This is a genomic window from Glaciimonas sp. Gout2 (assembly GCF_035018905.1).
In the GTDB taxonomy this organism is placed as follows: domain Bacteria; phylum Pseudomonadota; class Gammaproteobacteria; order Burkholderiales; family Burkholderiaceae_D; genus Glaciimonas.
The window spans coordinates 1-57671 of record NZ_JASJXA010000027.1; the positions used below are offsets into that span (position 1 = coordinate 1).

Annotated in this window: 46 protein-coding genes and 1 tRNA gene (1 of these 47 running past the window's edge); 14 read left to right on the plus strand and 33 right to left on the minus strand. The window is 50.3% G+C overall.

Annotated elements, in window-relative coordinates:
* A partial coding sequence (locus QN379_RS16645; RefSeq protein ID WP_323507122.1) for a hemagglutinin repeat-containing protein occupies window positions 1-7672 on the minus strand: 7672 nt, incomplete at its 3' end.
* 114 nt (window positions 7673-7786) lie between these two features.
* Window positions 7787-9598: a ShlB/FhaC/HecB family hemolysin secretion/activation protein gene (locus QN379_RS16650; RefSeq protein ID WP_322239720.1), complete on the minus strand. Its 1812-nt coding sequence runs from the start codon at window positions 9596-9598 to the stop codon at window positions 7787-7789.
* A gap of 463 nt (window positions 9599-10061) precedes the next feature.
* Here QN379_RS16650 and QN379_RS16655 point away from each other — a divergent pair, with 463 nt between their 5' ends.
* Complete coding sequence (locus tag QN379_RS16655) at window positions 10062-11504, plus strand: catalase (protein ID WP_322239722.1); 1443 nt, start codon at window positions 10062-10064, stop codon at window positions 11502-11504.
* A 197-nt stretch (window positions 11505-11701) separates the two neighbouring features.
* On the opposite strand, the gene QN379_RS16660 is transcribed toward QN379_RS16655, so the two are convergent.
* The 10 genes from QN379_RS16660 to QN379_RS16705 form a co-directional block, all read right to left on the minus strand.
* Window positions 11702-12472 carry a hypothetical protein gene (locus tag QN379_RS16660; RefSeq protein WP_322239724.1) on the minus strand — a complete coding sequence of 257 codons (771 nt, stop codon included), beginning with the start codon at window positions 12470-12472 and terminating at the stop codon, window positions 11702-11704.
* Window positions 12465-13265 carry a hypothetical protein gene (locus QN379_RS16665; RefSeq protein WP_322239726.1) on the minus strand — a complete coding sequence of 267 codons (801 nt, stop codon included), beginning with the start codon at window positions 13263-13265 and terminating at the stop codon, window positions 12465-12467. The genes QN379_RS16660 and QN379_RS16665 overlap by 8 nt, the downstream gene beginning before the upstream one ends.
* 294 nt (window positions 13266-13559) lie before the next feature.
* Window positions 13560-16601 carry an FAD-binding and (Fe-S)-binding domain-containing protein gene (locus tag QN379_RS16670; protein ID WP_322239728.1) on the minus strand — a complete coding sequence of 1014 codons (3042 nt, stop codon included), beginning with the start codon at window positions 16599-16601 and terminating at the stop codon, window positions 13560-13562.
* 22 nt (window positions 16602-16623) lie between these two features.
* Window positions 16624-17640 (minus strand): 2-oxoadipate dioxygenase/decarboxylase family protein, encoded by a 1017-nt coding sequence (locus QN379_RS16675; protein WP_322239730.1) that lies wholly within the window; start codon window positions 17638-17640, stop codon window positions 16624-16626.
* 41 nt (window positions 17641-17681) lie between these two features.
* Window positions 17682-18398, minus strand: coding sequence for an SDR family oxidoreductase (locus QN379_RS16680; RefSeq protein ID WP_322239731.1), 717 nt, complete (start codon window positions 18396-18398; stop codon window positions 17682-17684).
* Window positions 18391-19125 (minus strand): ABC transporter ATP-binding protein, encoded by a 735-nt coding sequence (locus QN379_RS16685; RefSeq protein ID WP_322239733.1) that lies wholly within the window; start codon window positions 19123-19125, stop codon window positions 18391-18393. The genes QN379_RS16680 and QN379_RS16685 overlap by 8 nt, the downstream gene beginning before the upstream one ends.
* Window positions 19118-19891, minus strand: coding sequence for an ABC transporter ATP-binding protein (locus QN379_RS16690; RefSeq protein WP_322239735.1), 774 nt, complete (start codon window positions 19889-19891; stop codon window positions 19118-19120). The genes QN379_RS16685 and QN379_RS16690 overlap by 8 nt, the downstream gene beginning before the upstream one ends.
* Window positions 19875-20732 (minus strand): branched-chain amino acid ABC transporter permease, encoded by an 858-nt coding sequence (locus QN379_RS16695; protein ID WP_322239737.1) that lies wholly within the window; start codon window positions 20730-20732, stop codon window positions 19875-19877. Before QN379_RS16695 ends, QN379_RS16690 begins: the two co-directional genes overlap by 17 nt.
* A gap of 1 nt (window position 20733) precedes the next feature.
* On the minus strand, window positions 20734-21615 hold the full coding sequence (locus QN379_RS16700) for a branched-chain amino acid ABC transporter permease (protein ID WP_322239739.1): 882 nt from the start codon (window positions 21613-21615) through the stop codon (window positions 20734-20736).
* A gap of 236 nt (window positions 21616-21851) precedes the next feature.
* Complete coding sequence (locus QN379_RS16705) at window positions 21852-22991, minus strand: ABC transporter substrate-binding protein (RefSeq protein ID WP_322239741.1); 1140 nt, start codon at window positions 22989-22991, stop codon at window positions 21852-21854.
* A gap of 222 nt (window positions 22992-23213) precedes the next feature.
* Here QN379_RS16705 and QN379_RS16710 point away from each other — a divergent pair, with 222 nt between their 5' ends.
* Genes QN379_RS16710 through QN379_RS16735 form a run of 6 tightly spaced genes read left to right on the plus strand, consistent with a single transcriptional unit; the run spans window position 23214 to window position 27398 of the window.
* Window positions 23214-23762, plus strand: coding sequence for a pyridoxamine 5'-phosphate oxidase family protein (locus QN379_RS16710; RefSeq protein ID WP_322239743.1), 549 nt, complete (start codon window positions 23214-23216; stop codon window positions 23760-23762).
* Window positions 23763-23765: 3 nt separating this feature from the next.
* Complete coding sequence (locus tag QN379_RS16715; RefSeq protein WP_322239745.1) at window positions 23766-24443, plus strand: hypothetical protein; 678 nt, start codon at window positions 23766-23768, stop codon at window positions 24441-24443.
* Window positions 24440-25456: a 2Fe-2S iron-sulfur cluster binding domain-containing protein gene (locus QN379_RS16720; protein WP_322239747.1), complete on the plus strand. Its 1017-nt coding sequence runs from the start codon at window positions 24440-24442 to the stop codon at window positions 25454-25456. The genes QN379_RS16715 and QN379_RS16720 overlap by 4 nt, the downstream gene beginning before the upstream one ends.
* 9 nt (window positions 25457-25465) lie before the next feature.
* Window positions 25466-26416, plus strand: coding sequence for a carbon-nitrogen hydrolase family protein (locus QN379_RS16725; RefSeq protein WP_322239749.1), 951 nt, complete (start codon window positions 25466-25468; stop codon window positions 26414-26416).
* Between the two features lie 2 nt (window positions 26417-26418).
* Complete coding sequence (locus tag QN379_RS16730) at window positions 26419-27084, plus strand: polysaccharide deacetylase family protein (RefSeq protein WP_322239751.1); 666 nt, start codon at window positions 26419-26421, stop codon at window positions 27082-27084.
* Window positions 27081-27398 carry a YciI family protein gene (locus QN379_RS16735; protein WP_322239753.1) on the plus strand — a complete coding sequence of 106 codons (318 nt, stop codon included), beginning with the start codon at window positions 27081-27083 and terminating at the stop codon, window positions 27396-27398. Before QN379_RS16730 ends, QN379_RS16735 begins: the two co-directional genes overlap by 4 nt.
* On the opposite strand, the gene QN379_RS16740 is transcribed toward QN379_RS16735, so the two are convergent.
* The 6 genes from QN379_RS16740 to QN379_RS16765 form a co-directional block, all read right to left on the minus strand.
* Window positions 27391-28296 (minus strand): LysR substrate-binding domain-containing protein, encoded by a 906-nt coding sequence (locus QN379_RS16740; RefSeq protein WP_322239755.1) that lies wholly within the window; start codon window positions 28294-28296, stop codon window positions 27391-27393. The two genes, QN379_RS16735 and QN379_RS16740, sit on opposite strands and share 8 nt — an antisense overlap.
* 33 nt (window positions 28297-28329) lie before the next feature.
* On the minus strand, window positions 28330-29082 hold the full coding sequence (locus tag QN379_RS16745; RefSeq protein WP_322239757.1) for a class I SAM-dependent methyltransferase: 753 nt from the start codon (window positions 29080-29082) through the stop codon (window positions 28330-28332).
* A gap of 67 nt (window positions 29083-29149) precedes the next feature.
* On the minus strand, window positions 29150-30268 hold the full coding sequence (locus QN379_RS16750) for a branched-chain amino acid ABC transporter substrate-binding protein (RefSeq protein ID WP_322239759.1): 1119 nt from the start codon (window positions 30266-30268) through the stop codon (window positions 29150-29152).
* Between the two features lie 217 nt (window positions 30269-30485).
* On the minus strand, window positions 30486-31625 hold the full coding sequence (locus QN379_RS16755; RefSeq protein WP_322239761.1) for a porin: 1140 nt from the start codon (window positions 31623-31625) through the stop codon (window positions 30486-30488).
* A gap of 156 nt (window positions 31626-31781) precedes the next feature.
* A complete protein-coding gene (locus tag QN379_RS16760) occupies window positions 31782-31916 on the minus strand; it encodes a hypothetical protein (protein ID WP_322239763.1) in 135 nt (44 codons plus the stop codon).
* Window positions 31917-32600: 684 nt separating this feature from the next.
* Window positions 32601-33995: a PLP-dependent aminotransferase family protein gene (locus QN379_RS16765; RefSeq protein ID WP_322239765.1), complete on the minus strand. Its 1395-nt coding sequence runs from the start codon at window positions 33993-33995 to the stop codon at window positions 32601-32603.
* A gap of 470 nt (window positions 33996-34465) precedes the next feature.
* Between QN379_RS16765 and QN379_RS16770 the strand changes: the two genes are divergently transcribed.
* The 7 genes from QN379_RS16770 to QN379_RS16800 all read left to right on the plus strand — a co-directional run bounded on the left by QN379_RS16770 (window position 34466) and on the right by QN379_RS16800 (window position 40512).
* Window positions 34466-34948, plus strand: a complete 483-nt coding sequence (locus tag QN379_RS16770) for an MSMEG_0572/Sll0783 family nitrogen starvation response protein (protein ID WP_322239767.1) — start codon at window positions 34466-34468, stop codon at window positions 34946-34948.
* A 37-nt stretch (window positions 34949-34985) separates the two neighbouring features.
* Window positions 34986-36047: a Nit6803 family nitrilase gene (locus QN379_RS16775; RefSeq protein WP_323507123.1), complete on the plus strand. Its 1062-nt coding sequence runs from the start codon at window positions 34986-34988 to the stop codon at window positions 36045-36047.
* Complete coding sequence (locus tag QN379_RS16780) at window positions 36007-37119, plus strand: MSMEG_0568 family radical SAM protein (protein ID WP_323507124.1); 1113 nt, start codon at window positions 36007-36009, stop codon at window positions 37117-37119. The genes QN379_RS16775 and QN379_RS16780 overlap by 41 nt, the downstream gene beginning before the upstream one ends.
* Window positions 37116-37676 (plus strand): MSMEG_0567/Sll0786 family nitrogen starvation N-acetyltransferase, encoded by a 561-nt coding sequence (locus QN379_RS16785; RefSeq protein WP_322239773.1) that lies wholly within the window; start codon window positions 37116-37118, stop codon window positions 37674-37676. Before QN379_RS16780 ends, QN379_RS16785 begins: the two co-directional genes overlap by 4 nt.
* The gene (locus QN379_RS16790; protein ID WP_322239775.1) at window positions 37673-38725 is read left to right on the plus strand and encodes a sll0787 family AIR synthase-like protein; all 1053 of its coding nucleotides are present in this window, start codon (window positions 37673-37675) and stop codon (window positions 38723-38725) included. The genes QN379_RS16785 and QN379_RS16790 overlap by 4 nt, the downstream gene beginning before the upstream one ends.
* An 82-nt stretch (window positions 38726-38807) precedes the next feature.
* Window positions 38808-39095, plus strand: coding sequence for an MSMEG_0570 family nitrogen starvation response protein (locus tag QN379_RS16795; protein ID WP_322239777.1), 288 nt, complete (start codon window positions 38808-38810; stop codon window positions 39093-39095).
* Window positions 39096-39180: 85 nt separating this feature from the next.
* The gene (locus tag QN379_RS16800; RefSeq protein ID WP_322239779.1) at window positions 39181-40512 is read left to right on the plus strand and encodes an MSMEG_0569 family flavin-dependent oxidoreductase; all 1332 of its coding nucleotides are present in this window, start codon (window positions 39181-39183) and stop codon (window positions 40510-40512) included.
* 187 nt (window positions 40513-40699) lie between these two features.
* On the opposite strand, the gene QN379_RS16805 is transcribed toward QN379_RS16800, so the two are convergent.
* The 15 genes from QN379_RS16805 to QN379_RS16875 form a co-directional block, all read right to left on the minus strand.
* Window positions 40700-40775 (minus strand) — tRNA-Gly (locus QN379_RS16805).
* A gap of 468 nt (window positions 40776-41243) precedes the next feature.
* Window positions 41244-42566, minus strand: coding sequence for an Nramp family divalent metal transporter (locus tag QN379_RS16810; RefSeq protein WP_322239781.1), 1323 nt, complete (start codon window positions 42564-42566; stop codon window positions 41244-41246).
* 239 nt (window positions 42567-42805) lie between these two features.
* Window positions 42806-43966 carry a glycosyltransferase gene (locus tag QN379_RS16815; protein WP_323507125.1) on the minus strand — a complete coding sequence of 387 codons (1161 nt, stop codon included), beginning with the start codon at window positions 43964-43966 and terminating at the stop codon, window positions 42806-42808.
* Window positions 43967-44185: 219 nt separating this feature from the next.
* Complete coding sequence (locus QN379_RS16820) at window positions 44186-45478, minus strand: EAL domain-containing response regulator (RefSeq protein ID WP_323507126.1); 1293 nt, start codon at window positions 45476-45478, stop codon at window positions 44186-44188.
* 22 nt (window positions 45479-45500) lie between these two features.
* Window positions 45501-45926: a response regulator gene (locus QN379_RS16825; protein ID WP_323507127.1), complete on the minus strand. Its 426-nt coding sequence runs from the start codon at window positions 45924-45926 to the stop codon at window positions 45501-45503.
* Window positions 45927-46082: 156 nt separating this feature from the next.
* On the minus strand, window positions 46083-47579 hold the full coding sequence (locus tag QN379_RS16830; RefSeq protein ID WP_323507128.1) for a collagen-like triple helix repeat-containing protein: 1497 nt from the start codon (window positions 47577-47579) through the stop codon (window positions 46083-46085).
* 77 nt (window positions 47580-47656) lie between these two features.
* Window positions 47657-48010: a hypothetical protein gene (locus tag QN379_RS16835; RefSeq protein ID WP_323507129.1), complete on the minus strand. Its 354-nt coding sequence runs from the start codon at window positions 48008-48010 to the stop codon at window positions 47657-47659.
* A gap of 476 nt (window positions 48011-48486) precedes the next feature.
* Entirely contained in the window at window positions 48487-49569 is a 1083-nt protein-coding gene (locus tag QN379_RS16840; protein WP_323507130.1) for an acyltransferase family protein, read from the minus strand.
* Window positions 49566-50732, minus strand: a complete 1167-nt coding sequence (locus QN379_RS16845; protein WP_323507131.1) for a glycosyltransferase — start codon at window positions 50730-50732, stop codon at window positions 49566-49568. Before QN379_RS16845 ends, QN379_RS16840 begins: the two co-directional genes overlap by 4 nt.
* Window positions 50733-50895: 163 nt before the next feature.
* The gene (locus tag QN379_RS16850; RefSeq protein WP_323507132.1) at window positions 50896-52290 is read right to left on the minus strand and encodes a phosphomannomutase/phosphoglucomutase; all 1395 of its coding nucleotides are present in this window, start codon (window positions 52288-52290) and stop codon (window positions 50896-50898) included.
* Window positions 52291-52372: 82 nt separating this feature from the next.
* Window positions 52373-53791, minus strand: a complete 1419-nt coding sequence (locus tag QN379_RS16855) for a mannose-1-phosphate guanylyltransferase/mannose-6-phosphate isomerase (protein WP_323507133.1) — start codon at window positions 53789-53791, stop codon at window positions 52373-52375.
* The gene (locus QN379_RS16860; RefSeq protein WP_323507134.1) at window positions 53788-55020 is read right to left on the minus strand and encodes an NDP-sugar synthase; all 1233 of its coding nucleotides are present in this window, start codon (window positions 55018-55020) and stop codon (window positions 53788-53790) included. The genes QN379_RS16855 and QN379_RS16860 overlap by 4 nt, the downstream gene beginning before the upstream one ends.
* Window positions 55021-55109: 89 nt before the next feature.
* Complete coding sequence (locus QN379_RS16865; RefSeq protein ID WP_322239801.1) at window positions 55110-55886, minus strand: WecB/TagA/CpsF family glycosyltransferase; 777 nt, start codon at window positions 55884-55886, stop codon at window positions 55110-55112.
* Between the two features lie 69 nt (window positions 55887-55955).
* Window positions 55956-57449: a lipopolysaccharide biosynthesis protein gene (locus QN379_RS16870; protein ID WP_322239804.1), complete on the minus strand. Its 1494-nt coding sequence runs from the start codon at window positions 57447-57449 to the stop codon at window positions 55956-55958.
* 98 nt (window positions 57450-57547) lie between these two features.
* Window positions 57548-57671 carry the 3' portion of a glycoside hydrolase family 5 protein gene (locus QN379_RS16875; RefSeq protein WP_323507135.1) on the minus strand. Its footprint extends 839 nt past the window's final position, so only the last 124 of its 963 coding nucleotides appear in the window; its start codon lies beyond the right edge, outside the window — the gene reads right to left on this strand; the stop codon is at window positions 57548-57550.

The window sequence follows — 57671 nt, forward strand, 5'->3', positions numbered from 1 at the left end:
CATCCCCCAAGCTTCCGCCAGCCAATGCCCCCGACGCCGCGCCGACCAAAGATGCACCCAAGCTCATCATGTCATTAAAATCCTGCGTTCCAGGTTCATAACCCTGACTAATTAAATAATCACTTAATACCGGTACCATCGCTTCATGCATCATGCCAGCCGCAAGTCCGGCGGCTGCGCTGCCGCCGCCGATCCTGGCTTCGATCAAGCCGACGATGCCGTGCAGGGCGATTTTTTGCGGGGAACCGTCTGGCCATTTTCCTTGCGCCAGATCGCCGACCATGTTGGTCAGCACTGCGCCAACCAAACCCGCGATGCGCTGATTGTCTTGTGCTTGCTGTTGTTGTAGTTGCAGATCCTGCGCTTGTTGTAGCGTGAGCGTATTGGATAGCGTCGCATTGGCGGTGGTCGCGTCGCGCTCGGTGAGTGTGTTTGCGGTGGCTTTGCTATTGGCGTCCGTGGTGGCGTCGCCGCTGCCAGTGATGGTGACCGTGGCGGGGCTGATGACGCTGTTGGTGTTGCTGCGGTCATCACCGTTTTTGGGCATGCCGATACCGCTGAGATTGCCTAGAACGTTGCCCATCACGTTGCTGGCGATGCTGCCGGTGGAGAGGCTGACACTGATACTTTCGGCGTCGGTGTGCTGGGTATTGACGAGATCGCGGCTGGTGAGGCTGGCGGTGCGCAGACTGTTTTTGTCGGCGTCGGCTTGGCTGGTGATGGCAGCACCGGTGAGGTCGGTATTGCCTTTGACGTTGATGTCAAAGCCGCCTTTTCCAGCGGCGATGCCGCTTTGTCCGACTGCACTGCGATAGTTGTGGTCTACCGTTTGGCGTGCGTAACTGACACCGCCACTAGCCAGCACGCCGACGCAAATGGGTGGAATACATAGACTGAGACTGAAGCCACCGTTTTCTTGTTTGCTGTCAAAGTTGCTGATGTCCTGTTGCGTCAAGATGTTGAGATTGCCGCCAATGTCGAGATTGACTTTGTTGGCCGCCAGTTGCGCACCGATCATATTCAGATCGCCGCCACTTTTAACGCGGAGGTGATTGGTGGCGCTGATCTGGGTATTGTCGTAGGTAGTCTCATGACCGTTAGTGTGCCCTTTAGAAGCGGACGCCCCGATCTGAAAGCTGAGTCCGGTTTGCTGACCGTTGGAACCCAATGTAGCCCCAAGTCCCACGTTGCTGCCACTGTTGGTCGATTGCACATCGGTGGTGTTGGTGGCGGCTATCAAATGAATATTGCGTGCCGCGTCGAGGCTGATGTCGTGTGCTTGCAGTTTAGCGCCTTCCATGCGGATATCACCCTCCCGACTCGTGATGTTGATTGTGCTGGCTTGCGCTGTCGTGCCACGCGCTTGCGTTGCCCTGTTCTTGCTGTCCTGCTTGCTTTGACCTACACCCAGACTGACGCTGACGCCAAAACCCTCACCCTTCGCATCCGGATCAGGCGGTTTTTTGGCGAGTACATCTTGAGTCGCATGAATGCTGCCATTAGCGGCATCGACCAATCCCGGCAATGCCGCCGACAGTTTGTAGGCGTCATAACCGGCTTTGAGGGCAAGTGCACCTTTGAGACGATGATTGCTGGTGTGTTGACGTTCGGCCACCATGTCACCGATACGCGTGACCGCACCACCTATGCTGCCGGTTAAACTGCTGCCTAAGGTCACGCTGTGGCTTTCTGCATGATATTGACTGATGCTGTTGTTGTGCACTGCTTGCAAATCGACGGCATTGCCGCCAATGTTGAGCGTGTCTTTTGCCAACAGTTCCGCGCCTTGTGTGGTGACATTGCCTTGCCCTGTGCCGCGGTATTGCGAATCCAGACCTGCTTGCAGGTTGAGATTGCCGCCATTGGCCGATAGCAGGCTGGTGCTGTAATCGGTCGTGTCTGCACTGCTATTTTGTAGTGCACTGTTGGTGCCGTAGTTAGTGAAGCGCGCATTAGCTCCGCCTGTGATATCCATTCTGGTGCCGCTGCTGTGACTGCTGGTATCGGACGTTTGCGTGTTGGCAGCGGCGAGTACGTTGATGTTACGTCCAGCGCCGATGCTGATATCCTGATCGGCGGTAATCGCGCTGGCGGTGATGGTGGTATCGCGCCCACTGTTGATATGTACATTGGCGCCGCTGATATCGCTGCCAATCTGATAGATGCTTGTATCGGTCTGGGCCTGATCCTGCGCAGTCTTGCTATAACTAAGTCCTGACATGAAGTTGGCAGAGAGGCCGTTGCTGGTTTCCTCGGCAGAGAAACTGTTTTGGCTGGTTTGTTGCGCACTGGTGATGTTGACATCGCGTCCTGCATTCAAGGTCAGATCGTTCTCGGCGATCATCTGACTGCCGTGGATGGTGGTGTCGCGCCCTGATTGCATGGCAATTGTCTTGCCGGTGAAGCTGCTGCCGATCGCCTCTGTGGTCTGGGCATTCGCTTGCGAACGGCTGCTGGAAGACGACAACAGGCCTTTGGATGTAGTGTGGATGGCCTGATCGAGACTGCCGCTTTGTTGCCCCGTACCGATCGTGATATCACGTCCTGCAACGGCAGCCAATTGATCCGCAGCATTGACGGTGGCGGCGCTGGCGTGAATATCCTGACCGGCAATCAAGGCCAGATTACCACCCGCATTGATCGCGCTGCCATTGACTTGCGTCTGACGTTCATTGAGGTGATTTTGATCGTTGTAACGGACATTGCTGGTGGCTTGCGTGGTGACGGTATCGAGGTTCAGGTCACGACCAGCTACCAGTGCCGCGTCGCCGGTTGTGTTGAGCGTAGCCGCTACCAGATTAATGTCACGTCCGGCTTGTATCGATAGTTGATCGGCAGTGATGCTGGCGATGCTTCCTATGCCGATCGTCGTGCCGTTTTTGCTATTGCTGGTTGTGGTGTCTGTACGCAGCGTGACATCGTGACCGGCGAGAAGTCCGACGCGGTGACCGCTGATGCTGCCGCCGCTGTTAAGGATGTCATTTTGGGCAATTAATAATGTGCTGCCGGTTTTGCCGGTACTGCGTAGCTTGCCGCTATTAGCGATGTCGGCGGCATGGACGACCAGATTATTTGCCGCTTGCAGCGTGCCGCCGTTGTTGAGACTGCCGTTTACCGTCAGGTCGATATCGTGGGCGGCGATGAGGCTGCCAGTGGGCGCAATGTCGCCAGCGCTCGCGCGACTGAGGTAGACCACGGGCGCCAATACCTGGGTCTGACTGCCATCTGCCAAGGTAACTGTTTGACTGACCAGCCACACCATGTCGGTAGTGAGCGCGGCCATTTGTGCGGCGCTTAATGCAATGCCGGGTGTCAGCTGGAAGGCATCAGCGCTGGCGACTCCGGCCTCCATCAAGGCCTGATATTGGGTTTCGTTGTTAGTGTAGTCACCTAGAAAACGCTTGCCGGTCAGTTCGGCGATCTGGTCGTTGATCAGCTTCTGCTCATAATAGCCATCACCCAAGCGCTTTTGCAGCCGTTGCGGATCAAATGAGAGGCGACGCAAAAGATAGTCGCTGGAAATAAATTGTTTGTAGTTGGTAAACGCCGGATCGGTTTCAATCAGATACGGCTGCCCCGGTTGTGGATGGACAATAAACAAACCATTGTTGGGTAGCACCAAATTGGGTAGCGGCGTAGTAGCCGTGCCCACTGTATGGCGTGCGCCGTCGTCGAGTGTCTTATCGGCGGCATTAGCGTCTAACTCGCTGCCGTCGATGAGGGGGACATCACCGCTATCAACGCCGTTGCCAACGGCATGGTTGGGACCAGTTACCGGTTGCGTATGATCTTGTTGGGTCCATACCGCTAACGCCAGCGGCACCGAAGGCAGAACGACATCGTAGGCGGCTCCGTCATTGTCGTACTGATAGTGGTTGTCGTGATGGCTGCCGCTGACCCAATGATAGTAGTTTTGGCCGGCGGTCATCGTCTGCGTGGTACGGATTTCTCCGGCTGCGCCAAGATTGTGGATCGCTTCGGCATTGCCACTGAGCGTACCACCGGCAATGATGGTGCTTTTATCGTTGATAATCGTGCCAGATAACAGCATATTGCCGCCGGACGTGATCATGCCGGGATCGCTATGCGTTACCACTGTGTGCTGCACGGTCTGTTGGTAGTCGCGCTTGTAGAACTTCTCAAAACGCGCACCACCCGGAACCACCAGCACGATGCCGCCTTTACCCGTTTCGGTCAAACTGATCTGATCGGCGCGATACCAGATGTCGCTGTTCCAGGCGCGGTATTCTGTAACGTGACGGGTCAACGCGGGATCGTTCTGCAAACCGGTGCTGAAGTGATTATTTTCATTGATCAATGCGGCGGTGGAAAGACTTAAAGCGCCACCGGCGTCGATGGTGGCGGAGCTGTTGCGGATTACTGTGGCGTTGCCAGTGACGTGCCCATCGGCATCGAGTCCGCCGCCCAGCACCATGTCGCCCATGCTCTGAAGTAAAGCGTGCTCACGATTGATGATCGTGTCAGCGCCGATCTGCAACGTATTACGCGAGGCAATTACACCGGCCTGCTGGCTGCTGGGGTCCGACGCATTGATCAGCGTGTGCGCGCCGATCACGATATCGTTGCCGTAAATACGTCCGGTATTGTGGAGAGTGTGGACTGCGTGCAGGATGGCGCTGCCCTCGCCACTGTTGATCAGGCCGTTGTGCTGGTTGTCGATCATGTCAGCACGCAGGTGCAAGTGGCGTACTGCGGTGATATCACCACTATTTGTCAGCGTACCGGTCGTGGTCAGTGTCAGATCACGATTGACCAGAAACGTATTGCCTGCGGTGTGACGGTAATCGCTCTGCAAATGTAATGTCGCGTCCTGTCCTGCAATGAGCGTGCCTTCGCCGGTCAGGGTCGCCGCATCAATTGTCACATCACGCCCGCTTGCGATGGTCCCGCCGTTATTGGTCAGGCTTCCGCTGGTGGACAACAGAATGTCACTGGTTGACCCTTCTTTTGCCTTGTTACCGCCCGTGTTGGCGATCACGCCAGCGCTATTATCGAGACTAGCAACGGCAAGCGCGATCGTGCCAGCCGCGCCGAGTTGGCCCCCAATGTTGGTCAAGGCGGTGTTGTGATGGCTATCACTTACGCGCAGGTCGCGGCCTGCGTAGACGGAACCGGCATTGTTATTGAACAGCCCCCGCGTGGCGAGGGTCAGGTTGCCAGCCGCGACGATTTGGCCGTCCGCGCTGTTATCGAGATGTGCGCTAGTGAGTATCACGTCGCCATTACCGCCGATAGTACCGGCATGGGCATTGATAATCTGGTCACCACCATCGATCTGTGTCGCTCCGGTGCCGCTGTTGGCAATGCGCCCGGCGCTATTATCCAGATTACTACTCGCTATGCGCAGTGTGGCGGCGCTGCCGTTCGCTTCGATACGGCCATTCCGGTTGGTGAGCCCGCCGCTCGTCTGGACGTTGACGTTGCCGCCACTTTGGATGACGCCATCGGTATTGTCGACTTGGCCGGTGATTTGCGCGTCGGCATCGTCGGCTCCGCCACCATCTACTACCAACGTCAAGTCGTCGTTGGCGTACAACGTACCACCGCTGTTATCGAAGTTAGCGGCATGCAGATCGAGCATTCCGGCGCTGCCGATAAAGCCGCCAGTATTGTTGGCGATGCCATTGTCAATACCTTGCGTCACCCAAAGTGACAGGGCCGCCGAACCTGTTCCCTGAGCCAGGCTTTGGAGAGTACCGCCCGCGTTTTGCAGACTCTGCGCGGTAATGTTAAGACCATTTTGGGTGGCTTCAATCTTGCCAGCGGTATTGTTCAGTTGTGCGGCTATGTGGAGTGCCAACTGACTACCGCCGAGATAGCCAGCGCGGTTGTCAAACCCGCCTTGGGTGGTGGTGATGCGGGTGCGCCCTTGTGCAAACAGCGTGCCACCCCGATTATCGATACCGGCTGCGGTGAGTGTCAGTTGCCCATTGCTGCCGATGCTGCCGTTGACGTTGCGCAATGCGCCGCTATCTAGGCGCATGACGCCTGAACCGGCATGCTGAATCGTACCAGCATCGTTACGCAGACTACCGGCTTGCAGTGTGAGGTGGTCGGCATTGAATGATAGTACGCCGCCGCTGTTATCAATGTCCGCGTTCGTGCTGATGGTGGCGAGGGTTCCCTCACCAGCGCCCGACTGGGTAAGCGTGCCGCCCCGATTGGAGAGGCGCGCCGATTGACTGCGCCATTGCCCACTACTAAAAACACCGCGGTCGTTGATCAGCGCACCAGTGGCGCTCAGCGTTGCCACACCGCTTGATTGCAGATTGCCGCCCGTGTGATTGATATCACCGGCAGTGGCGGTCAGCGTGATGTTGCCCGCAGCACTGGTCTGCGCATTCGCCAAATGCACACTGCCACCGCTCATGGCGATGTTGCCACCTGCGCTGTTCTGACCGGTCGCCGATAGCATCCCACTGGCGCTTAGATGGAGATTGCCAGCTAGCGTAGCGTGGCCTTTAGCGTCAATCCCCGCAGCTAGAATGCCAGTCGAATCAAGACTGGTTGCGTGGATCGTCATATCATGTTGGGCCGCTAGTGTGCCGGTATTGCTGACGTTACCGGCACTGGCGAGGTGGACGCTGTGCTGACCATACAGCGTGCCGGTGTTGGTCACATCGTCATCACTGCGCAGGGTAATCTGACCGCTGGCATTCGTCTGGCCGTTAAGCGTAATCTTGCCATGGCTGTCGATGCTGATATCTCCCGCTTGCGCGGCTAGCGTGCCCATGCTGACCACGCCGACACCGGCTTCGGTACCGATCAAATGGATCTTGTTGGCATACATACCGCCCAACAAGGCCACGTCGATACTGACGGTTGGCTTGTGATCATCGCCCTGCATCACCTGCACGCCCAGATCGGCATAATTGACGTGATTAGTGCCCGCGACGACGTTGAGGCGGTCAGCCCATAATTGCCCGTTCACCTGAACACTACGGCTTATAAGATCAAGCTGACTGGTATTTGTACCCTGCAAATCATCAATGCGGATATCGCCACCGGTGACGCGAAATGCCTGCAAACTACTATCGCCACCAAACATCGGCGTGCCAGTGGTCAGCACGCCGCGCGTCGTGTTGATGAAGCCGCACCCACTGCACGTGATCCCGTTCGGATTGGCGATAATTACCTCGGCGCGCTGACCGGCAACTTCGGTAAAACCCGACAGTTGGCTACGTCCACCACCGCGTACTTCATTAAGAATAATTCGCGCACTGCCAAGGCGTAATGCAGGATTGCCATCGACCAAACCGCCTTGCTGAGTACCGGTAATACCGCGTGCATTATTGAGAATCGCCCCGTGATTATTGACATCGAACTGGCGGTATTGATTGTGACTGAGTCCTGATGCGTTCGGCGCGGTGATCTGGACTAGTGGCCGCCCGTTGGCGGTCTGGTCGACCGTGGGACGGTGCGCACCAGCGTTAGGGTCGGCGATAATCTGGGCCTGCACCACGGTGACGCTTCCAAATAAAGCAGCAATGATCAGGCTCAAAGGAATAAAGCGCAAACCAGACCACTGAGTTACCCGAACCGGACCGGAAGATCGTTTGGACTTTCCACCGCCTCCCGACACATTCTCTGCAACGACCATGCGTTCGCCACGAGCGTGATTAAAGATGATGCGGTAGGCTTGTTTGTTCATAAAGTATCCGATTCAGGAAAAGCATGACCAGAGAAAAAATGTCGGTCAAGGTGTTGAAGCGTGCGCGAAATGATCCAGTGACGTTTTGTACCGGACGACATGCGAACGCCTTTTTTAATATTGATAGCTGAGATTGAAACCAACCGCTGGCGTCGCAGTGACAAAACCTGCGGGCTTATAAAGCGGCCAACTGGAGAAAAGATCGACACTGATCCCCCGATAGCCGCCACGCAAACCTACAGTGGCCCCGACCATCTTGTCGCCCAACAGATACTGCACGCTCGGGCCGAATACCTTGCCAACATCGATGCCGAGATAAGCCGACTGGCCGCTCTGCGTCAGCGGAATATCGAGTTCATTACGGAAGAAGAAACCGCGTTCACCCGCCAGGGTCAACTCGCCGTCAAAACCGCGTACGGTATAGCGATTGCCGAGCGACAGTTGGTCTGTCATATACAACGGGGAACGCGTATTTTGAGCACGTAACGTGCCGATGTATGTCAACGGTTGCAGCGCAATACTGAAAGGCACAACCAAAGTGGCGTCGATACTTTGCAGTGAATAACGGAACGTAGGATCGCTATCGCTACGCCAATCCTCGTCTGCCTGACCGTTAAACCATGACACGCCCCAGCGGTTGGCGAAAGTCAGATCAAGTTGGGCATTGCCGAAATAGTGCTGGTGTACCCAGGCTAGTTCAGCAAAGGTGGTATTACGCTTTTGACCGTCGATTTCGGTGGCGTCGATATAGGTATGACTCCAACGTTTGCCGACTTTAAATTGCCAGCTATTTTTTTGGAACTGATTTCGCTGAAATAACTGCGTCACGTTAAATTCCAAATTACGCGACTTCCCAGCTGACACGAAGTTCTGATAAGCGCCTGCAATTTGCTGATGATAGTCAAGGCTGCTGGCACTGAGCGCGTAACGCCAGTACCCAACCGGAACGGCATAATAAAGGCTATTGCCGCTGGTGCCGTGCTGCCCTGATTTGCGATCGGCATCGGTATTGATGCCGATGTTCACCATATCGCTTAAGCCTAATGGATTGTCGACGCCAAGGTTGAAGCCCGTTTGCAATTTGCCAGTGCCCTGCGCGCCACTATCGTCCATGTGTGCGCTTAATTTCCACGACTTGTCACGATCAACAGCGATGACAACGTCGCTTTCACCGGAGACGTCTCCGGGTACGATTTCCAACGTCACATCCTGACTTGGGACGCGCTTCATCTGTTCCAGTCCTTGTTCCAGATCGCGCAAATTAAGCAGCCGCCCCGGGCTGGTAGGAAAAGCATTTCTGACGGTTCCATAAGTCGCCGGATCAGAAAAACGCAACGTTCGAATAAGGCCCGGCACCAAGGCGAGGGTAAGAGTTCCAGTGGATAAATCTTGGACCGGAATGCCGATACGGGTTGTGCTATAGCCTTGCTGCAGAATCCGGTTAGTCAAACGTTCTACAATCAGGTTCACACCGTCTTTGCCAAGGCATGCGCCAGCGTAACGGCGCAGATAATCATGCGCAAAATGGAACGGGTCAAACAATAAATTACTCGCGCCAGCCAATTGCATAACGGGTGAAAGCGATTGCGGAACGCGAAGTACAAATTGCGCAACTGTGAAACACGGCGACTCTACCGGCAGCGACAATAGGTTCGGGTCATTATTATTTTCCACAGCGCCAGAGACAAATGGCGCTAACGCGTCCAGGTCAACTTTGGGAAGTTGCAAGGCGCGCTGACGTGATAGGGCTTCGGCCTGACTGCGACGCCGTTGCTCTTCTGTAGAGGAAGTTTGAAGTGCCTCCGCTTGCGCCGTCTGGGAACCAAAGACCACAATACTAAAGGTGAATAACAAGCTTGCCGTTAAGCTAAAGGCAGCAGGCCGTTGAAGGTAAGCAATGCTGGGAATGATGGCGTATTGTTTCAAGATTGCCTTTTTGAAAATGATTCAATGACATCATTCTACAAAGCAATAACCTCCAATAGATATCAGATAACGCTCAAAATAAGAGAGACTTTTCTATAACTTTATTAAGATTTATTACCCACATGGGCCAATTCGTGTAAGCCAGATGCCGAGCCCACAAAATCGGTATAGAAGTTGGCCCCCAGTGCGCTACATATTCCTCCCGGATGATGTACATTATTGGTACCAAGCGGAAACATTTACTTTGGGCACTGATGCACTAGTGACATCTATTACCAAAATGTCCACCATTAAGGCTTTGAGGAAGCGATCCCGTTTTCCTCGTGAAATGCCCTTAGTCAAAAAATAACTAAAATCATAAAAACTATTGAGTTAGTAAAATAAATTAATTTTTACTATCATTAAATTTCTGCAATACTCTGTTTCAGAGGCTTCACTCTTCCCGAACATTAAAAGGAATCGTATGAATAAGCTTACAACTGCAGCCGGCGCACCAGTACCGGACAATCAAAATATCCAGACGGCTGGTCCACGTGGTCCTGCTCTATTGCAAGACGTATGGTTTCTCGAAAAACTTGCCCATTTTGACCGTGAAGTCATCCCTGAGCGCCGTATGCATGCTAAGGGATCGGGCGCTTTCGGCACATTTACCGTCACGCATGACATTACGCAGTACACGAAAGCAAAGATCTTCTCTGAAGTCGGCAAAAAAACTGAGATGTTTGCACGCTTCTCGACCGTGGCAGGCGAACGCGGTGCGGCTGATGCAGAACGCGATATCCGCGGTTTCTCGTTGAAGTTTTATACGGAAGAAGGTAACTGGGATTTGGTCGGCAATAACACGCCTGTGTTCTTTTTGCGCGATCCGATGAAGTTTCCTGACTTGAATCGTGCTGTCAAGCGCGATCCAAAAACCAACATGCGTAGCGCTGATAACAATTGGGACTTCTGGACCTTGCTGCCTGAAGCACTGCATCAGGTGACCATTGTGATGAGTGACCGTGGACTGCCAAGGTCATATCGCCATATGCATGGTTTCGGCAGCCACACGTTCAGTTTTATCAATGCAAAAAATGAACGTAATTGGGTCAAATTCACATTCAAGACGATGCAGGGCATTGAGAACATGACCGACGCCGAAGCGTCTGAATTAGTCGGTAACGATCGCGAAAGCGCACAGCGCGATTTACTCGAAAGTATCGACAAAAAAGATTTCCCTACCTGGAAATTATTTGTTCAGATCATGCCGGAAAAAGATGCTGGTACTTATCACATTAACCCTTTCGATCTGACCAAGGTATGGCCACGTAAGGACTATCCGCTGATTGAAGTCGGCGTGATGGAATTGAATCGCAATCCAGAGAACTATTTTGCCGATGTTGAGCAAGCGGCGTTTTCTCCGGCCAACGTTGTGCCGGGTATCAGCTTCTCGCCAGACAAAATGCTGCAAGGCCGTTTATTCTCTTACGGCGATGCGCAACGCTATCGCCTGGGCGTCAATCACCACCAGATTCCGGTGAATGCGCCAAGATGTCCGGTCAATAGCTATCACCGTGATGGTTCTATGCGCGTCGATAGTAACGCTGGTAGCACAATCGGCTATGAGCCAAACAGCAAAGGCGCATGGCAAGAGCAGCCAGATTTCTCCGAACCGCCATTGGCACTAGAAGGTGCAGCGGATCATTGGAATCATCGCGTTGATGACGATTATTATTCCCAACCGCGGGCATTGTTTCAATTAATGACGCCAGCTCAACAGCAGGTGTTGTTCGATAACACAGCACGTTCTGTTGGTGGTGCATCTAAAGAAATTCAGGCGCGTCATATTGGCAATTGCACCAAAGCTGATCCTGCGTACGGCGCTGGTGTTGCGAAGGCATTGAGTTTGTTGGCTAACAACAAGTAAGCTGAATAATTTGGTTCTTATTTGAATTAAAAAAGTCTCGACTACGTTTTGTAGCCGAGACTTTTTTTGCCTAATGCCCGGTCATGAAATAAGTTAACTTTTATTCTGTCGAAAGCGCCGAAGCCGAGCGTATCCATAAAAAATGAAACATGAGAATGATTTGTCATAACGCATGACGATCCATTCTAGCGCCCCGATTAGTGCGCCCTTTTAGCCGGTCTTTGCTGAAAAACCAACATTGCGATCAGCATGAAAGCGAACAACGAAGCCGACGCCGTGTAGCGGCTTAAAGCCAAACCACCGGCATGGAGCGGCTTATCCAAAAAATCACCGACCACAGCGCCAAGTGGACGTGTCAAAATAAATGCTGCCCAGAACAAGATGGTGCGACTTATTTTTGTCCCGTAGTATGCCGCGACAACAAGCGCCAGCAGACCGGAGAATATTAACGCAGCCCCGCCGTAGCCGAATCCTGCCGTATCTGCCGTCCAGTCACCAAGCGCAGTTCCTAGCGTTTGAGAAAACATAATAGTCACCCAATAAAACATCTCGGCTTTTGGAGAACTGATGGCGTTGACCGATACAGACCCAAACGTGCGGTACCAGAAAAACAGCGAAGCGATCAATAACGCAAATAATAAGGATGATCCGCCTGCATATCCAACTCCAAGCGAACGGTCAGCAAAATCTGCCAACGTCGTGCCGACCGTTGTCGTAGCAATAATCGTTATCCAGTAGAGAAATGGGTGAAAGCTCTTTGCCTTAATCTGAGCGGTTACAGCAATCAAAAATACAGCCGCAAAAATAATCGTTCCGACAAGATAACCAAGATTCATCGACATGGACACCGCATCGCCACCGGTTTCCCCAAGTGTGGTCGCGGCTATTTTTATAATCCAGAAAACTAAAGTCACCTCAGGAACCTTACTTAAGGTATGTGAATTAGTATTATTTAGTGGGTTAACCATGCGTCTGATCCTTATTAAGTTTGCCAATTATGCCGTTATTCCGGGAGACCGACAGATAGATCACCAAACTCGTAATGATCACTAAAAATAAGGCACTGATGCCAGCCGTTCCCAAACCAAGACCGCCATTTACTATTGGCTGAGATAACAGATCGCCGCAAGATGCGCCAAACGGACGAGTGAGTATAAAAACGATCCAGAAGCATGCAACAGCGTTGGCTTTGAAAGCGTAACGGGCCAGCGCTACAACAGCAATAAGTGTGCCGAATAATAGCGTCGCTTTAGGATAACCAAGCCTCAAACCTTCAGCGATCCAGTCACCTGCGGCAGTGCCTAAAGCAAACGTGAATAAAATAGCCGTCCAGTAAAAAAACTCACGTTTAACGGTATTAATGGAATGAATCGATAGCGTTTTCTCTTTGAAATACCACACGGCAAACGTCGCGATCAGTACCGCGCTGAATGCGCCGGTCGAGACAGCCAACGGCACTCCGAAGTTATCACTCAGGTTATCGGTAACGAGTGTGCCAAATACGCTAATTAATACGACGGCTGCCCAATATAGCGAAGGGATATAACGCTTTGCGCGAATTTGCAAAGCCAACGCGATGGCAAGCAATACTCCCGTACAAACGGACGTGCCGATTAATCCAAAATGCAGATCGACATTAAGATAATCGGCGGCAGTCTCGCCCACCGTCGTAGACATCACTTTGATCACCCAGAAAATTAGCGTGACGGCTGGCACTTTATTAGCCCAATGGGATGTTGATCGTGTGGCAAGAGTATTCAAGGTACGCTCCGAAACCGAATGGATATAACCCAGAGCATGACTTAGAAAACTTAGGCCAGACATAGGCCAAAAGTGGAATTAGTCGCAGGCGTGCAAAGAGTTTGGTGCAGACCTCTGATATCGCTTGATTCATCGACCACTGAAACGGTTGGTGCTTCGTGTACGCTTGCTCAGTCTCTTCCAGCTTTAAACCAGGCTCAGACGCTCTGCATTTCCCTGTCATATTTTAAATGTCGCTCAATAGTTGCGTCATCTCCTATTGAGCTGTCTGTTTTTATTAGATCACGACAACAATCACCGGGCTGAGAAAAATGTTAATAGTGCTGTCACAGGATGTTGAATTTCAATCCCATCGATAAGCTTAGCCTGACATCTGCACGAATAACCCGTTGCCAGCAACACCTCATCCTTTTTTTGAGCGCGTACGATGGGTCCCCAGCTTTGACCATAAATCGTTTCAGAAATAGATCTTTTTTTAGCTTCATGGCCATATGTGCCGGCCATTCCGCAACAACCGCTTGCTTTGATTTCTAGCCGCAGACCCAACGCTTCAAAAACCTTTTGCCAGTCTGTGATCGCTGAAGGAACGTTAGTTTTTTCGCTGCAGTGTGGAAGCAGAAAAAAATCGGGAGATCGCGTCGCGGGAACTCTTCTCAAATCGGCGACATGATCTGCTAACCATTCCTGCACCAGCTGCACGGAAGGCCCGGCATTTTCTCCCAGTACTTTTACGTACTCCGCACGATATGCAAGTGTCATCGAAGGATCGATTCCCACCAGATTAATTCCACTCTTTTCAAGCTGGACGAGTTTATCCGCAGTACGTGCTGCTACACGCTGAAAGCGCTTTAAGAACCCATTTACGTGCAGTGGCTTGCCATTCTCGGCATAGGGAGCGAGAAATGGTGTGAATCCAAGCTCGCGGAGAAGCTCAAATAGATCGAGTACAAGTCGCGTCTCAAAATAACTGGTAAACGCGTCTTGAACAACAATAACAGATTTGGATTTTTCGAGGGGAGACAGTTGGTTCAGATCACTGGATATTGCGTTGGAAAAACCCCTACGCCGTAATTCTGTTTGCAAGTCGATACCAGTCAAGACCGGCGTCTCCACCAAATTGAATACACGCAATACTTTCCTACCAACGCGACTCCCAATTAGTGCGTTGTAAAGCGTCGAAATCTTTGAGACAGCCGGCAGCATGCTCTCCAGTGAAGCAATAAGATAATCTTTTGGCGATCTTAGGTAGCGGCTGTAATATAGTTCAAGAAACTTGGCCCTGAATTCCGGGACATCCACCTTGACAGGACATTGCCCGGCGCATGATTTGCATGCCAGGCACCCGTCCATGGCTTCAAAAACCTCATTCGAGAAATCGTAGCGTCCAAATCGTTTCGTAACGGAGTTGGTGAGTCGAATTGGTAGCTTGGCGATCACGCTCTCTTTACGAAGTCTTGCAGTTTCTGCCAAAGGATCGACACCGTGCATAGCAAGCTGGCGCAACCACTCCCGCAGCAATGAAGCCCTTCCCTTTGGAGAATGCCTGCGGTCACGCGTCGCTTTCCAGGAGGGGCACATCGCGTCGTCCTGGTTGTAATTGAAACATGCGCCGTTGCCATTGCAATGAAGCGCCTCCGTAAAAGCCGCGCGGACGTGCGGGGGTACAACCCGATCCAATTGCCCACGTGTCGGGACCGAATCTATCCGCAGTAGCCGGGCATCATCAGGCGCGACGATTTTGCCTGGATTAAGGCGATTTTCGGGATCGAAAACAGCCTTGATCTCCTGAAGACACGCGTAAAGTGGTCCAAAAAAATCCGGTGAAAATTCTGAGCGAATTCCCTTCCCGTGTTCTCCCCACAATAGACCCTTATACTTCTTCGTCAACACGACAACCTCTTCAGAGATCAGCCTGATCAGTTTTTCCTGCTGAAGGTCCTTCATATCTATGAACGGCCGAACGTGCAGTACTCCTGCGTCGACATGACCAAACATACCGTAGTCCACCTTATGGCTATCTAACAAAGCACGGAATTCCGCAATATAATCGGCAAGATGTTCCGGTGGAACGACTGTATCTTCTACAAACGGTATAGGTCGCTTTTCACCCTTCGTGTTTCCAAGCAGACCTACCGCCTTTTTTCTCATTCCCCAGATACGCTCCACAGAAGCGTTGTCCTTCGCCATCGTAAATCCGCATCTGCCTGTGCTGCGCGTATCGTCCTGAAAATAAGCTTCGACACGATTGAGTATTACATTTAATTCTTCTACGGAGTCTGCAAGGAATTCGACCAGATTGATTCCCATCGCCGGCACTTCATCTTCAGGAAAAAAATCCTTAACGCCCAGCCAGATAACATCCTGTCTTGCCAGTCCCAACACCTTGGAATCAATGGTTTCGATTGATGAAGCACTAAGTGCCATCAAATTCGGAGCATCACGCAATGCGTTATCGAAAGTTTTATAACGGATGTTAACCAACGCACTGCATCGGGGTATCGGCAAGACATTGAGCTTGGCTTCCACCACCATACCGAGCGTACCTTCAGAGCCACAAAGAATATTATTGAGGTTAAATAGTCCGTTTTCATCCCTGATGTGCGCAAGGTCATAGCCGGTCAAACAGCGATTCAGTTTTGGGAAAATGGAAGCAATGAGATCTTTCTTGTTACGGTAGATCGCATCGATCACCCGATGTATTGCTCCCACTCTGTCGGTGCGACACTTCAATATCTCCAGTTCAGTCGGCCTCAGCGCCCGCGAATGCCACAGCGTGCCGTCAAGCAGCACTGTCGACAATTCAAGCACATGATTTCTTGTTTTTCCATACAGACAAGATCCCTGGCCACTGGCATCAGTGCTGATCATGCCGCCAATCGTAGCGCGGTTCGAGGTGGACAACTCTGGAGCAAAGAAAAGGCCGTGCGGTTTTAATGCCGCATTCAACTGGTCTTTAACAACACCCGCTTCAACACGAACCCAGCGTTCTGCCACGTTTATCTCAAGTATGCGGTTCATGTTGCGTGAGATATCTACTACGATGCCATCGCTCAGGGCTTGCCCGTTCGTACCCGTGCCACCACCTCGCGGCGTAAGCGCTAACGCAGAAAACCGAGGATCTGCCGATGAGCTGGTAATACGCACGACATCATCCACGGTTTTAGGAAATACGACCAGATTTGGCAAGCGCTGATAGATCGAGTTATCCGTGGAAAACACTGTACGGTCCGCGAAGCGCGCACTAACCTCTCCTTCAAACCCGCGCACTTGAAGCTCTGAAATGAAGTCGAGGTAGATAGACTCTACCGGCAACGATTCTAAAAGTCGTGGAATCATGGTTGACTATTGAGGCCCGTGGTTATGCCGTCATCTTGAAAATAGCGGTCGCATTATTGCTATCGAAGCTTAAATCGAGCTTTTCATCGCCGTCTCCATGAACTATCTGGTCGCGTTCAATGAATTCATAGAACGAACCAGGCACATCAATTTGCTCGAAACTGCTGACAGCACCTTTGAACCGTCTTGATACTGAATCCGCGAGAAAGGCCGTCTGGCGAACCCTGCCGTTCTTCGACACTTCCACTTCTGGCTTGATCGAAAAGCCAGCGGCTTTCAAGGAAGCATGCAGCTCATACAAATTGTCGACACGCGCAGTAGCATGGTTAAAGGCATTTCCTTCAGTCGTAATCCAACCCATCTCCGCCGATTCCGCGACGATCGTACGATAATCCTCGATGCAGGGCAGCTCGTGTTGACGACCAAAGCAGGCAGCAATGCCTAATACGACATTGGCTGCGTCATGAAAGGGCAGCGACATATCTCTTTCCAGTCGATCCAGAGTACCTTGAAGAGCCGATGTGACCGGATCACGACTTGTAGCGATCGTTCTGTAGACCGCTTGTTGGCATTCATCAGAAAGCTGGTCGGTAAATATCTCACTAATAAAAAATTGCGGGATGTCCTCGGGGAAATCCTGGTGCGCATATGAGCGCCCCATCATCTTCAGGCGCGGTAGAGGATATTCTCCGTTAAGCTGATAACCCAACGGAATCAAGAGCCGCGTCAACGCAGCTTCGCCCGAAGGAAACCCGTCGATTCCGTCAATTAAGACGGTACGCGCTGCACCATGATCCAATACAATTTTTGTGTCCTCGCTCTTGAACTCATAGACGTATCGTTTGGCAGCAGGTACACGCCTCAATAAGTCATGGAACAGGACCAGAGCGAGCGTCTGTGCAATCGACGCGCGGTCAACAGTACCGAGCGCTGGGCGATTTGTCAGCGTGGGGATGACATAGACATGATTGAGCACGTCTTTTGCGTCACCCTCATCGATGATGTAGGACAATAATTGAAAAACTGCCGATGATTCCATAATTTTTCCCTATTCATTAAAAATTTACCGACGAACAGCAACTAGCCGTAATTGCGACCAACCGTCAGGCCGCCACAAACATACAAGGTCTGCCCGGTCACGTAGTCTGCTTGCTCTGACACCAAATAACTTACCGCGCTTGCGACGTCTTCGGGCTTTCCCAGCCTTCGTCTGGGAATGGAAGCGACCATAGCGCGAGTTTGTTGACTGTCCGGTTGGTTGTTCGACGCCCACAACTCGGTCAGGATCTGGCCGGGTGCGATACAGTTAGCGCTAATGCCAAACGGCCCAAGTTCTATCGCGAGGGTGCGCGTCAATCCAAGGAGCGCCGCCTTCGAAGCTGAATAGCCAGCTCTGCCAGCCTTACCCAAGACCGCACCACTCGCGATATTAACAATGCGGCCCCATTGATTTTTCTTCATGGCTGGCAAGGCCGCCTGGATGGTCATCACAGAAGCTTCAACGTTGACCCGCCACTGCTGGCTCAGTGCAGTTGACGTGATCGTTCCGACGGTCTCGACAGCAACCGCACCAACGTTATTAACCACGATAGTTATCTCATGAAGGCGACAGATTTTTTCAAGAATTACCTGAGTTTCTATCGGATCGTCCAGGTCGCACTGATAAAGATGTCCTCGAAAATCGGGGACCGGGTTGCGCGCGATACCGATGACCTCGTAACCGTCCGCAGCCATTTGTTCCGCGATGGCCCGTCCGATACCACGGGTAGCCCCCGTTACTAGAACTGATTTAGCCATTTGATACCTTTCGTGGTTGTTCGGATTTCTGTCCAAGATAGGCGTCGACGATATCCGTCCTCTGGATTAACTTTGCGGGCTGATCATGCGCGACGATCTTTCCCAACTCGACGACGTAGGCATAGTCCGCCGCCTTCAACGCCCGCTGGACGCTTTGTTCGACCAGGAGAATCGTCGTACCGGCGGATTTCAGTTCGGCGATCACTTTGAAAATTTCGTCAACGATCAGTGGTGCCAAACCCATACTTGGTTCATCCAACAGCAACAGTTTCGGCTCCGCCATCATTGCGCGCGCCATGGCAAGCATCTGCTGCTCACCTCCAGAGAGCAAACCTGCTTGTTGCCGGAGGCGCTCCTGCAAACGCGGAAACAAAGATAGAACACGCGCACGCGTTGCTTTGTAGCGTGAAGTCGGTAGCCAAAAGCCACCGAGTCTCATGTTTTCATCCACGGACAGGCTTGGAAAAATTTGCCGACCTTCAGGCACCTGAGAAATACCCATGCGAGCGATTGCGGCGGCGGACCGCCCACTGAGCGGCTTCCCTTGGTAATTCAACGTACCGGACCGGGGCTGGACCAATCCAGACAAGCTGCGCATCAGTGTTGATTTTCCCGCTCCGTTGGGGCCAATGACCGCCACAGTCTGGCCAGCCTTGACGGACAGGGAGATGCCGCGCAACGCCTCAACTGCGCCATATGACACATAAAGTTCATTGATATCAAGCATGGGCGTCCTCTACTTCTGTTCCCAGGTAGGCGGCGATGACCGCAGGGTCGCTGGTGACCTCGTCTGGAATACCGGAGGTCACTAGTCGACCAAAATTGAGCACTGTAACCCGGTCGCTCAAGCATTTGATGAAAGGCATGTCGTGCTCCACGATCAGGATGGTGACGCCTTGGTCATTAATATCCCTGATCAATGTGGTTAACGTATCGCGTTCTACGTCGTTCATCCCTGCCACCGGCTCATCCAGCAACAGCAGACGGGGCCGGGCGGCTAGCGCCCGCGCAATCTCCAGTCGGCGTTGCGCGCCGTAGGGCAAACTGGCTGCTTGCGTGTGTGCATGATCGGCTAATCCCACCCGATCAAGCAGCGACAGTGCCTCGGCGACTACACTCTTTTCCTCATCGCGTCCCCGTCCCCATCCCAGTGCAGCCGAGAATACGCTTGTAGAAGCGAGCGCGGTGGCACCAAGCATGACGTTTTCGAGGACCGACATCGAACTGAAAAGTCGAATATTCTGGAAGGTGCGCATCATGCCGATTCCGGCTCGGTCGCGAAGAGGTATGGCACTTAAATCGCCCACACCGTCCATGTGAATAGTTCCAGACGTCGGCCGCTGCACTCCGGATATGATGTTGAACAGGGAAGTTTTACCTGCACCGTTCGGCCCTATCAATGCATGGATGTGACCTTGCTTGACCGTAAAGGAAACCTCGTTCAGCGCAGTTAGCCCCATAAATTTCATCGTGATTTTATCGACGATTAACATATCCACGTATCCTAAGAGTTTTGATTGGAAACAGTCCCGATGGCAGGAGCATGACGACGACGACAATCACTAGGCCGTTAAACATGGTGCGGTATTCGGCCAGCCCACTGAGCATTTCCGGCAAGGCGATCAAGACGATGGCGCCGAGAATTCCACCCAGTGGCGAGGCGATTCCACCTAGCACGACATAGCTCAACACCGTGACACACGATTGGAAAGTAAACTCATTGGGAGAAATACTACCCATCGCATGCGCATTGAGGGCTCCCGCCAGGCCTGCTAAGGCGGAAGAAATCAATACACAGGTCAGTTTCACTTTCCCTACATTGATTCCCATGACTGCTGCCGCAACTTCATCCGTCCGCACCGCCTCCATGTTGCGTCCAATGCGTGATTTTGAGATCCACAGCATTCCCGCGGCAACCAAACACACGATGAGATACAGAGTAGCTAAAGAAACAGGGTGCGGAACGCCGGAAATGCCTAACGCACCACCGAGAAATTCCATATTGATTACCACCGACCTGACGACGGCAACAAATGCGATAGTACCGATGGCCATATGAACCCCGGACAGACGCAGCATTGGATAAACAATCAATGCAGCGACTGCCGTGGCAAAGGCGATCGCCATCAACACCGACATCCACAGAGGTAAGCCAAACTGCATCGACAACGTGGCACTGGTATAGGCGCCCATCGCCATGAATGCGACCTGCCCAAGAAACAATTGCCCGGTTGCTATTACCCAATAAAGCGACAATGCCAGCAAACAGCCGATACCAACTTGGGTAAGCAGGGTCTGGTAGGTCCATAAAAGGTTATCAAAAAACACGTTCATGTCAGACCCTTTTCGCTGATTTCAATGGAATCAGGCCGGTAGGCAAGAACCATAAGGTGGCAAGTAGTAACGAAAATGTCACGGCATCCCGATATGCAGAACTGATATAGGCGCTAGTCATGATTTCGACAACACCGAGCAGCAAGCCTGCGACCAGCGCTCCAGGGATGCTACCCAGGCCGCCAATGATCACGACGGCAAAACCATGAAGCATCATTCCTTCGCCCATAAACGGTTCCACAGCGTTGGTGTTCATGCCGATAAGCGTACCGGCCACTGCAGCCAAAACGCCTGCCATACAGGAAATAAGGGCCGTGATCCGAAATGGCGACAAACCAACAAGCAGCGCCGCGATTTCAAGATCGCCGACCGCTCGCGCAGCAATACCCCATCTCGACTTTTTCAGGAACCAAAACAAGGCTATGACGATCACGAGGACAATCCCGACAATACTGATTTGCAGCTGGCTGAGCGTGATCGCTCCCAGATTCACGATAGTGTTTCCACCAAAGTTTGGCGGAAACCGAAGCGGTTCCGCGCCGACTAAGCGTGTTAATAGTGAATAAGCGAATAAGGACAACCCTGTTGTTGCCAGTAGCGATGCGAGATATCGATCCGTGCGGCGGCGCAGCGGTGTCACGATAATACTATCGAGCAAGATTGCAAAGACGCCAGTTGTAACGGCCGATATCAGCAGCGCACCGAACAGATTGACGCCCAATGCTTTGGCAGCCCACAAGGAAACGTAAGCGCCTACGGCAAAATAAACACCGTAAGTCAGATTAATGACGTGCAGAACACCAAAAATAATTGTAAAACCTAGGGAAAACAAGGCATATACAGCACCGAGTACGAGACCATTTGCCAATTGTTGTGCGAACACGTTATCTCCTTTTTGCACAGGGCAAAATGCAGCCCTGTAAAGCATTGCAGCCAACGAACAAATCGAACATTATGGGAAAGAGCAAAGCGGCAACCTGCGCGGCTCCTCTTTCCCCACAACATATCAATACACTGGCGCGAACAAATCCGAAATATCACGACCCGTGCAGTTGGCCCTCTTCATTTTTTGTCTGGATAGAAATACTTTGACGATGCCAAAGACATCGCCCAACCCTGCTACATCGGTGCAAATTTGCCATCTTTGACTTGCAGCGTTACTGCGTTGCCCACACCACTCGGATCCCGATTAGGGGCAAAAGAAAAATCCCCGAATAGTCCATGAATGCGCGACTTGGCCAAGGTATCGCGAATGCTGGCTGGCGTCTTTAAAGGAGAAGTTTCGATTGCCGTCACCATGAGCATCAAGCCTTGGTAGCCCTGTGCCGCATACGTATCTGGATCTTCTTTGAATTTTTTCCGATAGAGGGATATGAATTCGACATTTTCGGGATCTTTGCGGTCGATAAACCATGGACTTGAGACCACCAGACCCTCTGCGCTCGCGCCGGCCAGCTCAATAATTTTTGGCGAGTTGAAGCCATTTCCACCCACAAAGACCGTTTTCTTCGGCAACCCGAGCTTGGCGGCCTGCGTCAGAATGGACGCGCCGGTATCAGGATAAGCACCGGTGAAGATTGCATCAACGTCCATCGATTTCACTTTTGTAAGTTGGGCTGAGAAATCAGTGTCTTTCGTAGAAAAGGACTCAATATCAACGATGTCGATTTTTTCCTTGGCGGCAATGGCTTTATATATTTCTAGCGATTGCACCATATTGGGATCATCGTTGGCGTAGAAGATGGCAGCGCGCTTGATGTTGTACTTCGCCTTGGCCCTGCTCACCGAAAGCGGAATCAAAAGTTGCTCGGCCAGCGACGTGCGGAACACATAAGAACAAACATCAGGGATACCCTTTGCAGTCGCATTGACCGTCAACATCGGCACTTCTCGCTCACAAGCAATTCGGCCAGTAGCAAGGGCCTCGCTACTTAAGGTAGGTCCGATGATAGCCGTCACTTTTTCTTGCGCAATAAGGCGTCGGAAGGCATTAACCGCCTGATCCCGATTACCGGCCGAATCCTCTACAACGAGTTTTAAAGGACCGATACCTTTTACACCTCCCCGGGCGTTGACCTGCTCGGCCGCCAGTTGAATGCCTTTGTAGGTCTGCCCTCCGAATTTGGCATTCGGGCCGCTGAGGACCTGGACAATACCAAGACGTACTTCTGCAGGAGCAGAGATCGCCGTTGCACTGACGATAAGTGATAGTGCGGCAAACATGGTGATACTGATTTTTTTGGTACATCTGATAGTCATTTAATTCCCCCCTGAACTCACGATTGGCATCACATAGAACCCGATGAGATGACTATAGAGGATCAAAAAACCTCTAGCAAATCAAAAAATTGCAAGTGCATAGAATTAAATTCAACTCGCGTTTAGCCTTCTGGAAATTTCAAGGGTGGTTGAGAAATATGCGAACGGAAGCATCTCTTTTCGTTGAATAATTCCATTACATCCACACAGCGAGGAGTCGAGATGTCTAAATTCTATCCAGCGATCGATGGTCAGTTTCGTGAATTTATCGAAGACCAACAACTTTTTTTTACTGCCACCGCGCCGGCTAACGGACGCGTAAATGTTTCTCCAAAGGGCATGGACACATTTCGCGTACTCAACCCAAACCAAGTGATCTATCTTGATTTGACCGGTAGCGGAAATGAAACAGCAGCCCATGTCACCGAGAACGGACGGATGACAATCATGTTCTGTAGCTACGGGCGACAGCCGATGATCATGCGGCTATACACGAAGGCGCGCCTGATATTTCGTGGTGATCCAGAGTGGGACGAGCTGCTGGCAATGTTTCCGGAGATGCCGGGCACCCGGCAGATATTTTTTGCCGACGTTGAATCGGTTCTAACGGCATGCGGCTTTGGTGTTCCGGAATACGATCTGAAACGGGTGCGACCAACGTTGCAACAATGGTCCGAGGCAAAAGGAGAAGAAGGCATGATGGAATATTGGTATGACAACAATATGGAAAGTATCGATCAGCTGCCAACCGGTTTGAAAGTGGAGGAATAAAAGATGCTATACGACAACAATGATCTGAACGCATTGCGTGAACGCTCGACTGCAGCGATTTCGGACGCGCTGGACACGATCACCCGTCGCCAGCAAACGATTTCGCCATCGATCAGTTTGCTTTATGGCCAGCGGATCTTTGGACCTGCCATTACCATCATGGTCGCCGCAACCGCAGAGAAAGCATTTCATAAAGTTTGCATGCAGACGCTCGATGAATGCGAGGAAGGATCCGTTATCGTCCTTGCAGGTGATCCTGATCCAATCACCGCGGCATTCACTACAACCGAAATAGCAATAGCGAGCAAACGCCGGCTAGGCGGGTTGCTCACGGACTGTGCGGTCCGCACGCCAGCGGTATCGGCTCCCGATGCGGTCGGTGTTGCCGGCGCTGGTCGCTCGCCCGCCAGCGGTTTTGGCAGGATCAAAACAATGGCGCTGTGCCCTTCCTCAACCTGCGGCGGCGTCACAATCAGTCAAGGCGACATTATTGTCGGCGACCATCTTGGTGTGGTTGTTATACCGACCAAGCTGGTCCATGAAATTGCGGTCATCGCGCATCGGTACGAACAACGCATTGCCGACATGGAGCGCGATATTGACGTGTCTGGCAGCTTGCGCGGGGCGACTGACCGACATTGGAAAATTGTCGAAGCCGAAGCCGAAGGAGATGGCCAATGAGCACAAGCCAGGTGACACTGCATTTTGCCGACGGCGAACAGGCCCTCGTCCATTGCGACACCGAAAGCAATATCTTCAATGCTGCCAAAGCAGGCGGCATTGGATTGGCGCACGATTGTCTCAACGGCAGTTGTGGGACATGCAAAGGCCATTTGCGATCGGGTGCAGTCGACTATGCCTTGGAGCGCAGCTTGCTGGCCGTTTCGGGCGATGAGCCGGATGCTGTTCTTGTTTGCCAGGCGCAGCCGGTGTCTGCCTCTCTGGACATCGAACTGCCATACACCAGGGCCTCGCTTCTTCCCCAGAAAAAGCGAATGCTCAAGATCATCTCCAAAACGAAAGTAAGTGCCACCGTTTGGGATGTACGCTGCAAAGTGGAAAAATTGCGGATGTTCGAATTTCTTCCTGGGCAATATGTCAAGGTCAGCCCGCAGGGACAAGACTTCATGCGTGCGTACTCTCCATACACCTTGCCTGGAAAAAATGAGGTTGGATTTCTTATACGCGAACTAGCGAACGGCGCAATGTCTGGCTACCTAAATGAATCTCCGGTTGTAGGCGATGTCTGGAACGTCGAAGGCCCATTCGGTGTTTTCTACCGGCGGCATACCATCGCCCCGTCTCTCTATATCGCCGGCGGAACAGGTCTGGCACCCATCCTATCGATGTTATCCGATCAGGAAAGACTGCAACAGCCGACAGGCCCGAAACATCTCGTATTCGGCGTCTCGCGATTGGAAGATTTGTTCTACACAGATGAATTGAACGCGTTGCACGCCAAGATCGCTGATCTAACTGTGACCCTGGCGGTGGTGGATGGCATACAAGGACCCAACTGTGTCAAGGGTAGTGTATTAGACGCATTGAGTCCCGCCCTCTTCCAATCGCTCGGCACAACAGGCGCCACCTACCTTTGCGGCCCTCCCGCGATGGTGGGTGCGATACGTGATCGCGCACAAGAGTGGGACGTTCCTCTCCAGCGCTTTTATACCGAAGAATTTCTCCCTACTTAGGAGCATTGAATGAAATCCCAGAATCCCATTGTTTGCGCTGCGCAAATTGCACCGGTCTACATGAATTTGGAAGCCACCGCAGACAAGATCATCGAAAAAATCGCAGAAGCCGGCAAGCTCGGCGCCGAGCTGGTCGTGTTTCCGGAAACGGTTCTGCCTGGTTATCCCTATTGGACATTGATCCACGATCCCTACAGCGCCCGGATTCGTTTTTCCGGTAAGTTATACGAGCAAGCATTACGGCTCGATTCTCCTATTGTCAAGCGTCTGCAGACAGCGGCACGCGAAGCCGGCTGTGTCTCAGTCATTGGCATCAACGAGTTAGACGGCGGCACAATCTACAACAGCCAGCTTTCCATTGATGCTGACGGATCAATCCTTGGCTGCCGCCGCAAGCTCGTGCCTACGCATCATGAACGGATTACATGGGGAAAAGGCGATGGATCCGATTTGCAGACGTGGAATACCAGCGTAGGGAAAGTTGGTGCCCTGATCTGCTATGAGCATACAAACCCTCTTTTCCGATACGCAATCCAGGCACAGGGAGAAGATATTCATATCGCAAATTGGCCGGGCGGGATGCCTTGGACTGACGACCTGATTGACGCAGCGGTACGCATGTATGCGATCGAGTCGGCGTCGTTTGTCATTAGTACCACCTCTATTTTTACCGAAGACATTGCCGACTATCTGGGCACTGAAGCCTCACAAAAGCTGAAAATTGGCGGTGGTGCGTCGTCCATCGTTGCTCCTGGCGGAAAATATCTGGCGCGTGCACAAGCTGACAATGAAGAACTTTTGACGGCGCAACTTGACTTCAAACTCATTGCAGAGTGGAAACATATAGTCGATGGCTGCGGTCATTACTCCCGGCCAGACGTATTGAAATTACAGGTTAACCTCAGCAAGCAACTCAACATCGAAACCACTTACCAATCATCTTTTAATTCTGGAGTATAAAAATGGAAAAATATGTAACGCTGTCTTTTGATGACGGTCCGGACGCAGAAACCACACATGTTGTGCTTGATGTACTAAAAAAGCACAATATCAAAAGCAGTTTCTTTGCCATATGCTCGAAACTTGAAGACCCGGAAGCAAGAGATGCGGCAGAACGCGCAGTGCGGGAAGGTCACTGGTACGGTAGCCATTCTCACATGCACAAAACGCCGATGGGATGGATGGAAAATTTCGAGGATGCCATACCTGAAATCGATCTGGGCTTCGAGGCGCTTGGCGCACTTGCGAATCCCGAGATCATGTATCGGCCGTATGGCTTCGGTGGCGTTCTCGATACGCGCTTGTTGAACACTGTCGCGGTAGACCACTTACTGGAAAAAAAATACAAGTGCGTTCTGTGGGATTTCACACCTCGCGAATGGAAAAACGTCGACTCATGGGTAGACATGTGCGTTGACCATTGCGAAGGAAAAGAGTGGACCTGTTTAGCGCTAAGAGACAGTGAGAAAACAATCGGTGCGCAACTCGATGCATTGATTGTCAAGCTCAAGGAAAAGGGCTTCCAGATCAAGCAGGCCTTTCCTGATCATATTGTGCCAATCGCAGACGGGAAAATTTTGCAAAATATCGAAGGATATGTCGCAAAGAAAGAAACGAGACAAGCATGATCTTTTGCATCTATCGGATAGACAGGCACGGAAGCGGCACCGAGAGGAACAGGCTTAGGCAGCCGCATCTAGAGTACCTTTCGCGATATGCCGCGTCGATTCTTTTGGCCGGGGCACTTTTAGAGAATGGCAATCATGAAGACGCACCTGCTGCAACAGAAATCGGCAGTATGTACCTGGTCGAATTTGATGTTATTTCTGACGCTGAATTTTTCGCATACAATGACCCGTTTCATCTGGCAGGGCTATTCAAGGAGGTAAGCATTTCTGCTTTTGAAGCCCGGATCAGGAAGCCATTTGCCGGTGTTAACTAGCTAGCAAGTGGCTGGAACGTTCGGAGAATTCACTACGAACCCACTCAGTCAAGCTGCGCAGCCCCGGCAAGGCTGCGCGCTCGTCTGACACAAGAAAGTAATAAGTTCCATTCACCACGTGTCTGTCTTCCATGACCTGGACAAGTCGCCCTACGCGTATATCTTCCGCAATTTCAGAAAACCCGGCGAGTGTGATGCCGAGTCCTTCAATGGAGCCCTGGATCGCCAACTCCCTGCTTTCAAATATCAATTTCCGTGCATGCAAAGGAAGATCCATTCCGGTTCCACGAGCCCATGCCTCCCACTCCCCCGGCTGAGTTTCTACCTGCAAAAATCGAAATTCTTGCAAGCTTCCCGAAATACTTTTAGTGAGGCGCAAAAGTCTTGGACTGCAAACAATGACAAGTTTCTCGGAAAACAGTGGAATTTTCGAGTAACCCGGCCAATCAGTCTGGCCGAAGCGAATGGCACAATCGAGATCATTTCTGCCAGGGCGCGTCATGCTGCCGTCCTGCGAAGACAACCGTATGTTGACGTGAGGATGCATCTCCTCGAATTTAGCCAGATTAGGAATAAACCAGCGTGAGGCGAAATTAACAGGCATAGCGATATGTACCGCCCCTCCCTTCTTGTTCTCTCGGAATTCTGAAATAGCGTTATGAAGATTATCGAAAATATCCGACAATACTAACAAAAGTTCCGCACCGCGCTCGGTCAACTCCAGGCCGCGACCAGTCCGATTAAATAACTTGGTACCAAGATCATCCTCCAAGAGCCGAATCTGATGACTGACACCCGACGCTGTGATACATAGCTCTTCGGCAGCATCGGCGAGGTTAAGATGCTTTCCCGTTACTTGAAAAGCACGCATTGCGCGAAGGGACGGAAGGCGGCTCATTTGAAGTTTCGGCAAAAATGAAAATGGAATCGGCTATCGGTTAGTAGCTTTGACAGCTTTAAACCGGAGATGTACGTAATCAGCAATCCAATCACCATGTCCCGTTTTCAACACAGGTTCAAGCAATTTCTTGGCATAGCCCATCGCCTCCATCCGAAGCTCCGGCGGCACCTTAGAAAAGAATGGTTCACCAAACATCTCGAACCAAGCCTCAATTCCTTTTGGTAAAGGTGTCGGACGAGGAAATGTCTGGATGGAAATAACAGAAAAACCACTGACCTCCAGCAAATCACAACACTCGTCGGAGGCTGGGTAATAGAAACGCGGCACTTCCTCCTCTTTGACGCCGAAATGGAGCAGCGTAGCGATCATAGCGGTGTGGATCGCAGCCACATTACGATGCGCTCCGGTTTCCACCACAAAACGTCCGCCGGGTTTTAGAGCACGCCAGACACCCGCAAATACCTTGTCCACTTCCGGCATCCAATGAATGGATGCATGGGAAAAAACGGCATTGAATCGCGCTGGAAAGCTCAGGTTTTGAGCGTCAAGTACAAACGCGTTCACGCCACGTTCTCTGGCGCGTTTCACAGCATCAGGATCGATATCCACACCGGTGACGCGCGCACCACTTTCCATCAACAGTGCAGAAAGCAAGCCGTCACCACACCCCAAGTCGAGGACCTCCTCTCCCTGTTCGACGTTCAGTAATTCAACAACGCGCAGACCATAATCTCGGACAAACCGAACATCAAGTGATTGCGTAGCAGAAAGGCAAGAATTCATGCTGGACTTTCGTTACCGGATCTATGATAAAACTATACATTAAAAATCACAATCTATCAGCCTCGCGTTAGCGCAACTGCTCAGCCTTTCCATTGCGCCAAATGAATAGCGACTCATGCGGCTCAGTAAGGTCGCCCTTGCTGTCGAATTTCACAGTGCCCAGCGCCGTATCGAAAGAGTGCGAATGCAAATAATCGACGATATTATTTCCCATCCTCCCTCGATTTTTCTCCAGCGCTTGAATCAGAATTTGGGTACTTGCATAAGCATTCAGGGTGAATCCATCAGGTTCCGCTCCAATAGCCTGTAAAGACACCAATGCCTCACGCGCGCTAGGCTCGTCGCGATAGTCGTGATCGAAGGTGAAGAGCAGCCCTTCTGCCGCACCGCTCGAAGCGTCCCATACACTGTGATTTCCCGCGCCATCGTTGGAAATAAATTGTCCTTTAAATTGAGCGGCACGTGTTTGTTTTAGAAGCTCGCCCAACTCCGCCGCCTGGTGTCCACCGTAAAAAATGACATCAATCTCACTTTTGACCAGATCTGCGGCAATCGTCGAAATCTGCTCGGTACCATCAAGAGTAAATATTCGCTCAGGCTTGATTCCTTTTTTCGCAAGTGCATCGAGAACCCTTCCGCCGTGCCCTTTCCCGGTAAGGTCGCCTTCTTGAACGATCGCAATTTTCTTTCCTGCGAATTTTTCAGCGATAAATCCTGCAGCCAGTTTGGCCTGCTCATCATCTCGACCGGCTACGCGAAACACATTATGCAAGCCACGTTCCGTTAATGCCGAATTGGATGACGCCGCTGAAACCATCGCAATATTTGCCTCGGCATATATCACGGACGCAGGCATTGAGGCAATCGAACAAACATGTCCAAGTACAGCTTCCGCTTTTTTTTCAACTAGCTGCTTTGCAATCGTTTCAGCTCGATCAGCCGCACAACCGTCATCAATGAATTCGGCCGTTAAGTGCCCCCTATTTTTTTGACTTGCATTAGCATGATTTATTGCTGCCGTTACACCTGCACGAATCTGCGTGCCAAAGTTGGACAGACTGCCGGAAAAAGGCGCGACGACGTATAGAGTAGTATCTGCCGTATCGTTGGCTGCAAAAGTCGGATTACAACAAATTAGCAATGCCAATATAAAAATTAATTTAAATCCAGTTTTTCCATTTTCCATGACAGATCCAGTATTGTGCAATGGAATGCCCCGTGACACTCCAAACAGCGTATTTTAGAAATTTTGCCGATGTGCCAATTTGAATATCTACACTGGGTTATTGACAGAAGCAAAAATAGGGAAAGTCCTATGCCGCCTATGAAAGGCTAACTATCATAGGACTTCCTCTATTGGTTAATATGCGGTCCCAGGCAACCTGAAAATCATCTCAAGTATTTTAGAACTTATGGCGGACACCCAAAGCAACTGCTGCCTGGTTACCCGATGCACCAACTGTAGAACCCAAAACCCCCGGGTTGGTTGTATTTGTCGCGCGTAGGTCCGACACGAATGCGTACAAGTCAGTACGTTTCGAAAGAAAATAGTCGGCACCCAGATTGAACTGATTCAATGTACCGTTTTTAGCGCCAATGAAATCGAGTTTAGTATGTTGCACACTAGCAAGTAGATGTAAGGGACCGGTAACAGCGTAATTTACGCCAGCTTCGAAAATATCAGCCTTGTCGTTGCTCAAGCCACCGATGATGTTATTGGTCGCCGCACTTGCCAGTGGTTGCTTCGCACGCGACCAGTTACCATACAGACGTGCCGGACCGGCTTGATAGCTAGCCCCTAGCGTAAATGTCTTCAGCGCTGTATCACCGGGATGACCGATGAATACGGGAGCAGAATTAACTAAGGAAACGTCGCTAGCTCCAGCCGTGGGCGTGCCTAGTTTAGATTGGTAGTAAGCAGCGAATAAAGTGATGGGGCCTCTTAGATATTGACCACCCAGACCAAACGATTGACCTGTCGATGTCTGACCGGCGACTTCCCCTAAACCATAGATCGCGCTAGCAGTAAAACCAGCCAGGCTTGGCGTGTTGTAACGGATCGAGTTGTTGGTGCGAGTACCTTCCAGGCGGTCCAGAACATGTCCCGGTGCAGCAACAAAAGTACCAAAATCGACAATAGAGGTCCACACACTGACATCGTCCAGAAGGTCAGTTTGACGACCAAGCAGAACAGTCCCAAAGTTGCCACTCAAGCCAACTACGGATTTACGACGGAATAAAGTAGATGTCCCTTTGTCGCTTTGCAATGCACCGGTGTCATTGGCGAAGCCAGTTTCCAGTTGGAACACCGCCTTCAGACCGCTCCCCAAATCTTCAACGCCTTTGAAGCCTAGACGTGACCCCTGGACGATCCCGGAGACCATGCTTAATTGACTACCCGTCTTGCCACCCGGTACTGCGGTCGTATTAGCTTTGTTTGTATAGGCGACGCCAGTATCAACGATGCCGTAGATTGTGACCGAGCTTTGTGCTTGCGCTGTGCCTGCGGCTAGCACTGCAAGTGCGATGCATGATTTTTTCATTTAATAATCCCTATATATAATTTTTTTAGTCATCTGCGGGTATTGCGAAAGTAAAGAGTTGTCAGTAATTTTCTTTGGTTGTATATCCCCTTCCATGTTGTCGGTTGGCACTCAATTTAAAGCCGTGATAGAGCACTTGCGAATACCTGAAAAGCGCTACAGTCGGGAGCGATGCAAGTCCAATTGCTGCTTGTCAGTCCGGGTGGTAGCATCATCTTCGCGAAATCCCAACAAACGCTGACCTAGTAACCAACGTGGCGTGCCAACGTCGCATAGTGGGAGCAACAACATAGTCAACCGAAGTCAAGTTCAAGCTTACGAAGCTGGTAACGGATATCTCGCCACCGAAAAAAACTTAGTTTCAGCGAAATAAATAGTGACTTAAGATTAGCAACACGAAATATCCGAAGCAAATCAAAAAATTCGTCCGTGATTCAAATTAATTCAATCCAACATTAAAGTAAGCTCTCTTTCACATGCTTCGCTCTTGAGCGGCGCAGCGATTCGCCACGGCTACCCGAACGCATGTAAGGCTGCAGTAGCAGCAACATGTATATGCGGCAGCACAGGTCATCTGACCAACTGCAACAAGAAGCAGATACCGGTGTAAGAGGTTTGGCGAGTTACTAAGCTGTACTTCAGCTAGTGAGAACGCTCAGGGGGGGAACGATTAGTGAGCGCAATTAATGCGAACGATTTGAATACACGTGCAGATCAGCAGCACGATACTCGACGCCTGGCTAAACAGCATTCCGCAAATCATATTCACTGCAACCACCAAGACAATGATTGTTTTTCGTTCGAACCTATCGAAAATAGGTACGTTTTCGGTACGACGGCAAACACACGTAGCCGAACTCGCCACTCGCCGGGACCTGTTCGGATAAAAAAATACACCTATTAAGTCATTTTAAAATCAACATGCCAATAGCAACACGCCCTATTAAATCTAACTCAAATATAAATCAGAGTTCATCATACAACCGCCGGGGCAACGTGCGGTGCCGTCCGCAATGTCTCCGCAATCAACTCCAATGCATGCTGAATTTCTTCACGGTTGGCGACGCCGCCGATGCAGACCCGCACCGCTTCCGGCGGTTGCATCGATACCGAAAAAGCATCGCTCGCCACCACACCAACACCGGACGATTGCAAATGCGCTGCAAATGCTTTTCGATCCCATGGCGCAGGTAGACTAATCCACAAATGGAAAGCCTCCGGATGCGAGAGGTAACTTCCCGCCGGTAATAATCGCGCCGCTAGCTTTTGGCGCGCCATCGATTCCTTGCGGATCGCATTCAACGCCAAATCAGCCGTGCCGTCGCGAATCCAGCGGGTTGCCAACGCCGACGTAATGGGCGATGCCATCACCGTCGTTGCCCGCACCGCAGATGCCAGCCGGGATGCATATTGTGCGTCGGGAGCTACCAGATAAGCAATTCTTAAACCTGCGCCAACACATTTTGCCAAACCCGCAATATAAAACGTCACATCCGGACCGATGCTAGCGATTGCTGGTGGCGTCACGCGCGGCAAAAAACCGTAGGCGTCGTCCTCGATAATCGGCACCTCATAATGACGGGCCACTTCCACCAACGCCTGTCGCCGCGTGTGTGACATCACTATCGTAGTCGGATTGAGCAAAGTCGGATTGCAATACAAGGCTTTCGGCGCGTATTGTGCGCATGCAGCCGCAAATGCAACCGCGTCGATTCCCTCACGATCCATCGGCAAGCCTATCAAACGGATGCCAAGTTGACCTGCTAATGCTCTTAGTCCGGGATAAGTCAGCTCTTCACAACAAATGACCGATCCTGATGGTGCTAGCGTGGTTAGCACGGCGACCAACGCAGCTTGCGCACCAGGTACAACCAACAAGCGATCATGATCAACCACCAATCCGCGTCGGCGCAACCATAACGCACCAGCCTCACGGTCTTCGGGCGATCCGCCAAAATCTTGATACCGCAGCAAATCTCTTAACTTACCACTCACGCTGGCAAAGCCGCTTTCCATGAGCGTTAATAATTCCTCCGAGACGGGTTCCGGCGGCATGTTCATTGACATGTCGACGTTAGGTCGCCCTTCAAATACACGGGGAATTTTGGGGCGGCGAAGACCGCACACAAACGTACCGCGCCCAACCACAGAATCCACCAAACCGCGCCGGTGTGCTTCTGTGTAAGCACGCGCCACGGTAGTGAAATCGATGCCCAGCAACTCAGCCAGCTTACGTTGTGGCGGCAACCGTTGCTCTGCGGCTAATTGACCCACAGCAATATCGTCGGCGATGGCATTGGCAATCGTCAGATAGAGAGGGCCGCTTCCCTTTTTCAATTTTGGCAACCATCCATTTTGAAGCTTTACCATCTTCATTACTCCCATTCAATCCTGCGTCACTCTTCAGGCTAAAAAAAATCTTTAATACAATGTATGCATTTTTCATTCCATACAATCACTCTGTAATTCGACTCGAATTGTCCAAAAATATGCCTGTTCTGCACCATCCCTGCGCATTTTTTAGGCACTTCTTGCACGAAGTTAAAGCATGCGTTTCCGCTATGGTGCAACGTCATAATGTGAATTGAATGGGACGATTGAATGGATTTTCATCAAACCCGGAAATTCGCCCAAATCCAGGCCCGTGGGAAACGCAATAGCAATGCGGCTTTGCCATTTTAAAAATCGATTGCATGCATTTTTTTCCATTCAATATGGGCATATAGACCGATTGCATGGCACGCCATATGCATTCAATGAGGCCGTCACGACAGTGCGTCTGACCGACAGCAATCAGCAAATGTCGCCGCATTTCAACCCATTCATCAGGAGCTATCAACATGCCAACGGTCAAACATCCAGCCCACGTTAAAGGCGATTTCTTTGTCGATTACGAAGAGAAAGTATTTGAAGATATCAAAGCTTTACCGGGTGAAAAAGCACTGGTTACTTTTCATACTGTTGCCTTTGAAGGGTCGATTGGGTTTGTCAATTTATTGCAAGCCACGCGCCTGCAACGCAAAGGTTATGAAACCTCTATCTTGTTATACGGTCCCGGCGTCACATTAGGTTTGCAACGCGGCTTTCCAACGCTTGGCGATGAGGCATTTCCGGGTCATCTGAATTTTAATAACCGGATCACTTCTTTCATGGAAGCAGGCGGCAAAGTCTATGCCTGCCGCTTTGCGCTTCAAGCTTTATACGGCCACGGTGAGCCTTCGTTGATTCCCGGTATTCGCGCAATCAATCCACTTGACGTACTGGATTTGAAGTTGATCCACACGCGTGCAAACGCGTTCATTCTTGATACCTGGACGCTATAAACCTTGCAAAGGGCGGATCATGAAAACGGACAATACAATGACAAGATCATCGCAAAAAAAGACGGTACGCGCGGCAGCGATTCAGATTGCACCAGACCTTGAAAGTGCTGGCGGCACGTTGTACAAGGTTTGTACAGCGATTGAAAGTGCGGCTGCAAAAGGTGCGGAGCTCGTAGTTTTTCCAGAGACCTTCGTGCCCTACTATCCTTACTTTTCTTTCGTCCGGCCGCCCTTTGCAGCAGGTGCTGAACACCTGCTTTTATACGAACGTGCAGTCGTTGTACCGGGTCCGGTAACCGCTGCCGTCTCGGCTGTTGCTCGTAGTCACGGCGTAGTCGTTGTGCTGGGTGTGAACGAACGCGATCACGGTACGCTATACAACACGCAACTAGTGTTCGATGCCAATGGTGAACTGGTGTTAAAACGTAGAAAAATTACGCCGACTTATCACGAGCGCATGATCTGGGGTCAAGGCGACGCCAGTGGACTCAAAGTCGTGGAAACCGCCGTCGGTCGTTTGGGTGCGCTGGCATGTTGGGAACACTACAATCCACTAGCACGCTATGCTTTGATGGCGCAGCATGAAGAAATCCATTGTGCCCAGTTTCCCGGCTCTATGGTTGGACAGATATTCGCCGATCAAATGGAAGTAACGATACGCCATCATGCGCTTGAGGCTGGTTGCTTTGTGGTGAACGCCACCGGTTGGTTGACCGATGCCCAGATCATCGCGATCACACCCGATCCTGCCGTCCAAAAGGCGCTGCGTGGTGGTTGCTGCACTGCCATCGTATCGCCGGAAGGTGTGCTGTTGGCACAGCCACTGCGCAGCGGAGAAGGCATGGTGATCGCCGATCTCGATATGGCGCTCATCACCAAACGTAAGCGCATGATGGATTCCGTCGGTCACTATGCGCGGCCAGAATTATTAAAACTGGTCGTTGATGACCGTCGACATGCCCCTGTTTCACCACTTTTTAGTGAGGATACAGATAACACCGAAAACGAACAACCAACCTTCAACTCCGCCGACAGCCCAACTCTTGCGAGCACACATCATGCAAACAGTCTCCACACCACATCAACAACTAATTACTGAACTGCAATCGCTGGGCTTGCGACTCAATGACCCCAATGCTGGTGCTGCCAGTCGGCGCGGCGGGGCCGGCCCATCCGATCATAAGGCGGTTGTGGTGGATGGGCATACGGTGATGATTCCGGTGCATACGGCAAGCGCGTGGTCGTCGCCATTTGTGGCTGCGCCACTCGGTCCCGATGGCACCAGTGCGTTGCTGCGGGATGGGATTTCCGTTGGCGTTATCTCGTTCCCGCGTCAGCCACGTTTTTACAAAATGCAGACAATGGACGGTATTCCTTACTCCAAAATCGCGACATTACATGGCTCTGACGTACTGGCAACTACCGTGCTACAAAGCTGCATCCGCTACGAGAGTCGGCGTAAATCCTGTCAGTTCTGCGCGATAGGACAATCACTTGCTGCGGGCAGAACTATTTTGCGCAAGACGCCCGAACAATTAGCGGAAGTCGCGCGTGCTGCTGTTCTGTTGGATAACGTCAAGCATATGGTGATGACAACCGGCACGCCAAATGCCACCGATCGTGGCGCGCAGATTTTGTGCGAAAGTGCATTTGCCGTCAAGAGCGCGGTCAACCTGCCGATTCAAGGGCAATGCGAACCGCCGGACGACGATCTCTGGTTCAAGCGCATGCATGATGCCGGAATCGACTCACTTGGCATGCATCTCGAAGCAGTAACGCCTGAGGTGCGCGCTCGTATCATGCCAGGCAAGGCAAGCGTTTCGATTGCGCGCTATTTCGACGCGTTTGAAAGCGCTATAGAAGTATTTGGATATGGTCAGGTTAGTACTTACATACTCGCTGGACTTGGTGATACCACCGAAGCGATTTTGAGTATATGTGAAAAACTGATCGCCATCGGTGTCTATCCGTTCGTTGTGCCTTTTGTGCCAATTGCAGGGACGCCGCTGGAAGATCATCCCGCACCATCACCCCAATTCATGCGCGAACTACTGACACCACTGGCAGCCATGCTGGAATCGCGTGGCTTGCGCTCAACCGATATCAAAGCGGGTTGCGGGCGTTGCGGTGCCTGTTCATCATTATCAACTTTTGAGAAGAAGCCATCATGAGCGCCGTCTGCACGCCACTAGTTGTCAATGCCGATAACGCTTTTGCAAATGCTACGGTACGCATCAAACTTGCGACGACACGATACGAACGTGAGGCAGCAAAACGCTTGAGGTGTGCTGTTTTTTGCGATGAGCAAGGCATCTTTGAAGGTGACGATACAGATGAAATCGATCAACGCGCATACCCTATTGCGGCGATTCTCTGTATTCCGGACATGCCCGATGAGCTCGTCGGGACCGTCCGTATTGTCGAGTCGCAATCTGGCATCTGGTATGGGTCACGTCTGGCTGTGGCGCGTCATGCGCGGCGAATCGGGTCAGTTGGTACTGGCTTAATTAACCTGGCAGTGCGTACCGCGCATGCACATGGATGCAAAACTTTTTTGGCGCAGGTACAAAACCAGAACGTGCCGTTGTTTGAAAGACTGCACTGGGCCTCGATAGACGAGATTGACGTCCATGGTCGTCCACATCATTTGATGCAAGCCGACCTTAACTTTTATCCACCGATGCACGATGGCGATATCGGCTTTGTGCTGATCCCTGGTGCGATATGAACATCGCCGGTCCAAAGTTGAACGCAGCATTACAAGAATCAGGTGCATTAATCACATTAAGCGCACTAACGACGATGTTGCGCGACTCACGCGGCATCGCGCATAAGCGAGATATTGATGCCGTTATCCGCACACTGGGAACCACCTATGATCGCACCGCCGCTGTGCCGGTCGGAGATGACTGTGCGGCAATCCCTGAACCCGACGGTAACGGTTATCTGTTATTTGCGATTGAAGGCTTTATCAATGAATTTGTCGCACAAGAACCGTGGTTTGCCGGATATTGTGGCGTGATGGTCAATGTCAGTGATATTTATGCCATGGGCGGTCGTCCAGTTGCCATCGTCGATGCATTGTGGAGTCGCACCGGCGATGCTGCGCAACCGATACTGGAAGGACTGGCAGCGGCCTCAACCATTTATAACGTGCCAATCGTTGGCGGTCATAGTAACCGCCGCAATGATAGAGAGCAATTATCGGTCGCTATCATTGGCCGAGCCAAGCGGCTTCTGACCAGCTTCGATGCACGTCCAGGTCAGCACTTGGTGGCCGCCATAGACTTGCGTGGGCACTTCCATGAGCCGTATGATTATTGGGATGCCAGCAGCGGTTCACCAGCACAGCGCCTGCGTGATGATCTTGCGCTATTGCCGATGATTGCAGAAGACGGCTGGTCTGAAGCAGGCAAGGACATTAGCATGGCAGGCGTAGTCGGCACTGCATTAATGCTGCTGGAATGTTCAGCAATTGGTGCGACCATTAATCTTGATGCTATTCCTAAGCCTCAGAACGTCGCGCTGGAACGCTGGTTAACCGCCTTCCCCAGTTATGGTTTTTTGCTCAGCGTAGCCGATGTACATCTGGAACAAGTATTGCAGCGCTTCACAGCGCGAGACATTGCCTGCGCTGCGATCGGTCGCACCGATGCCTCCGGCGTCGTGCGGTTGCAACGCAACGGTGAAACGGAAACGCTATGGGACTTCAACGCAGAGCCGTTGATTGGCTGCGGGCCAATGTCGGCAATATCCGCCGGAGTTAAAAGCCACTAAGTGAAAAGCCACGATTTTAAAAACCTTTTATTTTCGACAATCCGATACGACGTCCGCCCTTTATTGTTATATGGAGAGAACCATGCCCGTAGTCCACTTTAGCGTCCGCTGGCCGGACAATTCAACCAGCGATTGCTACTCTCCATCGCGGGTCATCAAAGATTATCTGGAAGTCGGAAAAAGTTATCCAATCCCCGATTTTGTAGAACGCAGTAGCGCCGCATTAACCATGGCGAGCGAGCGTGTGCAGCAAAAATTTGGCTACATGTGCTCATCCGCGATGGATCAACTTGGTCAAATAGAACGCACTGCCAGCCGGTTTGAAGATCAGGAAAACGCATTGGTCATTGTCGAAGCGTTTCGCCCGTGACGGCTGACTGTTCATTCTTTTTGCGATTGACCATTCGCTTGATCCCTTATCCGTCATTTATCCAATCAGCATTTGGAGAATAAATATGAATACTTCACCTCAATTATTGCAAGACAATCATTATTCGGTATTGATTATCGGCGGCGGCCAAGCCGGATTGTCGATGAGCTACAACCTGAAGCAGCAATGCATTGACCACCTTATTCTTGAAAAGAACCGTATCGGCCACGCCTGGAGAAGCGAACGCTGGGACACGTTTTGTCTGGTGACACCCAATTGGCAATGCACATTACCGGGATTTCCTTATACTGGAAACGATCCGTACGGATTCATGAAAAAAGATGATATCGTCGACTACATTGACCGATACGTCGCCTCATTCGAACCACCTGCCGCCGAGGGCGTCGGAGTTACAAGGCTGCTTCGCAATGCTGCAAACGTGTTTGAAATCGAAACAACCAAAGGCAACCTGACAGCTGATCAGGTTGTGGTTGCCATCGGTGGTTATCACATACCAATAATCCCAGGCGCGGCAGAAAAATTACCCGATCACATCGTGCAATTACATTCGTCTGATTACGTCAATCCTGAGTCACTTCCACCTGGCGATATTTTGGTCGTTGGTACAGGACAATCCGGTTGCCAGATAGCTGAGGATCTCCATCTCACCGGCCGCCGCGTGCACTTATGCGTCGGTGATGCACCGCGCGTTGCACGCACCTATCGTGGCAAGGATGTGGTGGAATGGCTTGACCACATGAAGTATTACGACCTTCCCGTTGAGCGCCATCCGCTTGGCACGGGCGTGCGCGAAAAAACCAATCACTACGTCACTGGACGTGACGGTGGACGCGATATTGATTTGCGCAAATTTGCGCTGGAAGGAATGCAATTATATGGTCGCTTCGAGACGTTCGCCGATGGTATCGCAACGTTCGGCAGCGAATTAAAAAATAACCTCGACAGTGCCGATGCGGCCTCCGAAAACATCAAAAACAATATCGATAAATTTATCGCCGACAATGCCATTGATGCACCAAAGGAAGCACGCTACGTGCCGCTCTGGGAGCCACCAGCGGATGCGCCGCAACGTCTTAATATGGGCAGCAATAACATTGCCGCGGTCATCTGGTGCATCGGCTTCCGTACCGATTTTAGCTGGATCGAAGAAACCATCTTTGATGCACGCGGCTATCCGGGCCACACGCGCGGCGTGACAGACATTGCGGGGCTGTATTTTCTTGGCTTGCCTTGGCAATACACATGGGGATCGGGACGATTTTCGGGCATTGCACGAGATGCCGGATATTTGCTGGAACACATTGTCCGACATCGCGATAAAAACCTGCCTACCATGAAGATATCTGTGCAATCAACACAACTAGAAGTGCAAAATAAATCAGCGCTTAATTGTTAAAATTACGCATCAAATTTGCGCTCACTGACCATCAACTTAAATATTAGGACGAGACAGATTCAAGTAAAGATAAAAAATAAGAACTAAACCGAAGGACAAAAGCGCAGCTCTGACTGGCTGACCGGGGAATTAACTGCACCAAACCAACAATAAAAAAAGGAAGCCTTTTGGGCTTCCTTTCTTATTTTGGAGCGGGAGAAGAGGCTCGAACTCTCGACCTATACCTTGGCAAGGTATCGCTCTACCAACTGAGCTACTCCCGCGTTTTCTTTGCTAACCGATACAGGAGGAGATTCCCGAAATCCAAACCTATCTGGAGAGTGACCTCGGCGAAAGGTGAATCTACTCTTGTATCGGCTATGCTTTACTTAAAATCGCAAAACACATTTAAAGCTAACTAACGAAGGACCGAAGTATAGCAGCCCTTCAACAAACGCACAACACCTAATTCAAACTTGATAAAAAATGTCTTCACAATGGTAAATATAGCGTTAAAACACAACATTCAACAATGTGGTGACAAATCCCTCATCACATTTCGATAATTTAATTATCACACTGAATCATCCAAAAAATCAACAGCGCAAAGAAATCTTATGTAAATTTTCGACACTGAGGCGACTCTCGCGTTACCGGAAGCTGCGCGCGCAAATCTTTCGACGATTTTTATTGCCGCAATTTCTTTAGGGAAAGACACCATCGCACAAGCGGTATCTCCATAGACCAATGGGCTATTGCATCCCAAATGCCTGTAAAACCAACCAGATATTCGCTGCAGAAATAACAACGAACAACATCCATGACAGCGCCGAGGTTGTCAGCGAATTGGCAAAGACTCCCATTAAGTCGCGGCGACTAGTAAGCTTAATCAACGGATACATGGCAAAAGGTAATTGAAGGCTCAATACGACCTGACTCATCACCAACAAACGTCCCACAGAATGTTCGCCCCACAAGATTACACCAATCAATGCCGGCACCAAAGCCAGGCTGCGTGTAATCAAGCGGCGCTGCCAGCAGGGTATTTTTATTTTTAGAAAACCATCCATAATGACCTGGCCTGCGATTGTTCCGGTAAATGTCGAGCTTTGGCCTGAGGCCAGCAAGGCCACGCCAAATAAAATACCTGCCACGGCGGTGCCCGCAATCGGGTCTAGTAAGTGGAACGCTTCGTCGATTTCCACAGCAACGTGACTACCGCTGGTGTGAAAGGCAGCGCCAGCCAAAACCAGAATAGCGACATTGATCACTAGCGCGACCATCAGGGAAAATATCGTATCCAGACGTGAAAACCGGATCGCCTGCTGCCGGCTGCGATCATTACTCTCAACCACGCGAGTCTGGACAATCGAAGAGTGCAAATAGAGATTATGCGGCATGATCGTCGCACCAAGAATGCCAATAGCCAAATAAAGCGGTTCTTGGCCGGCCAGCGCTTTTAACGACGGGATCGCGCCAGCGGCGACGGCGCTCCAGTCTGGCTTGACAAATAACAGTTCGGCAAACAGACAAACACTGATGGTGAGAATCAAACCAAGAATGATTGCCTCAATCTGCCGAAAGCCTTTTCCTTTAAGACCGAGCACGATAATCGTATCAAATGCCGTCAGCAATACCCCAGTCACCAGCGATACGCCAAACAGTAACTTGAACGCCAGTGCGCTTCCCAATACCTCGGCAACATCACACGCGATGATCGAAACCTCAGCAAAAAACCACAGAGTTTTGCCCGCACGTGGACTGTATTGTTCGCGGCAATGCACTGCTAGATCTTTTTGGGTGGCAATACCGAGTCGCATACTCAGACACTGCAACACGATCGCAGCAAGGCTCGACAAAATCACCACAAAAAGCAAGCTATAGCCGAATTGTGATCCCGCCTGAATATCGGTCGCCCAATTTCCGGGGTCCATGTAACCGATTGAGACCAACAAACCTGGACCAGTAAAGCGGACTATTTTTCGCCATAGCGGTGCAGTGGGAGAAACTGCTACCGTACCGACGACTTCAGACGGGCAGAATGGCGCAGTGGCCGTAGTAGGTAAACCAAACATAGTTTTTCAGTACACGAGGATGAATTTGATTCAATCGCAAGGCTGGTGCTCTGCGATGGTTTGAAGCCTATCAAATAATGCATCACTAGTGTAACGACTTTATGCCAAACACCCTACCCGCTCTTGCAAACGTCCCAGCATGGGTAGATATTCCTTTACAACTAACGAGTTTTACCATCGTTTTTGCTTGAAAACCAATCCATAACAAAAACACCCAAACACCGTGAACAAACGATCTGCTAGGGTATTTTGATATCCGGGACGATCAACAAGCTGCCAGAAACTACCCTAACCGTATACCAGCGCCAATGCCCTCGCACCAGGCGCGCATAGATCGCAAGGTACGAGCCAACTTGCAGCGCGACGATAACTAAAGCACTCACTATCGTATCACCAGCGACAACTGCAATGAATGACATGACCGCCACCCAAGTGCCGACAAAGCACACCACCGCCGCATTACGTAGCCATGGCCTGGCAGGGTTATGACGCAGCATTTGACACACGACACGACGATAAATCAGGGCATGAAGATGCAGGCGATCTGCATGTCCGGGACTCATTTTTCGGACGATCTTCCTACGATAGATACTATATAGCACTTCAATAATAGGGTACGCACAGATTGCCAATACCTGCCATGCGTTGATCGAAGGATTGCGTATAAGTAGCAATATCATGACCTCGGAAACCAAAAAACCCAAAAGATAAGCCCCGCCATCTCCGAGAAATAATCGTCCTGTCGGGTAATTAACGACCAAAAAGCCGAAGGCAGCTCCCGCAATCAACAACGCCAACTGGGTCACCAACACGTCTCCACACCGCCATGCGAGATACCCAAGTGCGGCCAACATAATAATAACTACGGTTGCCGCGATGCCATTAAAACCGTCAATTATATTGATAGCGTTGGTCCCGCCAGCGACCACGAAAGCGGTCACAAGAATAGCAAATGGAACGATTGTTAATAAAGCGTCGAAGCCCCATATGTCCAGACCATCAATGATGGCACCAGATAACCAGCTTGCTAGAAATGCAGAAACCATACTGGCTACCAGGCGCGCCTTGACCGATACTCTTTTTGTCAGATCTTCCAACGTACCAACCAGAAAAATAGGGCAACTGGCAAGCAGGAGTGAAAACACGTCTTGTATGTTGATTGGCTTAACAAGAGACGGACTAACGATTGCAAAAAAAATGGCTGAAAAAATGAGGCCAGTCATCACAGCGATCCCGCCAATGCGCGGGACTGCTATTGTATGGACTTTTTGTATCGCAGAAAGATCGTGATCTAAAGAATGCTTACCGTGCCAATTTTGTGAAAGTACAATCAACAAACTGGTCGCAAAGCTGAGAATCGCAGCAGCAACACCGAAAGAAGCCATATTCAATATGTTCATTGCGCCAGCCATTTTGGAGTTAACTTAATTGATCTCAGGTTTAATCTTAAAAAAGACCGGTTCGGGGTAACTAATATCAGCGCTTCAGTTCCGATTTTTAGCGCCGCATTCATCTCACCACTGCACTTTTTACTTACTTCTCCGAACTAGCCAGCGTCAGCAATCTCATCAACCTTACTAACGCGAGCCGTGATTAAAAGTCGGGGCCAAATATGCGTATCACACCCATCTCATCGCTTTATGGGTTTGAGTGAATTGTGCCATTTTCGGTAACGAGAACAATTGAGGTATTTTTTGTGCAACCGATTGTTCGCTCGATAGCCAGCGGACCAAGTCATCCCCAGACATTGGTTTTGCGAAGTGATAACCCTGCCCTACATCAAAGCCAAGTTCTTGAAAAAAAGTCGCGTCACTCTCAGATTCGATGCCTTCTGCAACTGTTCGAAGATCAAGATTTTTCGCCATATTAACGATTGAATTGAGGATTAGAATCGAGCGCTTATTTTTTCGCGCAGACGCGATAAACGATTGATCGATTTTAATTTCGTTAAACGGCATCTGGCTTAATTGCTGCAATGAGGAGTAACCTGTCCCGAAATCATCAAGCGACAATCCGAAACCGTGCATTTGCAATCTGGTAACGCTTTCCAGCAATCCTTTGTAGTCCTTGGGAAGCGCTGTCTCGGTGACCTCGATAGTAATACGCTCAGGATTTACCTGATGTTCCTTCACAATGGCCAACCATCTGTTCGGTATCGCAGTATTTTCCAAGGTTAACGGTGATGCATTGATAGAAATACTGATTTCCGGCCTAGTCGAATACCACTTTTTAGTGGACTCAAGCACGTTGCACAGCAGATCTTCAGTCAATTGGTCAATCAGACCCGCAGACTCCATCAAAGGAATAAATTGCGACGGAGGAATCACACCTTGATCTGGATGCATCCATCGTGCAAGAACCTCAACACCGACCGGCGTGCGCGTAGCAAAGTCTAATTTTGGTTGAAAATAGGGCACGAATTGCCCTCGTTTTAAAGCGGTACTCAGATCTTCTTTAGACCAGCACTGAAACGGCACTCTCTTGCGGAAAACATATTCAGCTTTTTGTGGATGCAAGGCCGGCGATATGAGATTTTTGAGATTAGAGAATTTAACTGGCTTAATGATCCGACCAGAAAGTCGTATGCCGTAACTTAATATTATTTCTTCTGCAGAACACAGTAGATCATCTTCCAACGCTGATGAAAGAATGACTCGACCTATTTTTGCACGGGGCGCTTCACGGAGAAATTCTATTCCATCCATGCCGCCCATCCGTAAATCGCAGATCGTGAAATCAAACTCCTCGGCATAACCATCAAGCAGCGCTAATGCCTGTTGCGCATCAGCTGCTTCGGCCACAAAACCGACTCCTAGAACTTTCAAATACATCACTAGAGTGGCACGCTGACTTTGATCTTTTTCAAGAACCAGTATCTTTTGGTTAGAAAAAATAGAATAGGGAATTTTCATAAGACCAATCTAGGTTAGCCGTTCAGATCAACACTGGGCTGATATCGGAAGTCAACTCAATATCAGGTTCCAACCAGCATTGCAGAACCTCTTTGAGAGAGGCCGTAGAAGCAGGTTTCGCAATATAACAATCCATTCCAGCCTCAAGACAACGCTCCCTGCCTCCCTCCGTACTATTTGCAGTAACCGCAATAATAGTCAAATGCGCTCCGGTAATTTTCTCGTGCTGCCTGATTTTTTCAGTCATTTCGTATCCATCCATGACCGGCATCTGGCAATCTGTAAAGATAATCTTGCAGCTATTACTAGATAGCCAAGATATTGCTTCCGCACCGTTCGATAGAACTTTTACGGCGTCGAAACCAATCCTCTTTAACTGATGAACAATCAGTTTTTGAAGGATTTTGTTATCTTCGACAACGAGAATTCCAGGCTGTATTTTCATCATTTTTAGCGATAGGTATTTTTGTCGTTTAGGGCGAGCCCTTAGCAACGCGCTATAGTTCCGGAGACTTTTTTGTATAATTTATTGACGTTCCGTTTGACTCTTAGTCGCAAAAAAACCTCGTGATAAGCCAAGGCTTTTTTGCGATGACCACATTGTTTATTTTGCAGGCAGGCCAGCTAGCAATCCGGTCAGTAGACCTGACACAGGTGTCAACGCGCCCGCGCCAGAAGTACCAGTCACACCACTCAATGTGCTAGTCAAACCGCTGACTAGTCCAGTAACCGGCGCCAGGGAACCGGCACCAGGAGTAGCGACGCCGCTCAATACACTGGTCAGACTACTCACCACTGTTGTCACAGGAGACAACGAACCAGCTCCTGCTGAGCCAGTGACGCTAGTCAATGTGCTAGTCAACGTGCCAACTAACCCAGTGACTGGTGCCAGAGAACCAGCACCCGGAGTAGCAACGCCGCTTAACGTACCAGTCAAGCCACTGATCAGACCGGTGACTGGTGCCAGAGAACCAGCACCCGGAGCAGCAACGCCGCTTAACGTACCAGTCAAGCCACTGATCAGTCCGGTGACTGGTGCCAGAGAACCGGCACCCGGAGTAGCAACGCCGCTTAACGTACCAGTCAAACCACTGATCAGTCCGGTAACTGGTGCCAGAGAACCAGCGCCAGGAGTAGCAACGCCGCTTAACGTACCAGTCAAGCCACTGATCAGTCCGGTGACTGGTGCCAGAGAACCGGCGCCAGGACTAGCAACGCCGCTTAACGTACCAGTCAAGCTCCCTACCAACACTGTTAGCGACGACAGCGATCCCGCGCCAGGAGCCCCTGGCAAGCCGCCTACAGTGCCAGTTACACCTGTAATCAAACTAGTCAACGACCCTAAAGGATTGGTCCCTGTAGCGCCGCCTAAGCCGCCTGTCAGAGAGCTAAGAAGAATTGTCGCTGGCGACAATGGATTGGTACCACCGCCCGCTAAGCCGCCAAGACCGGCGAACAAACCATTGACCTGGTTACCCAATAACGGTTGCAAGCTATTGGTCAAACTGTTGTTAGCGAGAGCAATCACAGTGCTACCCACAGTCGTCACGACACCGCCCAAACCTGCGGATAGTGGCGTATTAATGCCGCTCAGTTGCGTGCCACCAGCAACGACGGCGCTGCCAACCGCGATGAGCAAGCCGTTAACTGGCTGGTTAAGACCAGTAGTATTGCCAACTGCTTGCGTTACTGTATTAACAGTGCTGGTAAGAGGCACAATCGCTGTGCTTAATGCCAGCGTAACCTGCTGGACCGGGCCTGTCGTCAATGTAGTCGTTAATGGCACAGCGATTTGTTTTACAACACCACCAACAGCGACCACCAGTCCACCAACCGGTGTGGTGACCGGGGCCAGAACTGAAAGCTGATCGCTACCTAATCCAATCACCAGTTGTCCGGCGCTTTGGACTGTGTCGCCAACCTTACCGACCACACCACCAACACTACCGACGGTGATACCCACTGGATCTGTTGCAGTACCGATCTGACCAAGGCCGTTTGTCACGCCAGCACCTAGCGTTGTCAGGACGCCGCTACCATTGCTGACAACACCATTCAAGCCACTACTTATGCCAGAAGTTAATGGCAACTGACTAGTCAACGTCGTACCTAGGCTACCTACTGCAGTGCCGATACTTGATACGACTGAGCCTGTATTAGAAAGAAGATTCGACTTAACTAAATTGTTAGTTCCACCACCAGTGCCACCAGTGCCGCCAGTTGCGCCTGTACCACCAGTTGCGCCTGTACCACCAGTTGCGCCTGTGCCGCCAGTTGCGCCTGTGCCGCCAGTTGCGCCTGTACCACCAGTTGCGCCTGTGCCGCCAGTTGCGCCTGTGCCGCCAGTTGCGCCTGTGCCGCCAGTTGCGCCTGTGCCGCCAGTTGCGCCTGTGCCGCCGGTTGCACCATCCGTGCCATTGCTACCATTTGTACCAGCTGCACCTGTACCACCCCCAGCTCCCGTGCCGCCAGTTGAAGCATCGCCAGTACCACCTGCCGTGCCACCCGCTGTGCCACCACTACTCGCTCCACCGATTTTGCCTATCGTACCGTTGCCAGCACATCCCGATAACAAACCAGCAAACAATAGTGATACTGCGATTAGGCTTCTTTTCTGTGATGTTTTCATGATATTTCCCCGGGTTGGTAATGCAGAAACGCCTGCTTTGGGGTCCTTAATGCAAATAACATACCAGAGGAAAATATCAGAAAATTTAGCTTGTTTTAATAAGTAGAAATTTGTACAAATTTTAAATAAATGCTTTTAAAATCAATCACTAACGATTCTTTAGCAAATTTTTAAGGGCGCAATTTTAATCGGGAAAATATCTATTTTTGGACGTAACACGTTACGTTACATCAAGGAACATCAGTATTCCCTGGCGTAAAAATTCGTTGCCTTTTCAAATACAAAAAAGTGATTTGTTCTACTTTATAAACCACGCTTTTCTAAAGGAATTACACTGAAAAATTAATGCCAGAGACCTTTATATGGTTAAAAGCGCACCCTATTTACCCACCCGGCTACGGCCAAAACTATCTGTCGGTAACGGCAAACGGCGCAATATATATACTGCTGGAATACAAAGCAGGATCGCTAGAGCGCTACTCACCACACTCCATCCAATACCATAGTTATAATTTTTCGGAATCAAATGCAAAGAAATCGCCATACCACGAATAAAACTAAAAAAAATGAAGTGCAATGGAAAAATCGTTAACGTATTTTCTGAAAGCCATTTACTGACTATCGACGACGGTAATAGCCTGGAAACAGAAAAGGTGGCGATAATCCCTAGCAATGCGATTGGAAAATAGAGTGAAGGCCACACACCAAAATGCATGTTAGCCAGGTCGACCGAGCCAGTTTTAGACACTACAAAAGCAAGTAATCCAAATGCGGCAATAAAAGTAAAAATAAAATACACTCGCTTAATATGAGTGAAATAATCCTTATCTCGGACGCATTGTCCGATGGCATAAAACGCAAGCCCTATCCACATGCTATCCAATCCCAAAGGAAATCTATAAGGTACAAACTTCCACAGCATTGAGATGGCAAACGCCAGAACCACAAACAGACAAGTGGAAGTCATCGTTGTCAATAATTTGCGCGAGGCGTGATAGGCGATGACCGTCAGCAAAAAGCACGGAAAAAACCAAAGCGGAGGATCGACGTAAAGATCAGACTCAAGTCCGCTAAAAAATCCTACCACCGGCCCGTACCAAGTATTCCCTGCATAAAGCAGTGCCTTGATGCCGACATTACGTGTCACCAGCCAGTAAATAAAAGTAACCAAAAAAAAGAGCACATAAGGTATGCCTATATTTTGTAAACTTTTTTTTGAATTACTGACAATAGTCGCCTCTAATTTAGTCGGCTTAATCAGAAATCCGGAAATAAAAAAGAATAACGGGACATGAAAACTAAAGATTAAATGCGACAAATAATCCGGAAGACCTCTACTATGTCCGAGAACAATAAGGGCAATACCAATAGCTTTAGCATTGTCGATAAAACCATAATGATTCTGTGCTGGCACATTACGTGTTGCGCTAGCAGTCACAATATTTCCCGCTAGATCACTCACGAAACCAGTCTCGTGTCGGAAAACTTATCTGGCGCCAATAGCCTTTCCACTACTGCAGACCAGCTTAAATGCTCTTTATGAGGGGGCAAACGTGGTGTAACCAGCGCGCTGCGTAGCGCGCGGAAAATAGAATCTGCATCGCCGGGCTGATATCCAAAGCGCGAGACGAAATCCCCTACGATGCCATCAGGGCACACGGCAGGTAGACCAAAAAAGTCATACTGCATCAGCTTCATTGAGGTATCGGAAAGATAGCGTGGAACGTTTTCTGATCGATAAGGTGCTATTCCTACGGTTGCATGTTTGATATATGGCAGCGTAAGGAGATGTGGCATCTCATCATGCACAACAACGTTTTTTCCAAAGTCAGGATGCGCCGCCATACCGCAACCAATAATATGAAAAGTCACTTCAGGAAAAAGTCTTGATGCCACTACAAAAAAATCTGGATCGAACAACATTGATCCCACCGATACCGCAGTCAGACCGGGTCCATAAGGAGATGGATCAGCATGTTCTTCGACCGAAAAATCAAAGCCGTGTGGTACTACATAACAATTATCCAGACTCGGCATCTCATCAGCCATGAATCGAGAAGTGAGGCAAATCGCGTCCATTTTTGGCGCGACTTCCGTAAAAATTTCCTTAACATACGATGCAACATTAATCGTAGCAAGGTCATCAGAAGCAAGATAAATGGTTTTTGCCTGCGGATTCAGGCGCTTTACAAGATCGAAAAAAATTGGAGCGATTCCACTTTCAAAGATTACAACATCCGCTTGCTCTATCCATTCGACCAAGACAGGATTGGGATTGTTGACGTATCGTTTAAATAAAAATTTTTCTATAGGAGAGAAAATATTTTTACGCGTATTGAATGGATGGATAAATGTCTTCCATAGAAAACAGTGGATGCCATCGCGCAAACCTACTTTATTTGCGAGACTATTTAGCGATTTTCTGGGGTCGGATTTTAACTGCGATAGTAGACTGTATTGGCAAGAAAAAAAACTGGTAGGACCATATTTTTTTAATTCAGCTGCAATAAAATGTACGTTCACCCTTCTTCGGGACCGATAGTCGTGGGCAGTAATCATTAGAGATCGCATTGTGTATCTTTCTAGAAGTAAATTCTTGCTTGGCGTTCTAATCTGACCGGGCATAGAAAAATACAATTTTTCGTCGTTGCTTGGTGGTGATACTTAAAGGCATTGCTCAACATCTTGGTGCCATGTTGATCTGCCATCTATTCACAGAAATACTTCATCAGTTAGGCGTCTGATTGCGGATTAAGTTCGGCATTAAACTTTGTAATAAGGGTATTATTTAAAAGTTCATAACAGCATCCGGTTTTTCCATCAGAATCACCCGCTTAAATTCTGCTTGTATGCGCGCTAGTGCATCTTCCGATTCGGCCTCAAAACGCATGACTGCCACCGGCGTGGTATTCGATGCCCGCACCAATCCAAAGCCATCCGGATATTCCACGCGTAAGCCATCAATCTTGATAATGTCATCCGCACCGGGAAACTCCGCTTGCTGCTGTAAAGCGGCAATCAGCGTAAAGTTCTCGCCCTCGGCCAAGGTCAATTGTAATTCCGGCGTGCTAGTCGATTGCGGTAGTGCGTTCAGCACCGCTGAAGGATCACTCTCCCGACCCAACAATTCCAGCAAGCGGACACCGGCATACAAGCCGTCGTCAAAACCATACCAGCGGTCTTTGAAAAACACATGCCCACTCATCTCACCGCCCAGCGGCGCACCGGTCTCGCGCATCTTCGCTTTGACCAGTGAATGGCCGGTTTTCCACATCAGCGGCTTGCCACCGTGCTGCGTAATCCATGGCGCCAGATGGCGCGTACATTTAACGTCGTACAAAATTTCCTGGCCCGGATGACGGGTCAGGACATCAGCGGCAAACAGCATCAATTGCCGATCCGGATAAATGATTTGACCATCTTTGGTGACGACGCCCAGACGATCGCCATCGCCGTCGAACGCCAGGCCAATTTCTGCGTCAGAGGTTTGCAGCGCCCGAATGACATCCTGTAAATTCTCCGGATGCGCTGGATCGGGATGATGGTTCGGAAATGTTCCGTCAACCTCACAAAACAATTCTTGCACTTCGCAACCCAGGGCGCGATACAGTTCACCAGCAAACGCACCCGCCACGCCATTGCCGCAATCGACAACGATCTTCATCGGCTTTGCCAACGTCACGTCGCTGAGGATGCGTTGCAGATAGGTGTCCTTGATATCGTGCGTGCTGTAATGCCCCACATTCTGCGTCTGCTCGACCGTGCGGCTAACCGCATCCGTCGCAATCGACTGATACAGTGCCTGAATGGTTTCGCCATAAATCGCCTCGCCCGCCAAAACCATTTTGAAGCCGTTGTAATCGGGAGGATTGTGGCTGCCAGTCACCATGACGCCGGATTGTGTGTCCAGCACATGGGTCGCAAAATACACCATGGGCGTGACGACGACACCGAGATCAATCACGTCGACGCCAACATCCTGTAACCCTGACGCCAGGGCCGCGGTCATTTCGGCGCCAGATAAACGGCCATCACGACCGATCACAACTGTCTTTTGCCCCTTAGCGATGGCCGCTAGGCCAAAAGCCTGACCGATATGACGCGCGATGCCAGCGTCAAGCGTTTTGCCAATAACACCGCGGATGTCGTAGGCTTTGAATATCGAATTTTGGAGTGGGAGCATAATTTTTTTAGTCAATTTAACTTAATTGGTTAGAGGCACATAAGCCCCAACGGAAGCGCATTAGAGACAACATCTCTTTGCCTTAACTACGTTTATATATATCCTCGAAACGAACAATATCGTCCTCTCCCAAGTAACCGCCTGACTGTATTTCGATCAAATGCAATGGCATTTTTCCTGGATTTTCTAACCTGTGCTTAACGCCTATCGGTATGTAAGTGGACTCATTTTCGGTGAGAAATTTTTCATCTTCTCCGCAGGTAATGCGTGCTGTACCACTCACCACCACCCAATGTTCGGCGCGATGATGATGCATTTGGAGCGACAATTTTCCTCCTGGATTAACGGTGATACGCTTAACCTGGAAGCGATCACCTATATCGATTCCCTCATAACTTCCCCAAGGTCGGAACACACTTGTATGATTCAAATGTTCGGTCCGTTGATTCTCCTTAAGATCATTGACGATTTTTTTGACATTTTGGACCTGATCTTTGTGCACTACCAACACCGCATCTTTGGTTTCTACGACGATCAAATCCTCGACCCCGACGACCGCCACAAAACGACTTTCCGCTCTGATCATGGAGTTTTTTACGCCATCGGTATAAACGTCGCCTCGCAGGACATTCCCATCTATATCAGCATCCAGTATTTCCCATAAAGCAGACCATGATCCAACGTCGTTCCAACCGATTTCGGATGGCACAACGACGGCATGCGTAGTGTGCTCCATGACGGCGTAATCAATCGACTCTGCTGGACAAACGGCAAAGGAGGTCTCATCCAAACGGCAAAAATCGAGATCACGATAAGCGCCGCTGAACGCCTTATCGCAACTTTCTGCTATAGCGGGACGGAAGGCGTGGAGCTCTTCAAGATAACGCGATGCCAAGAATAGAAACATGCCGCTATTCCAGCTATAAGCTTTATCAGCAACAAAAATTTCGGCCGTGGCACGGTCAGGCTTTTCCACAAATTTGTCGACTGTGTAACAACCATCCGTTCCTTCCAGAGCTTCACCGCGCCGGATATATCCATACCCCGTCTCGGGGCCGGATGGGACGATACCAAAAGTCGCAAGCGCGCCATTGCGCGCCGCTTGCGCCGCACGCTGCAACGCCACATGAAAAGCCTCGACATCAGCAATCACATGGTCTGCTGGCAGCACCAGCATCAGCGCTTCCGTATCTTCTTTCAATAAAAAATGTGCCGCTACGGCGACCGATGGCGCGGTATTTTTGCCTTCAGGTTCCAGCAAAATACCTAATGGCGCTACGCCAATGGCCCGCAATTGTTCAGCCACTAGAAAACGATGCTCATTACCGCAAGTAATTAACGGCGGCATCAACTCGGACCACTCCGACAACCGTAATAATGTCTCTTGCAACATCGAAAAATTCGAGCAGAGCGGCAGCAGTTGCTTTGGCAGCGCCTCACGCGAGAGCGGCCATAAGCGCGTTCCAGAACCTCCGGCAAGGATAACGGGATAAATTCTCATAGACCATCCTGCGTCATGGCAGCCGTGGTCCCTACTCTTGCTTTTGACCCAGAATCCAACTGATAGTCCGACTTGGAATCTAACTTAGAATTAATTTTAGATTCAGATTCAGCTGGAGATTCTGGCGGCTTATCGCGAGCATCACCCCATTCATGCTTGCCCGATTCCGGTAAATGAAGCATCTCACCAGCACGGTTCACGCTATATTCCTTGACCACAACCATTTCTTCCAGATAAGCGTCGGGCAGTATTCGCGTGTATTCAAACAACACACTACGCACCACTTCAGAGCCAGAACATACATGGCTGCCGTGTCCGATCCAGGTTGGTCCAATGATGGTGCAACCGGCCTCAATCAGACAACCGGCACCAATATAAACTGGCCCTTGAATGGTGGTACCGTTCCAATCTATGCTGGTATTAAGGCCGACCCATACCCCATCGGCGATTTGCGTCCCTGGCACTTCCAGCTGCGCTACTTCACCCAACAACACGCTTTGCAACACACTCCAGTAATCGGTCACAGTACCAATATCAATCCAATTGAAGTACCTTTGCTGCGCGTAAAATGGCAGGCCTTTTTCGGCCATCAGCGGGAACAGATCGGAGCCGATGTCGAACATTGTGCCAACAGGTATCAGATCAATGGCCTCCGGCTCAAAGATATAGATGCCGGTACTAGCGAAATTAGAGAGTGCGTCTGCCTCTTTCGGCTTCTCCTGAAATGATTTTATGCGTCCATCAAGATCCGTCACCACCACGCCATAGCTATCCACTTTATCCCAAGGCACCTCCTTGGTGACAACGCTTACCATTGCACCTTTTTTCTTATGCTCAAACAGTGCGGACGTCAGATCCAGATCAATTAACGCATCGCCGCAGATCACAATAGTCGTATCATCAAAAAAATTCGCAAACTCCTGAATTTTCTTGATACCCCCCGCTGAACCTAACGGTTCGGGAATGACCTCGCCACTATCATTGATATAGCCTTCAAACGAATAGCCAATCTGAACCCCGAATTGACTACCGTCGCCAAAATACTCTTCGATTTTGTGATGTAAATAGCTAACATTCACCATGATGTCACGCACGCCGTAACTAGCAAGATACTCGACCAGATAAGCCATTACGGGCTTGCCCAAAATCGGTATCATCGGTTTGGGAAGATCATAGGTCAGGGGACGAACGCGCGTGCCCTTGCCTGCCGCTAAAATCATTGCTTTCATGTTTCACCTCTTAAAATTTAATTTGGAATATCGTCAATATGATCAGGTTGCTATCTATCCCTCGCCCAGCAAATTCAGTACATTCCACTTCAGGCTTTCAGGTTTGTTGCATGGTTTGTATGTCTGTTGGAACTATCACCCCGATGCTTGCGACACAAAAGCAGAAATCGCATGATGTCAATGGTGTAGCGGCGTAATAGTCGACGTGGCTCAAGACACAATCGATATAACCATTCGAGACGTGTGCGTTGGATCAAACTAGGCGCTCGCGCTTTATCCCCACTCCAAAAATCGAATAATGCACCAACGCCGATCACGACATTTGCATGCAATGTCTGGCGACTCAACAGTATCCATTCCTCCTGAATCGGATTGCCGAGAGCCACTAATACCACTTCTGCCTCAACCAAATTGATCGCCTTAATCAACGCGGCATGATCATGTTCAATCCCGGTATAACCGTCGCAAGTACCAACGACCGTTTGTCCAAGGTTCATGCGGACATGTTCCGCTGCTTTGGCGAGGACTTCAGGCTTTCCTCCCAACATGAACACCCGTAGCGGTCTTTTCGCGCAAGAAAAGAAATACGGTATGAAATCTGTACCGTTTAAATTTTCTTTGAATTTGTCACGACGAAATAGAAACGCAGCGATATCCATTCCAATACCATCATTAACAATCGCTACCGAATCGCTCTTCATCGTTCCCAAAAGATAGCGACATTGAACGATGAAATTGGTATTTGCAAAAAATAGTGACACTTTCTTTTTGCCCTGCACTATTTGGCGCAAATACCTGGCCAACACTGGTGAAGTGGTTTTAATGACCGGGTAACCCGCGATCGGAATAAATTTTTCTTCACTCATGACCCACTCCTGAAAAAACCTCAACACCATAAAAGTACAATCCATTTCCGTATGTTCTTAAGACGCCATTTAGCGTACAAAAAAACGACGGAATCGCAAAGCAGCAAGCAACATCTCGTGCCATGAACTATTCACTGCGCGAATTTTCCAACCAGTAATAGCTACGATAAATGGATACAGCAAGCAGACAATCATTACGCCTCCCGCAACCAGCGTCACGTCGGTAAAGTGTGGAGGCATCATTAGAAGATAAGCACCCAATCCCAAAAACAATATGATGCTGCCCACCAAAGGCGGTGCCAGCGCAAACCACATCATGCGAACGTCCAGACCCAGTGCGCGATTGAGCAAGGTTTGTGAAATAGGGAATACCAGCAAAAAAGCACCGCAAAATGACAGACTCATACCAATCAGTCCAAAGTGATAGAAGGCTGCAGACAATGCGGTTGCCAACATTAATTGGGCGATGCCAACCATTACCGGTATACGATTTTTCCCCATTGCAAAAAACAGGTAGTCATTTAACTGAGTGATGGATGACAGGAGATACAAAATTGCAAGGGCGCCAATAGTTGGCGCTGCAGGTAACCACTTCGCCCCAAACACAGCCGTTATCAGAGGTTTCGCTAACACGGCTTGAAAACACAACAGCGGCGCAACGCAAAAGAACGTAATACCGAGTATTTTTAAATAGCCCTTTCTCAATGCTGCCAGATCCGTCCCTGCATTCGAAAACACCGGCAGCGCCACTTTGTGCATCGAACTGGCAATCACCAGATACACGGCTGACGTCACCCGCTTAGCCAAGTTATAAAGACCAGTTGCATACGGCCCAAGAAATATACTGACTAATAAAGAGTCGCCGTTGGTGTTGGCAAAGCTGAGCACACCCGACATTCCTACCTGACGAACATCATCCCAATATCTACGCATCAATGCACGGTCGAATACCAACCTTGGCAACCAGCGACTTTGGGCCACCACCAGCGCCAGGCCAAGACCGGATGCGGTCACTTGTTGCACCACCAGCGACATGCCGCCCCAGCCCTTGGTTGCCAGCGTGATGCCGACCACACCGCCAATCGATACCGATAGGATGGAACGAATAGCCAGTTGACGGAACATCATATTGCGCACCAACCTTGCCTCATAAGCGCGCACCAGACCATAGAAAAGTACAGAAGCACTCATCCCCTGCAAAACAGTTTTTAAATCTGGAGCACGAAATAACGAGGACACCACTCCGGCCGAGAAAAACATTAGTCCTGCAAGGATTAATCCTGCCAATGTGCAGCAAGTAAAGACCCACGAATACAGACGGTCATTTGGTTCTTTGGTGCGCACGATCGGCATCGCTATCGCATCGAATACGACAAGACGGGTAAATAGAATAAAAAGATGGGCGACCGTCAACAAACCAAATGCATCCGGTGCCAAAAAGCGCGCCAGCACCGCAAAGATGACGAATGACAATATCTGCTGGGCGAGGTTATCCACAATCGACCAGATCGATCCTGACGCGACGCCACCCGCTTTTTTTTGCTTTATTGCGCCCATTTCCATAACTTTATATCCAGTTCTACTTTCATTTTTTCCCCGTTTCGGCTTCTGCTTTATAAGCTTCTACTCAATAGTAAAAACTCTCTAACCTCTACCAGTCGCTACATGGCCCGCTTCAATATCTCCACTTGCGGCTTTTCTCCGTTCTCATCGGGTTGGATGCTGAACGGATAGCTACCTAACCATCTACCGGTAGACCAGTATGTCCAACCACCCCATGCAGAA

Coding starts and splice junctions, on each gene's coding strand:
- QN379_RS16655 (WP_322239722.1), top strand. CDS start 10,062: ATGAATAAGCTTACAACTGCAGCCGGCGCACCAGTACCGGACAATCAA.
- QN379_RS16660 (WP_322239724.1), bottom strand. CDS start 12,472: ATGGTTAACCCACTAAATAATACTAATTCACATACCTTAAGTAAGGTT.
- QN379_RS16670 (WP_322239728.1), bottom strand. CDS start 16,601: ATGATTCCACGACTTTTAGAATCGTTGCCGGTAGAGTCTATCTACCTC.
- QN379_RS16675 (WP_322239730.1), bottom strand. CDS start 17,640: ATGGAATCATCGGCAGTTTTTCAATTATTGTCCTACATCATCGATGAG.
- QN379_RS16680 (WP_322239731.1), bottom strand. CDS start 18,398: ATGGCTAAATCAGTTCTAGTAACGGGGGCTACCCGTGGTATCGGACGG.
- QN379_RS16685 (WP_322239733.1), bottom strand. CDS start 19,125: ATGCTTGATATCAATGAACTTTATGTGTCATATGGCGCAGTTGAGGCG.
- QN379_RS16690 (WP_322239735.1), bottom strand. CDS start 19,891: ATGTTAATCGTCGATAAAATCACGATGAAATTTATGGGGCTAACTGCG.
- QN379_RS16695 (WP_322239737.1), bottom strand. CDS start 20,732: ATGAACGTGTTTTTTGATAACCTTTTATGGACCTACCAGACCCTGCTT.
- QN379_RS16705 (WP_322239741.1), bottom strand. CDS start 22,991: ATGACTATCAGATGTACCAAAAAAATCAGTATCACCATGTTTGCCGCA.
- QN379_RS16710 (WP_322239743.1), top strand. CDS start 23,214: ATGTCTAAATTCTATCCAGCGATCGATGGTCAGTTTCGTGAATTTATC.
- QN379_RS16715 (WP_322239745.1), top strand. CDS start 23,766: ATGCTATACGACAACAATGATCTGAACGCATTGCGTGAACGCTCGACT.
- QN379_RS16720 (WP_322239747.1), top strand. CDS start 24,440: ATGAGCACAAGCCAGGTGACACTGCATTTTGCCGACGGCGAACAGGCC.
- QN379_RS16725 (WP_322239749.1), top strand. CDS start 25,466: ATGAAATCCCAGAATCCCATTGTTTGCGCTGCGCAAATTGCACCGGTC.
- QN379_RS16730 (WP_322239751.1), top strand. CDS start 26,419: ATGGAAAAATATGTAACGCTGTCTTTTGATGACGGTCCGGACGCAGAA.
- QN379_RS16735 (WP_322239753.1), top strand. CDS start 27,081: ATGATCTTTTGCATCTATCGGATAGACAGGCACGGAAGCGGCACCGAG.
- QN379_RS16740 (WP_322239755.1), bottom strand. CDS start 28,296: ATGAGCCGCCTTCCGTCCCTTCGCGCAATGCGTGCTTTTCAAGTAACG.
- QN379_RS16745 (WP_322239757.1), bottom strand. CDS start 29,082: ATGAATTCTTGCCTTTCTGCTACGCAATCACTTGATGTTCGGTTTGTC.
- QN379_RS16750 (WP_322239759.1), bottom strand. CDS start 30,268: ATGGAAAATGGAAAAACTGGATTTAAATTAATTTTTATATTGGCATTG.
- QN379_RS16755 (WP_322239761.1), bottom strand. CDS start 31,625: ATGAAAAAATCATGCATCGCACTTGCAGTGCTAGCCGCAGGCACAGCG.
- QN379_RS16760 (WP_322239763.1), bottom strand. CDS start 31,916: ATGTTGTTGCTCCCACTATGCGACGTTGGCACGCCACGTTGGTTACTA.
- QN379_RS16765 (WP_322239765.1), bottom strand. CDS start 33,995: ATGGTAAAGCTTCAAAATGGATGGTTGCCAAAATTGAAAAAGGGAAGC.
- QN379_RS16770 (WP_322239767.1), top strand. CDS start 34,466: ATGCCAACGGTCAAACATCCAGCCCACGTTAAAGGCGATTTCTTTGTC.
- QN379_RS16775 (WP_323507123.1), top strand. CDS start 34,986: ATGACAAGATCATCGCAAAAAAAGACGGTACGCGCGGCAGCGATTCAG.
- QN379_RS16780 (WP_323507124.1), top strand. CDS start 36,007: ATGCAAACAGTCTCCACACCACATCAACAACTAATTACTGAACTGCAA.
- QN379_RS16785 (WP_322239773.1), top strand. CDS start 37,116: ATGAGCGCCGTCTGCACGCCACTAGTTGTCAATGCCGATAACGCTTTT.
- QN379_RS16790 (WP_322239775.1), top strand. CDS start 37,673: ATGAACATCGCCGGTCCAAAGTTGAACGCAGCATTACAAGAATCAGGT.
- QN379_RS16795 (WP_322239777.1), top strand. CDS start 38,808: ATGCCCGTAGTCCACTTTAGCGTCCGCTGGCCGGACAATTCAACCAGC.
- QN379_RS16800 (WP_322239779.1), top strand. CDS start 39,181: ATGAATACTTCACCTCAATTATTGCAAGACAATCATTATTCGGTATTG.
- QN379_RS16810 (WP_322239781.1), bottom strand. CDS start 42,566: ATGTTTGGTTTACCTACTACGGCCACTGCGCCATTCTGCCCGTCTGAA.
- QN379_RS16815 (WP_323507125.1), bottom strand. CDS start 43,966: ATGAACATATTGAATATGGCTTCTTTCGGTGTTGCTGCTGCGATTCTC.
- QN379_RS16820 (WP_323507126.1), bottom strand. CDS start 45,478: ATGAAAATTCCCTATTCTATTTTTTCTAACCAAAAGATACTGGTTCTT.
- QN379_RS16825 (WP_323507127.1), bottom strand. CDS start 45,926: ATGATGAAAATACAGCCTGGAATTCTCGTTGTCGAAGATAACAAAATC.
- QN379_RS16845 (WP_323507131.1), bottom strand. CDS start 50,732: ATGCCCGGTCAGATTAGAACGCCAAGCAAGAATTTACTTCTAGAAAGA.
- QN379_RS16850 (WP_323507132.1), bottom strand. CDS start 52,290: ATGCTCCCACTCCAAAATTCGATATTCAAAGCCTACGACATCCGCGGT.
- QN379_RS16855 (WP_323507133.1), bottom strand. CDS start 53,791: ATGAGAATTTATCCCGTTATCCTTGCCGGAGGTTCTGGAACGCGCTTA.
- QN379_RS16860 (WP_323507134.1), bottom strand. CDS start 55,020: ATGAAAGCAATGATTTTAGCGGCAGGCAAGGGCACGCGCGTTCGTCCC.
- QN379_RS16865 (WP_322239801.1), bottom strand. CDS start 55,886: ATGAGTGAAGAAAAATTTATTCCGATCGCGGGTTACCCGGTCATTAAA.
- QN379_RS16870 (WP_322239804.1), bottom strand. CDS start 57,449: ATGGAAATGGGCGCAATAAAGCAAAAAAAAGCGGGTGGCGTCGCGTCA.